Source organism: Umezawaea sp., from assembly GCF_057122925.1.
The window spans coordinates 1-40621 of sequence record NZ_DBNGPQ010000044.1 but is presented as its reverse complement, the minus strand read 5'-3'; the positions used below and the strand labels follow the sequence as shown (position 1 = coordinate 40621).

The following is a 40621-nucleotide window of genomic DNA, read 5'->3' as shown; positions in this document are numbered from 1 at the left end:
ACGTCGGCGTAGGGGTGGGGAGCGGGCGGGGAGCGGGTGCGGAGGGCGGGAAGCGGGTGGGAAGGGTGGGAAGGCGGCCGGGAATGAGGGAAGAGGAAAGAAGAGGGCGGTCGGGCAGGCCAGCGGGCAGCAGCGGGCAGCGGGCAGCGGGCAGGCGAACAGGCGCAGGGCAGGCGAACAGGCGCAGGGCAGGGGCGGGCACGGGTGAGTGGACATGGGTGAGCGAGTGGGAAACGAGTGGGCAGGCGAACAGGCAGCGGGGGTTGGTAGTGGGCGGACAGGAAGGGAGAGGTCGGCAGTGGACGGGTGAGCCGGTGGACAGCGGGCAGGCGAGCGAACAGGCACCGGGGGCGGTAGCGGACGGGTGGGCTGGTGGACAGCTAGTGGGACGCGGGTGGGTGGGGTGGGTCAGGGGTTTGTGCGTAGTTCGGTGAGCAGGCCGTAGACGGTGGAGCGGGAGATTCGCAGGGCCTCTGCTACGACCGGGGTGGCGCGGCGGACGGTGAAGACGTGGGCCTCGTCCAGGGTGCGGAGTACTGCCAGGCGGTCCTGGCGGGTCATGCGGTCCACCGGGCGGCCGGTGGAGCGGACGTGGGCGCCGATCACGTGGGCTATGCGGTGCGACCAGTCGGTGTCGAACAGGGGCTCTGGTGGTGGGGTGGTGGGGGCGCCGAAGGCGGAGAGGACCGCCGCCGCGCGTTCCAGGGGGGTGCGGTCGAGGTTGACGCACAGGACCGCTGAGGGGGTGCCGTCGTCGTCCCGCAGGACCGCGCTGACCGAGGACAGGCGGCGGCCGTCGGCCAGGAGCTTCTCGTAGGGGCCGTAGACGTCGTCGGCGGACGGGTCCAGCCGGTCGAGGTCGCCCAGCGCGGACGGGTCGCCGGGGGCGCGGGCGGTCAGGGGGTTCCAGACCTCCAGGACGCGGTCCGTGGCGGGGTCGTGGAGGACGACCTCGGCGTACGGGCCCAGCAGCAGCGTGACGGCCCGGCACACCGGTTCCCACCTGAGGACGCGCGGATCTCGCATGCCCGGACTCTACGTCCAGACTGGACGAACCGTCCTAGACGGGGCCGGGTTCGGCGGGGAGCGGGGGGACGCGGCGGCCGAACAGGGTGCCGTCGAAGCTGGCGTCGTCGGCGAACAGGGCGTCGGTGACGTCGGTGCGGCCGCGGAACCAGGTGTGGTCGAAGTGGGCGTCCTTGCCGAACACCGTGCCGGTGAAGTACGCCCGGCCGCCGAAGCGGACGCGGCGGAACCCGGCGGTGTCGGCGAACTCCGCGCGGCTGAACACCGCGCGGCCGGAGAAGCGGGAGTGGCTGAACGTGGCCTCGGCGGTGACGCGCATCCCGTCGAAGGAGGCGTTGCCGGTGAAGCGGGTGCCTCGGAAGGACGCGGAGCGGGCGAACAGGGCGTCGTCGAAGCGGACCAGGCGGCCGAAGCGGGCGCCGTCGAACTCGGCGTCACCGGTCACCGTGACGGCGTCGAAGCGGCTGGTGCCGAGCAGTTCGGCGCGGGCGAACCGCGCCGCGCGGACGCGGCAGCCGCGCAGGTCGAGGTCGACGAGGGTCGCGCCGTCGAAGCGCAGGCTCATCCCGGCCCAGAAGTCGGGGCCGGGCCGCAGGTGCCGCACGAGCGCGTCCTGGAGGGTGAGCCGCCACTCGGCGTCCACGCCGTGGTCGACGCCGCCGCGCAGGCCCGCGCAGATGGAGGTCACGATGTCCTGCCGAAGCCGCGACCGGTCCTGGCCGATGGCCTCCAGGGCCCGCAGGCCCTCCACGTCGCCGTCGCGGAGCCTGCGGTGGGCGTCGCGCCAGGTCGACAGGTGCTTCTCGGCCTCGCCGCTGGTGCGCCTGCGGGCGTGGTCGTCGAGCAGGGCGTCGGCCTGGCCCTGGCGGTAGTGGCGGACGGCGATCACGAGCGCCACCACGCCGAAGAACAGCACGGTGAGCCAGGTCGAGGACATGCTCCGCATCATCCACGATCAGGGGTGGGTACGTCGTGGGGCGTACCCGTGATCACCGCTTCCCGACCGACGCGCGCGGCGCGCGCCGCGGTGAGGATGGAGGGCGCACGCCGACCGTCCAGGAGGGGAAGCCATGAGCGTCGAACCGAGCCCGGTGCGCGCGTCGGACGCCGATCGGGAGCGGGTGGTCGCCCGGCTGACCTCGGCGGTCGGCGACGGCACGCTCACGCTGGCCGAGGTGGAGGAGCGCCAGGCGCTGGCCTACGGCGCCCGGTTCCGCCACGAGCTGCCGCCGCTCACCGCCGACCTGCCCGCGCCACCGGCTCCGCGCGGGCGGCGGCCTCCGGTGCGGGCGTTCGTGCCCGTGGCGGTGCTGCTGCTGGTGGTGCTGTGGGTGGTCTCCCCGGTCCCGTTCCCCTGGCCGGTGTTCCCGCTCGCGTTCATCGCGCTGCGGGTGTCCTCGGCGGGCGGCCGGCGGAGGTGGGGCGCGGGCACCTGACGCGGCCGCCCGCAGGTCCCCGATCCGAAAATGCCCGGTGGAGATCGGTTCCCGCACTAGGGTTTCGGCATGGACCTCACCGAGGCGTGCTTCGCCGGGGCCGCTCGCCAGGCCGAACTGCTGCGTTCGGGCGAACTGACGTCCCGCGAGCTGGTCGCCGAGTGCCTGCGCCGCATCCACCTCCACGACCGGGAGCTGAACGCGTTCCGGGTGGTGTTCGACGCGGCGGCGCTGGCCGAGGCCGACGCCGCCGACGCGACGCGCGCGGCCGGTGGGGACGCGCCGCTGCTGGGGGTGCCGATCGCGGTGAAGGAGGACCTGGCCGTGGCCGGTCTGCCCACCACGAGGGGCACCGACGCCGTGGGCACGCCCGCCGCCGAGGACTCCGAGGTCGTGGCGCGGCTGCGCCGGGCGGGCGCGGTCGTCGTGGGTCGCACGCGGATGCCGGAGCTGGGCCTGTGGCCGTACACGGAGAGCTCGTGGGCCGGGGTGACGCGCAACCCGTGGTCGCACGACCACTCCCCCGGCGGTTCCAGCGGCGGGTCGGCCGCGGCGGTGGCGGCGGGGTTCGTCGGCGGTGCGATCGGCACCGACGGCGCCGGGTCGATCCGCATCCCGGCGGCGAGCACGGGGCTGTTCGGCCTCAAGCCGCAGCGCGGTCGCGTGTCGCTGGCCCCCGACGAGCAGGTGTGGACCGGGTTGGTCGCGGCCGGACCGCTGACCAGGCACGTGCGGGACTGGGCGCTGATCGCCGACCAGATCGCCGACCCCAACGGTCCGGCCCGCCCGCCCCGGACGAGCTTCACCGCCGCGGCGACGGCCGATCCGGGCCGGTTGCGGATCGCGGTGTCGCTGCGCCCGTGGGGGCCGGGGATCCCGCTCTCGCAGGAGGTCCGCGACGTCGTCCTGGACACCGCGAGCCTGCTCGGCGACCTCGGCCACGACGTGGTGCGCACCGACCCGGAGTTCGCCGACGTCGCCGGGTCGACCGCGTTCGCCGCCCGCTACCTGCACTGCGCCGCCCTCGGCATGGCCGACGTGGAGCAGCCCTCGCGGCTGGACCACCGGACGCGGCAGGTCGCCGCGCTGGGTCGACGGCTGCCCGCCGGGCTGGTGCGCAAGGTCGTCGAGCAGGGCGACCGCCTCACCGGGCACGCCAACCGGATCTTCGCGGACTGCGACCTGCTGCTGACCCCGGTGCTGACGCGTCCGCCGCTGCGGATCGGCGAGTGGTCGCGCTGGTCCACGATCCGGGCGCTGCTCGCGGCGGCGCGGATGACGACGTTCCTGCCCCTGTGGAACGTCACGGGCAACCCGGCCGCGGCCGTTCCCGCGGGTCACACCAGTGGTGGGCTGCCGCTGGCGGTGCAGCTCGTCGCCCGCCCGCACGACGAGTGCACGGTGCTGTCGGTCGCGGGCCAGCTGGAGCGGGCCCGGCCGTGGGCGGACCGGCTGCCGCCCGCGTTCGCCTGAAACCCGGTTGCCGCGCGCCCGACCGGTCCCCGACGCTGGCGGCATGCCCCCGCTGATGCACGCCGACGAGGTGCCCGTCGACAGCGCGCTGGTGCGCGCCCTGGTCGCCACCCGGTTCCCGCTGTGGGCGGGCCTGCCCGTCACGCCGGTCGCGTCCACGGGCACCGACAACGCGGTGTTCCGCCTGGGTGACGACCTCGTGGTGCGGCTGCCGCGCGTCGGGTGGGCGGTGGACGCCGTGGCGCGCGAGCACCGGTGGCTGCCGAGGCTGGCCCCGCTGCTGCCGGTCGCCATCCCCGAGCCCGTCGGCCTCGGGCACGCCGCGCACGGCTACCCGTGGCCGTGGTCGGTCTACCGGTGGCTGCCCGGCACCAACCCCGCGTCGCGCACCGCGGGTCCGCTGGTGGACGGGATCGCCGGGTTCATCACCGCCCTGCGCGCGGTCGACACCACGGGTGCTCCCGCCAACGGCCGGGGTGTGCCGCTGGCGTCGCGGGACGGGGCGACCCGCGACGCGATCCGGTCGCTGACCGGCCTGGTCGACACCGATCTGGTCACGGACGCGTGGGAGGCCGCCCTGGAGGCCCCGGAGTGGGACGGGCCGCCGGTGTGGGCGCACGGCGACCTCTCGCCGGGCAACCTCGTCGCCTCGGACGGGGTGCTGTCGGCGGTGGTCGACTGGTCCGGGGTGGGGGTCGGGGACCCGGCGTGCGACCTGATCGTCGCGTGGAACCTGCTGGTGGGCGACGCGCGCGCCGCGCTGCGGACCGCGCTCGACGTGGACGCCGCCCAGTGGGCCCGCGGTCGGGGGTGGGCGCTGTCGGTGGCGCTCCTGCAACTCCCGTACTACCGGCTCAGCAACCCCGCGCTGGCCGCGAACGCCCGTCACGTGATCGCCGAGGTGACCGCCGACCACACCACGTCCGGGTGTCGTCGGTGAGCGAGGTGTGATCACGCGGTGCGTCCTGGGTAGCCCGAGGGGTGAACCAGAGGGAGGTCCAGGATGCGCACACTCATCACCGCGACCGTCACGGCCTGCGCCGGGGCCGCGCTGCTCACCGCGTGCGGTGCCCAGTCCGAGTCGTCGACGGGCGCCCAGCCGTCCGCCGTCGCGATCACCCCGACGACGGCGGCGAGCGCGCCCGCGGCGAGCGGGAGCCCGGCGCCGACCTCGACGCCCGCGTCGGGGGCCGAGAGGGACGCGGGCGCGTGCGCGTCGGCCGAACTCGCGGTGTCGGCGGGCCCCAGCCAGGGGGAGAGCGGCATGCAGAAGGCCGACGCGACGTTCACGCTCACCAACAAGGGCACCCGCTCGTGCACGCTCGACGGGTTCCCCGGCGTGTCGTTCGTGACCGGGAACGACGGCACCCAGGTCGGTGAGCCCGCGCGCCGCAACGCGGCGGCCCCGCAGCTCGTGACGCTGGCGCCCGGCGCGGCGGTGGCGACGTTCCTGCTGATCACCAACCCCGGTGCCTTCGACGAGGCCGAGTGCGGGCCGGTGGACGTCCGCGGGCTGCGGATCTACCCGCCGGGCGAGACGGCGGCGCTGTTCCTGGAGGGGGCGACCCGCACGTGCGGCACCCCGCCGCGGGGCGAGAGCCTGCTGACGGTGGGGCCGGTCGGCGTGCTGCCGTGACCGCGAGGGACCGCGCCCGGTCAGGAGGCGGGGTTGGTCGTCCGGCGCAGTGCCTCGGCGTCGTGCGGCCGGCCCAGCCGCAGGTACTCCGCGACGGCGAGGTCCACGAGCCGGGCGGCGGCACCGCGTCCGCCGGTGGCGTCCAGGCCGCGGTGCACCCAGCCGATCGCCTCCTCGGAGCGGCCCGCGTCCTGGAGGACGGTGGCGACCTGGAGGTAGTGCCAGCCCGAGGACAGGTCCTTCGCGAGCACCATCACCTGGAGGTCCACGTCGCCGGTGTGCTCGGCCAGCTCCTCCATGATCCGCAGCAGCGCCCACCGGGTGCGGTCGTAGCGGCCCGTCTCGCCGAAGCCGATCACCGGGAGGGCGTCGAACTGGGTCACGACCCGCTCCCGGTAGAGGCGCAGGCCGTGCTCGTCGAGGGCGTCGGCGTAGTCGTCGAGCCGCACCTCCGGCGCTTCGGGGAAGTCCAGTTGCAGCCGCAGCAGCCAGTCGACGAGCGCGTCCGGGTCGGGTGACCACGCGGCGCAGGCCGCGGCGTGCGTGCCGAGCGCGCGGTCGGCGAGGTCGGCGTGCGGCGGTGTGGAGAGGACCTCGACGAGGTGGGCGGCGATCTCGACGTGCTCGGCGGTGGGGGTGGCGCGGACCTCGTGGTCGAAGTCGGCGACGGCCGACACCAGGTCGTCCCACCGTTCGGGGGCGGTCAGGGCGGAGACGACCGCGGCCGGGAGGGAGTGCATCCGGACATCCTTTCACCCGAACGTGCGACGGCCCCGTGTGGAAGACCACACGGGGCCGCGTCGCTCAGGTGATAACGGCGGCTACTCCCGCGGCTGCTGCAACGACCGCGGCGTCGTGGGCTGGCGCTCGCCCTCGATCTCCGGGCGCGCCTCGGACGGCGCCACGGCGGGCGCGGGGCGGCCGGTGCTCAGCGGACCGGGCACCTCCTGGCGCGCCACGGCCTCCGCGGCCCGGACCGCCTCCAGGACGTGCGGGTCGGGCGCGGTGTCGAACCACGCGGCGATCGACTCGTCGTTCTCCTCCGGCTTGGCCGCCGGGGCCTCGTCGGCGGGCGGCTCGTAGCGGAACACGCCGTCGTCGCCCTGCTTGCCCAGCGAGCGGGCGAACCCCTCCAGGGCCTTGCCGAAGTCCGACGGGATCATCCAGACCTTGTTCGCGTCGCCCTGCGCCATCTGAGGCAGCGTCTGGAGGTACTGGTAGGCCAGCACCTCCGGCGTCGGCTTGCCCGCCTTGATCGCGGCGAACACCTTCTCGATCGCCTTCGCCTGGCCCTGCGCCTGGAGGTAGCGGGCGGCGCGCTCGCCCTGGGCGCGCAGGATCGCGGACTGCCGCTCGGCCTCGGCGTTGAGGATCGCGGCCTGCTTGCCGCCCTCGGCGGACAGGATCGCCGCCTGCTTCTGGCCCTCGGCCGACTTGATCGCCGCTTCGCGCTGGCCCTCGGCGGTGAGGATCATGGCGCGCTTCTCGCGGTCGGCGCGCATCTGCTTCTCCATCGAGTCCTGGATGGAGGGAGGCGGGTCGATCGCCTTCAGCTCGACGCGGGCGACGCGGATGCCCCACCGGCCGGTGGCCTCGTCGAGCACGCCTCGCAGCTGGTTGTTGATGGAGTCGCGGGACGTCAGCGTCTCCTCCAGGCTCATGCCGCCGACCACGTTGCGCAGCGTCGTCGTGGCGAGCTGCTCGACACCGACGATGTAGTTGGAGATCTCGTACACCGCGGCGCGCGGCTCGGTCACCTGGAAGTACACGACGGTGTCGATGGACACGGTCAGGTTGTCCTGGGTGATCACCGGCTGCGGCGGGAAGGACACGACCTGCTCGCGCAGGTCGATGCGGGCGCGGACCCGGTCGATGAACGGCACCAGGATGTTCAGGCCTGGAGCCGCGGTGTTGCGGTAGCGGCCGAGCCGCTCGATGACCGCGGCGGTCGCCTGGGGGATCACCAGGACGGACTTCGCGGCGACGATCAGCACGAACAGGACGATGACGGCTATGACGACAAGGGTGGTCAACTCTCCAGCCTCCACTCAGGACTCGGCGAGTACCACTGCGGTCGCGCCCGAGATCTCGAAAACTGTTACTTCCGTGCCCGGTTCGAGCACGCGGTGGTCCAGCGACCGCGCGGACCAGATCTCGCCGTGCAGCTTGATCCGCCCGCCGTGGCCGTCGACCCGGTCCACCACGACGGCGCGGATGCCGATCAGGGCCTCGACGTTGCTCTTGAGGCCCTGCCCGATCTCCAACCGCCGCTTGAGCATCGGCCTGGCGCCCGCGATCAGCAGGATCGAGGCGACGGCGAACACCACAGCGCTGAGAACGGCACCGGCTCCCAGCGCCGCCGCGCCCGCTCCACCGAGAGCCGCAAGCCCCAGCATGAGCAGCACGAAGTCGCCCGAGAGGACTTCGGCGCCGACCAGCAGAGCACCGATGATCAGCCAGATGAGGGCGGCCATGGCCACATACTTACACCACCGGGCGACGAGCGACGGTGATCTCGCGGCGATTCACCGTCCCGCACCAGTGCGGATCACCCGGCCCGGGTTCACCCCTCCGGCGCGGTCACGAAGTCGATCAGCCGCTCCACCGCGCCGATCAGGGGCGTTTCCAGGTCGCGGAACCCGTGGACCCCGGCCAGCACCCGCGCCCACCCCTGGTAGGACTCGCCCCAGCCGAGGGCGGCGCACACGCCCTCCTTCCACGGCGTCCCGCGCGGCACCACCGGCCACGCCTCGATGCCGACCGACGACGGCTTCACCGCCTGCCACACGTCCACGTAGGGGTGGCCGGTGACCAGCACGTTCTCGTCGCGGACCGCCGACACCAGGCGGGTCTCCTTGCTGCCCGCCACGAGGTGGTCGACCAGCACGCCCAGGCGGCGGTGCGGGGCTGTGCCGAACTCGGCGATCCGGTCGGCGAGCACGTCCACGCCGTCCAGCGGCTCCACGACGACGCCCTCGACCCGCAGGTCGTGGCCCCACACCCGTTCCACCAGCTCGGCGTCGTGGAGGCCCTCGACCCAGATGCGGCTGTCGCGGGCGGTGCGGGCCCGCAGCCCCTCCACGCGCACCGAGCCCGACGCCGAGCGCGCCGGGGGCCCGGCCGAGGTCGACGGCAGGGGCCTGGTCAGCGTGACGGGTTTCCCGTCGACGAGGAACCCGGCCGGGCGCAGCGCGAACAGCTTCTCCCGCCCGTGCCGGTCCTCCAGCACCACGTTGCCGTACTCGAACCGCACGACCGCGCCGCAGAACCCCGTCACGGGGTCCTCCACCACGAGGCCGGGGTCGGCGGTCAGCTCGGGAACGGTCTTGCGCTTGCGGTTGGCCAGCACGTCACGGCCGTAGTCCTCGGATCGCACGGCCAGCGACGCTAGCGCTCACCCGGTTGGATGATGCGCCGCCACGCCGGGGAGAACACCGACAGGGCCCGGCACCACGCCAGCAGCCGCTCCGGGTCCACCACCGCGGACAGCTCCTCCGCGCGGGCGTACGGGTCTCCGCCGTCGAAGGCGAAGTCGACCGCGTCGAACGCCGGGTCGCCGACGCACGGCCGGGGGTCGATCGCCACCAGCCCGCGCGGGCCCGCGTCCAGGACGTTGTCCGGGTGCAGGTCGCCGTGCAGCAGCGCGGGCGGCACCCGGTCGTCCGCCAGTGCCAGCGCGGCGGAGTGGGCGCGGTCGTAGTAGCCCGGTGTGCGGCGTTGCAGCAGCGAGAACATGAGGTCCACGCGGTCGGCCAGCGGCCGGAAGCCCTCCGGCGCGGGTCTTCGGAGTCCCGCGAGCAGGTCGGCCACGCGTCCGCCGTCCGCGCCGCGCACGGGTGTGCCCGGCTCCAGGTGCTCCAGCAGCAGCGCCCCCTCGCCGAGGTCGACCTCCAGCACCCGCACCACCGACGGCGACCCCGACCAGGCCGCCAGTGCCGCGTGCTCCTCGGCGACCAGGTCGAGCTCGGGCACCAGCTTGAGCACCACAGGTGTGGTACCACGCCTGTGGCAGTACAGGGTGTGCGAGGTGTTCCCCACCAGCGGTCGCACCACGGCGAGGTTCCACCGGCGGGCCAGCCGGTCGATCCTCGCGGGCAGGGCGTCCACCCACGCCACCACTCCTGGCCCGAACCGCGACACCAGGCGGTCGGTGCTCAACGGGCCACCGTCGGGCAGGACCTCTCCGTCGCCCGTGTCCCGAACCGCCGCGACCACGGCGGCGGGACCACTCCCGTCCCCCTGGTCCCCGACAGGTCTCCGAGGTCGATCACGTCGTGCCACCCCAACTCCCCCACCAGTCCCGACACGAGCCCGTCACCGGCGACGAGCATCGTGTGCTCCTCACCCGACGACGCCGGATCCGCCACGAGTCCCGCGCTCGCCTCGGCGGCCACCCGCGCGGGCGGCTGTCTGGATCGCGATCCTCATGTGGCCAGGATGGCACCGGGATCACTCCAGGCGGAGGATGAACTCCTCGACCTCTTCGCCGCGCCCCTCGGCGAAGCCCTCGTCCTCGCCCACGACGAGGAACCCGCACTTCTCCAGCACCCGCAGCGCCCCGTAGTTGTCCTTGGCCGCGCGCGCGTACAGCGGCCGGGTCACCACCTCGTCGAGGAACAGCCGCAGCGCCGCCGACGCGAGCCCCATGCCCCAGTAGCGCGGGTCGATCCAGTACGACACCTCGGGCGCGCCGAACTCGACGAACGCGAGCACGTGCCCGACCACGTAGCCGTTGAACAGCACGGTGCGCGCCACGCTCGTGTCGTCGGTCAGGATCCGCGTCCACTTCAGCAGGAACGCCACGCGGTCCGTGGGGTCCTCGGCGGTGAACGCCGCCATCCAGGTCGACTCGGGGTCACGTTGGTGCTCGAAGAACGCGAGTACGTCCGACTCGGTCACCTCGCGCAGCTCGACGACGTCGTTCACGGCGCAAGTAGACCGCGAAGAGGGGCGTCAAAGCCACTGGTGAACTGACACGTCCGCGTTAACGCCACGTAAGACCCTCCAGCCCCACGAGTCGACAGGGAGATGGTTTCCGCAGGTGGGCGCGCTGCGACCTCGGGTGGGAGCACGACCGCCGGGACAGTGGACCAGACCTCGCGAGGCTGGTCGGAGATCGTTCCGGTGGGGGCGCGAGTCGCTCGTGGACAGTCGCCGAACCCCACCGCCGACCACGAAGGCGGACGAACCGGCCACCGAGGACCGGGGTCTCTCAGAACGCGGGCCACGGGATCGACGGCCAGTCCGACGACGGCTCCGGGTACACACCCGCCACCGCCAGCTTCTCCGTCCGCTCCACCAGCGCCCGCACCTCGCCGCGCGTCAGGTGGTCGTGCAGCTCCTCGCCCACCGGCCCGTCCAGGGCCGAGCGCAACCGCCGCAGCCCCTCCAGCGCCTCCGGCGGCAGGGGTTCGCCCAACCAGCCCCACAGGACCGTGCGCAGCTTGTCCTCGGTGTGCAGGCAGATCCCGTGGTCCACCCCGTACACCGAGCCGTCCACGGCGTGCAGCACGTGCCCGCCCTTGCGGTCGGCGTTGTTCACCACCACGTCGAACGCCGCCATCAGCCGCATCCGCTCGTGGTCGGCGTGCACCAGCACCGCCGGGTCGCCGTAGCGGTCGTGGGCGTGCAGCACCGCCTTCCACCCCGGCGGCACCTCCTCCTCCGCCACGATGTCGACCAGGTCCTGCTCGGCGGTCTCCACCCACAGCTGCACCATGCCGCTGCCGAACGGCCCAGGGCGCAGCACCGTCGGGGGCACCACGCCGAACCCCGAGGCCTCCGAGACCAGGTACGTCGAGACCTCGCGGCCCGCGAGCGTCCCGTTCGGGAAGTCCCACAGGGGGCGCTCGCCCCGCACCGGCTTGTACACGCACTTCGCCGAGACGCCGTCCAGCGAGATGCCGCAGAACAGCGTCGCGTTCGACGCGTCGACCAGCCTGCCCTCGACCTCGATCCGGCCGCGGGTCAACAGATCCAGCACACCGTCGTCACCGGGCAGCACGTCGGCGCTCAGCTCTCCTCGGTGCGCCGGTAGCCGTTCTGCCGCGGACACACGTGGCCGTCCGGGTCCAAGGGCTCCGAGCACAGCGGACACGGCTTGCGGCCCGCGTTGACCACCCGGTCCGCCCGCTCGGCGAACGCGCGGGCCTCCGAGGGCGACAGGAACACCCGGACCGCGTCCGGCCCCTCCTCGGTGTCGTCGAGGACCACGGCCTCGTCGACCTCGTCCTCGGTGATCGCCAGCAGCTCGATGACGACCGCGCTGGACTCCGCGTCCCAGCCCAGGCCCATCGTGCCGACCTTGAACTCCTCCTCCACCGGCGCCGTCAGCGGTTCGGTGTCCCGCAGGTCGGGTGGGGTGTCCTCGGGGACGTCCGCGCCGAACCGGCGGTGCACCTCCTCCAGCAGCGACGAGATGCGCTCGGCGAGGACCGAGACCTGTTGCTTCTCCAGCGCGACGCTGACCATGCGGGCGTCCTCGGAGGCCTGCAGGTAGAACATGCGGTCGCCTGGTTGCCCGACTGTGCCGGCGACGAACCGGTCGGGCTGACGGAATACGTGAATGACGCGTGCCATGACTTCCCAACCCTAAGCCACACCGCCCGCGCGGGCGCGGCTGCCCCGGCGATCTCCTCGTCGCTGAGGACCACCCTCCGCGTATAGGGTCCCAGCCGTGGCGAAGATCGCGGCGTGCGGAACCTGGACATCCCCCATCGGCTCCGCGGAGGTCGCCCGCGCGGGCGGCGGGCTCCAGTGGGTCGACACGCACCGGGGCCGGGTGTGGTGGGCGACCAGCCGTCCCGAGGAGGGCGGCCGGGTCGGTCTGGTGCGCGACGGCGTGGACCTCCTGCCGCTCCCGTGGAACGCGCGCAACCGCGTCCACGAGTACGGCGGCAGGCCGTTCGTCGTGCTCGCCACCGCGCACGGGACCCGCGTCGCCTTCACCCACTGGAACGACCAGCGCGTCTACCTGTTCGACCCCGAGGACCCCGCGCCGACGCCCCTCACCCCGGAGCCGGAGCGCCACCACGGGCTGCGCTACTCCGACCTGACCGCCGGGCCGGACGACGCCGAGGTGTGGGCCGTCCGCGAGACCGTCACCGGCGACGCGCGCACCGACGTGCGGCGCGACCTGGTCGCCATCCCGATCGACGGCGGCCCCGTGCGGGTGCTCGCCGCGAGCCACCACTTCATGTCGGGTCCCCGGCTGAGCCCCGACGGCCGCCACTACGCGTGGCTCGGCTGGAACCACCCCGCCATGCCGTGGGACGGCACCGAGCTGTGCCTGGCGCCCGTCGGGAGCGGCGACCACGTCGTCCTCGCGGGCGGGCCCGACGAGTCCGTGTGCCAGATCGAGTGGGACACCGACCACTCGCTGCTCGCGCTCACCGATCCCGACGGCTGGTGGAACCTGCACCGGATCGGCGTCGACGGGTCCCGCAAGAACCTCGCGCCCGTGGCCGCCGAGATCGGCGGTCCGATGTGGCGCCTCGGCCACCGGTACTTCGCCGTCATCAACCCCGGCCGCTACGCGGTCCTGCGCGGCACCAGCCTCGCCGTGCTCGACGAGCGCACCGGCACGGTCACCGACGTCGACACCGACCTGCCGATCTGGTCGTCGCAGCTCAACGTGCACGAGGGGGTCGTCTACGACGGCGCGTCCGGTCCCCACGACGAGACGGCGCTGGTGTCGCTGGACCTGTCCAACGGCGAGCTGACCCGCCTCACCGGCGGCGAGGCCGCCGTCGACCCGGCCTACCTGCCGACCCCCGTGGAACGCGTCTTCACCGGGCCCGATGGCCAGGACGTCCCCGCCTACGTCTACCCGCCGCACAACCCCGACCACGCGGTGCCGGACGGGGAGAAGCCGCCCTACCTGGTGCACGTCCACGGCGGGCCCACCAGCCGCGCCGTCGGGAACCTCGACCTGGACCTCGCCTACTTCACCAGCCGCGGCATCGGCGTCGTCTCCGTCAACTACGGCGGGTCCACCGGCTACGGCAGGGCGTTCCGCGAACGCCTCCGCGAGCAGTGGGGCGTCGTCGACGTGCACGACTGCGCGCTCGTGGCCCAGGCGCTCGCCGACGAGGGCACGGCCGACCCGGACCGGCTGGCCATCCGCGGCGGCAGCGCCGGGGGCTGGACGGCGGCGGCGTCCATGACCACCGTGAAGACCTACCGGTGCGCGATGATCGCCTTCCCCATCCTCGACCTGCACGGCTGGACCGGCGAGGGCGGCGAGACCCACGACTTCGAGTCCCGCTACGTCGAGGGGCTCGTCGGCGCGCTCCCGGCCGCCGCCCAGCGCTACGCCGACCGCTCGCCCGCCAACCACGTCGACCAGCTCGCCGGGCCCGTGCTCCTGCTCCAGGGCCTGGAGGACGAGATCTGCCCGCCCGACCAGGCCGACCGGTTCGCCGCGGCCCTCGACGGCACCGGCGTCCCGCACGCCTACCTGACCTTCGAGGGCGAGCAGCACGGCTTCCGCAGGGCGGAGACGATCGCCGCCGCCGCGGAGGCCGAACTCTCCTTCTACGGCCAGGTCTTCGGCTTCACCCCGCCCGGTGTCCCGGTGCTGGGGCTGCGCGGGTGACCCGTCCCCCACCGCTGCGGCCGGGCGACCGGGTCACCGTGGTCGCCCCCGCGGGCCCCGTCCACCCCGGACTCCTCGCGGCGGGCACCGCGGTCCTGCGCACGTGGGGGCTCGACGTCCGCACCGCGCCCCACGTGCTCGACGTGCACCCCGAGCTGCCGTACCTGGCCGGGCACGACGCCGACCGCGCCCGCGACCTCTCCGAGGCCTGGCACGACCCCGACGTGGCCGCCGTCCTCAGCGCGCGCGGCGGCTACGGCAGCCAGCGCCTGCTCGACCACGTCGACTGGACCGCGCCGGAGCGGCCCACGCACTTCGTCGGGTCCAGCGACACCACGGCCCTGCACGCGGCGTTCGCGTCGACCGGCCTGGTGACGCTGTTCGGGCCCATGGTCGCCACGGCGGCGTTCGTGCACGACGTCGTGGCGCAGGAGAACCTGCGCCGGGCCCTGTTCGACCCGCCGACCGTCCTCACCGGACCCCGCGCCACCACCGTCGTCCCCGGCACCGCGCGGGGCACGACCACCGGCGGCACGCTCACCCTGCTGGACGAGCGGTCGCCCCGCGGCGGCGTCGTCCTGCTGGAGGACGTCGACGAGGACACCTACCGGCTCGACCGCCTGCTCACCGCGCTGCTGCGCGCGGGCTGGTTCGACACCGCCACCGGCGTCGCCCTCGGCTCCTGGCACCGCTGCGGCCAGGTCGAGCACCTCGTCCGCGACCGCCTGGCCCCGCTCGGCGTCCCCGTCGTCGGCGACCTCGGGTTCGGCCACTGCCCCGGCCAGCTCACCATCCCGCTGGGCGTGCCGGTCGAACTCGACGCCGACCGCGGCACGCTGACCGTCCTGGACCCGTGACCTGGTGCGGTCACCGCTCTAGCCGACGACCCGGCCGTCCGGATCGACCCGCAGACGGCCGCCGCGCACCCCGAGGTCCAGGGCCGCGTCCAGCCGTGCCGCGGCGCTCGCCGTGACCCTCCGGCCGCCGAACACGGCCAGCACCTCGCGCCGCAACTCGGTCACGGGCATCCCCGCGGCCCCCCTCGCCACCGCGACCAGGGCGTTGACGACCTCCCGCGCCGGCACGTGCTCGAAGGACCGCTCGACACCCTCCGGGGTGCGCCGGTAGCCGGTCCACTCGGCGGGCCGCACCCCGGCGGGCCACACGACGTCGTCCTCCACCGGCAGCGCCACCTGGGCCAGGACGGCGCCGCGGCGGGCCTCCGCGACCCTGGTCAGGCCGAACGCGCCCGCGACGAGCCTGACCAGCCGGTCCACGTGGACCGGCCCCTCCGCCGCGACCACCTCCGCCACCACGGCGGCGACCTGCGGCCCGCTGGCGGGGAGCCGGTCCAGCACCTCGACCGTCCCCACCTGCCGGGCGGGCCACGGCGTGTACGCGGGGACCTCGGGGACCTCGGCCGGGCCGAGCGCGGGGACCGGCACCAGGACGGTCGGCGGGGCCGGGGGTTCGCGCACCGGCTCCCGCCGCGCGGTGCCGCCCGCGCGCACGAGCGCCGCCAGCCGGTCGACCACGCCCGCGGGGTCGGCGAGCCAGTCCGGGAGCCACACGCGGCGGACCGCGGGCCAGCCGAGCAGGCCTTCCAGCACCTCCACGGGCAGGCCGTCGCGGTCGCGCGCGGTGAGCCGCGAGGCCCAGCCCGGCCCGTCGAGCAGCACGGCGACGACCGGGGCGCGGGGCCGGGCGGGGTCGGCCAGCACCAGGTCGACCCGGAACTCCGACAGGCCCACGTCCGCGGTCACCACGAGCCCGGCCTCGCGCAGGGCGGCGGCGACCGCGTCCCGGTGCCGGTCCACGACGGCCCGCCACCGCGTCCCCGTGGGCGGGATGCCGCCCGCGGCGACGTCCAGGTAGGTCCGCAGGTGCCGGACGCCGACCGAGGACGTCTCCTCCGCGCGAAGCTGGGCCGGGTCGAAGCTGGAGAACACGATCACCCGGCGGCGGGCGCGCGTGACGGCGACGTTGAGCCGCCGTTCGCCGCCGACGCGGTTGAGCGGGCCGAAGTTCAGCGGCAGCACGCCGCGCTCGGTGACGCTGAAGGCGGTGGAGAACAGGACCACGTCGCGCTCGTCGCCCTGGACGTTCTCCAGGTTCTTCACGAACAGGCCCTCGGCGGCGTCGTCCAGGGCCTCGGTGATCCTCGGGTCGTCGGCGTCGCGGAGCAGGCCCTCCACGCAGGCGCGCTGCTGCTGGTTGAACGTGACCACGCCGATCGACGGCACGGCGTCGGGCGAGGCGTCGAAGCGGCGGCGGACCTCGGCCACCACGGCCCGCGCCTCGACCGGGTTGGTGCGCAGCACCCCGGCCCCGCCGGAGCGGTGGAACGTCCCGTCGACCCGCACCAGCGACACCCCGCGGTCCGGGTCCGTCGCCGCGGGCGCGGGGAACGAGGACAGGGCGCCGTCGTAGTAGTGGTGGTTGCTGAACGCGATGAGCGACTCGTCCTGGCTGCGGTAGTGCCAGGTCAGCCGCTGCCGCCGCACGCGGGCCGAGACGCACTCGCCGAGGATCGACTCCTCGTCCTCGACCACGTCGCCGGGCTCGTCGGGCTCGGCGGTGCCGAACGCGCTCTCCGCGAACGACGTCGGCGGCATCTGCTTGCTGTCGCCGACCACCACGACAGACCTGGCCCGCCCCATCGCGCCGACCGCGTCGGCGACCCGCACCTGCGACGCCTCGTCGAACACGACGACGTCGAAGAGGCCCGCCGTGGCCGGGAAGAACCGCGCCACCGAGTCGGGGCTGACCAGCACGCACGGCATGGCGGCGGTGACGAGGTCGCCGAACTCGGTCATCAGCTCCCGCACGCGCAGCCCGCCGCGCCGCCTGCCGAGCTGGCGCCTCAGCAGCCCGACCCGGCCACCGGTCGCGGCCGGGTCGAAGGAGCGCGACCGCACGACCCGCGCCGGGACCGCCGTCCGCAGGTGCTCCCGCACCATCCCCGCGACCCCGACGAACCGGGCGACGGCCCGGTCGTGGGCGGCCACGTCGAACGAGGCGAGGCCGGTCGCGCGCGTCCGCTCGTCCACCGACGCCTCCGCGAGCCCCCGCTCGAACGCCCGCGGCGCGTCGTCCGGGTCCAGCCCGCCGCGCAGCAGCAGCGCGCGGGCGTCGTCGAGGTGCTCGTCGCGCAGCGGCTCCAGGTGGGCGAGCAGCGCGACCCAGCGCCGCAGGGACCCGTCGTCGCCGAGCCGCCGCTCCCCCGCGCTCGCCGCCCAGGTCGCGACCAGACCCGCCTCGCCCGCCCACTCGGCGATCGGCTCGACGCCCGCGCCGCAGGCCGTGGCGAGCTCCACCACCGCGACCGCCGCCGCGGCGATCGGCGCCGGGTCCAGCGCGGTGGACGACGCCAGGAGGTTCCGCAGCGGTCCGGCGAACCGGGTCCGCGCGGGCTCGGCCGGGTCGACCGCGGAGCCCGCCCACCGCAGCCACTCCGACCGGCGCACCACGAGCTCCCGCCCGGCGGGCGCGAACGGGCTCCACCCCGGCGGCAGCGCCAGACCGGGCACGCGGCGCACGGCCGCCGCCAGCCGGTCGACGCCCTCGCGCAGCGCGACCAGCTCGCCGGTCAGCTGGACCACGTGCTTCGGCTTGAGCCGCGCGCCGGGCCGCAGCACCGCCGCGAGCCGGTCGCCCACGGCGGCCAGCCGTCCGCGCCGTCCCCAGAACCGCGATCCCGCCGCCGCGCGGGCGGCGGCGTGCAGGTCGGCGACCGGCAGGTCCAGCGCGGCGGGCGTGACGACGTCCAGGCCGGGGTGGTCGAGCACGGCGAACTCCGCCACCTGCCGCCGCACCCCGTCGACGGCCCTGGTCCAGCGCTCGGTCCGCGTCTCGTCCAGCACCGCGAGCGGCACGCGTCCCCCGATCAGGGCGGCCAGCACCCGCAGGTCCTCCGGTTCCCGCACGGCGGCGAGGACCGGGTGGCGGGGCAGGGCCCGCAGGGCCGCGTCCAGGCGGGTGGCGGCGGCGAGGACGTCGGGCACGGCCACCGCCCGGTCGTCGACGAACGCCCAGGGGTGGTCGGGCCGCGGCCGGGCCGGGTACGCCACGTCCGGCAGGTCGCCGAACAGCCTCCGCAGCCGCGCGAGGCCGTCCGCCGACGCGGTGCTCAGGAACGCGGCCGACACCGGCAGCGCGGGGACGTCCCGGCCGATCGCCAGTGCCGCGTCCCGCGCCGAGTACAGCGACAGCCCGGCGGGGTTGCGGTCGTGCAGCTGGTAGGCGTACCTGGTCAGCGCCCGGCGGGCGGACCGCAGCTCGTCCAGCCGCGCCGACAGGCCCTGGTGGTCCGGCACGACGACGTGCTCCAGCGCCCGCGTCACCTGGGTCCGCACGGCCACCGGAGTGCTGGTCCTGTCGTGCAGGTCGAGCGTCAGCGGGCCCATGCCGACCTCGTCCAGCCTGCGCCGGACCACGTCGAGCGCGGCCCGCTTCTCCGCGACGAACAGCACCCTCTTGCCCTCGGCCACGGCCTGGACCAGCAGGTTCGTGATCGTCTGGGACTTGCCGGTGCCCGGTGGGCCCTCCAGCACGAACGTCCGCCCGGCCACGGCCTCGGCGACCGCCGTGAGCTGCGAGGCGTCCGCGGGCACCGGGCACCGCTCGGCGAGTTCCTCCAGGTCGTGCAGCTCCGACGTCGTCACCGGGTCCGCGAACGCCTCCTCCGGCCGGTGCACCAGGTGCGCCACCAGCGGGTTCTCGGTGAAGGTCTCCCAGTTGTCGTCGAGGTCCTTCCACAGGCGGAACTTCGCGAACTGGAGCACCGCGAGGTCGGCCGTCGGCTCCACGCGGTAGGGCAGGCCGCGGTCGGCGAGTGCCGTGCGGGTCGCCGCGAACACCGCGTCCAGGTCGATCCCCGCGGCGTCGGGTTCCGGTTCGGCCAGGCCGGGCACGTCCAGGCCGTGCACCTGCCGCAGCTTCTCCACCAGGCAGTGGTTCGGCGTGGACGAACCGGCCTCGTCCAGCGACAGCCGGTACCGGCCGCCGCGGCCGGACGGCGTGAGCACCACCGGCACCAGCACCAGCGGGGAGCGCAGCGGTCGGCCGTCCAGCTCCCACACGAGCGACCCGAGCGCCAGGTAGAGGTTGTTCGCCCCGGTCTCCTCCAGGATCGTCCGAGCCCGGTGCGCCAGGCCGCGCAGCCGGGGCGCGTAGGCCGCCTCCGTCACGTCCGCGTGGACCGACCTCCGGTCGACCAGCAGTTCCCGCAGGCGCTCCGGCGGCAGGTCCCGGCCCGCCCGCACCCCCCGTTCCCGGTCCACGGCGGCCAGGTCGTCCGACGCGCGCAGGGTCAGCGCCCCGCCGCGGTGCAGCACGTCCTCCAGTTCCCCGAGCCGTTCCCCCGGTACCGCGAGCGGCAGCCCCGAGCGGGCGGTGAAGTTCACCAGCCGGTTGCGCAGGCTGAGGTCGAGCAGCGCGTTCTTCCAGCGGGTCACCCTCGGCGGGACGGGTGTCGCGTGCCTCGGGCCCGTGGTCGGCCGGGCGGCGACGGGCACCTCGGGCCGGAACCGCGGGGTGGGCGTGTACGGGCTGACCACCACGGTCCCGCCGGTGTCACGGGTGCGCGCGGGCAGCGGCACGATCCGGTCGCGCCGCGCGCGGGCCACGTCGACGACGCCGAGCACCCGTTCCAGCCCGCCCGCCAGGTACCCGTCGTACGGCGGTCGGTGGCTCGCCCCGAACGGCAGCCCGCGCACCGCGTGCGTGGTCTCGACCAGCCGGATCCGGTCGAGGTCGACCCGGTTGACCACGTCCGCCACGTCGGTCTGGGCGGGGCCGTCCAGCGAGGCCTCCTCGCGCCAGTAGCCGAGGAACGCGTGGTCGTCGGCCAGCCACAGCAGCGGGTTCACCCCGGCGTGCTCCAGCACCGCCGCCATGACGACCACCAGGTCCAGGCTCGTGGCGACGCGGTCGCGCAGGACCTGCCCCGGCGTCCGCACCGGCTGCCCGACGTCGGTCCACCCCTCGGGCGGGGTTCCCCCGGCGATCCCGCGGGTGCCGAGCACGTCGAAGACCGCCCGCGCGACCTCGTCCACCCGGTCGGGGCCCGCCTGGTAGCCCTGGAGGGACGGGCTGCCGGTGGTCGCGAGCAGCCGGTCCGCGACGAGCCCCACCAGGTCCACCACGGACGGGTGGTTCGGCTGCACGTGGGCCGCGAGCATCTCCAGGCCGAGCGGGAGGGGCCGCGCCGACCACTGGTGGGCGGCGAGCACCCGCACCGGCGCCGACGTCCCGGCCAGTCGGACGCCACCGACCTCGACCCACGCCCGGATCGTGCCCGGCCGCTGCTCCTCGACCAGCAGCATCGCCGCCGGGTCCAGTGCGAGAGGCAGGTCCGTCAGGACCGTCGGTCGCCCGGCGGGCAGGTCCAGGGGCAGGCGGCGCGCCTCCGACAGCGGACCGGTGGCGTCCGCGAGCACGAACCCCAGCACGGCGCCCCGCACGTCCTGCCGCACGCCGTCGACGGTGACCCTGCCGATCACCGGGACGCCGTTGTGCGCCATCGCGTAGCTGACCACCGACACCGCTTCGAGGGTCACGGACACCGGCGACTCGTGCTCGGGGTGCAAGCGCGGCTCCCTGCTCGGATCGGCACGCCGATCGACCACCCGGCCCGACCAGCCGATCGACTCGGATTCGACGGGAACGGCGTCAGCGTTACACCCCCGGTCGGTGGGTGTTCGGCCGGGACGGCATGCCGGTTCGCGACACCGCGTTGTCGATCTTCTGACGCGGGTGGCGGGGAACGGTTCCCGCCGGATTTCGCTTCAGTCCGCGCTGAACCAACGGAGACGGCGAGGTTTACCGCGCCTCCCTCCGGGGGACCTCATGGCGGTGATCCTTGATCAGGCGGATCTGCTGGCAGGCAGGTACAAGCTGCTCGACCGCATCGGGTCGGGCGGCATGGGTGTCGTGTGGGCGGCCGACGACCGCCTCCTGCGCAGACAGGTGGCCATCAAGGAGGTCCACCCCGATCACGAGGAGCGGATGCGCCGCGAGGCGCAGGTCGGGGCGAAGGTGTGCCACCCGAACGTGGTCACCGTCTACGACCTGGTCTACGAGGACGGCAAGCCGTGGCTGGTGATGCGGCTGGTGCGGTCGCGGTCGCTGGCCGCGGTGCTCGCCGACGACGGGCCGATGCGGCCCAGCCGGGCGGCACTCATGGGGCGGCAGCTGCTGGCGGGCCTGGAGGCGGTGCACGCCCAGGGGGTCGTGCACTGCGACGTGAAGCCGGGCAACGTGCTGCTCGACGACCGCGAGGACGCCTACCTGACGGACTTCGGGATCGCCGCCGACACCGGGACGCGGATGGTCGGCACGCTCTTCGGAGCGCCCTCCTACATCGCGCCGGAACGGGCCCGCGGGCTGCCGATGGGGCCCGCCTCGGACCTCTGGTCGCTCGGCGCGACGCTCTACGCCGCCGTCGAGGGCAGGCCGCCGCTGGACCGCGGCGACCCGCTGTCGACCGTGACCGCGATCGTCTCCGAGAAGCCGGAGCCCCCGGTGCACGCGGGCGGCCTGCGTCCCGTGATCGACGGGCTGCTGGCCCCCGACCCCGCGGACCGGCCGGGCGGGGAGGAGTTGGAACGGCTGCTGCGGCACGTGTCGGACAGCGGCGCCGAGTCCACGCTCGTCCGCCCGAGGCCGGTCGAGCCGCTGGGCGACACCTCGACGTCGATCCCGCTCCCCCGGCCCGTGGTCGAACTCTCGCTGCCGCGGCACGCGGCTCCGGGCGTCGGACCCGCGTCGACCACCTCGCCCCGGCACAGCGCGGACGAGGCCCCGCCCGAGCCCCGGCCGCGCGACAACCCGACCGCCGCCATCCCGCTCGGGCGCCCGCCGCTGGCGCACCGGACGCCGCTCGTGCTGCTCGGCCTCACGGCCGGGATCGCGGCGGGGCTGCTGTGGTTCGGCGGCCAGGGACCCGTGCCCGGAACGCCCTCCGGCCCTCCCGCCGTGTCGTCGTCCGGGGAGCCCGCGCCCGAGCCCGAGGCGGCGGCCGACGCGGTGGCCGTCCAGCCGTCCGACGCGCCCGCTGCCAAGCCGGTGGCACAAGCACCTGCACAGGCACCTGCACGAGCAGCGGAGGCGTTCAGCGGCCCGACCAGCACCCCGGAAACGACCACACCCGTCGTGAACAGCACCGAAGCCCCGCCGGAGACCACGACGGCCGAGGTGACCACGACCGCCGTCGAGCCGACGACGGCGCCCGAGACGACCGGGGCCGAGCCCTCGACGGCCCCACCGAGCGGACCCTCGGAGGTCGAACCACTAGGGTGACCCGCCGTGGAAGCGCCCCCGTCATCCCAGGACCCCACCGATGCCCTGTCCGCGGTCCCCGTGGCAGGCTCACGCCGGTCCGCGCCCGTGGTCGGTCACCTGAAGTTCTACTTCGGGCCGATGGACTGCGGGAAGTCGACGCTGGCGTTGCAGATCGACCACAACAACTCCCGGCAGGGTCGTCGGGGGTTGCTGCTCGTGCGCCACGACCGCTCGGGCAAGCCCCAGATCTCCAGCCGCATCGGGATCGCCCACGAGGCCGTCGAGGTCTCCGACGGCGACCTGAGGCTGCTGGTGCGCGCGCAGTGGGCGCTCGGGCAGCGGGTGGACTACCTGATCGTCGACGAGGCCCAGTTCCTATCACCCGTTCAGGTGGAACAGCTGGCGGAGTTGGCGGACGACGTCCAGGTCGACATCTACTGCTTCGGACTCGCCACGGATTTCCGCGGCGAGATGTTCCCCGGCTCCCGACGGCTCTTCGAACTGGCCGACGATCTGCACGCGATCCAGGTCGAAGTTCTGTGCTGGTGCGGTCTACCAGGGCGTTTCAACGCTCGGGTGCGGGCCGGACGGGTGATTCGGGCCGGGGACACCGTCATGGTGGCGGACACGGAGCAGATGCGGCCTGACACGGAGCGTGGCAGTGTCCCAGAACACACTGAAACTACCGTGCGCTACCAAGTGCTGTGCAGGCGCCACTTTCGGCTAGGCGACCTGGGACCGGATGTAGCCCAAAGTGGTCAGCTTAGGCTGGCGTAGGCGCACGCTGACGAGGGGTACTGCTCCATTCGTGTGACGAACTCACACGGTAGCTTGATAACGCGTCACGATCCTGGCGCGATTGCATCCCTTAGTAGGAAGCCTTCGTTGACGGGTGAAAGACGTCACTGTGGGCGACCATGACCGTATACCGGGGAACGAACGGACCAATCCGTACGTTGCACTCGGTGAGCAAGAAGCCTGGGCCCCGGCCCTGAGGCCGAGCGAAAGGACAGCGCCATGGCCGACCGCGTTCTACGTGGCAGCCGGCTCGGAGCAGTCAGCTACGAGACGGACCGCAACCACGACCTAGCCCCGCGCCGTGTCGCGCGGTTCGCCTGCCCCAAGGGGCATGACTTCGAGGTCCCCTTCTCCGACGACGCCGAACTGCCTCCGACCTGGGAATGCCGCCTCCACGGCACCGAGTCGAAGATCATCGACGGAGTCGAGCCGGAAGCCAAGAAGATCAAGCCCCCGCGCACGCACTGGGACATGCTCCTGGAGCGTCGGACCATCCCCGAGCTGGAGGAGCTGCTCGACGAGCGCCTCGAAGAGCTGCGCGGACGGCGTACCCGCACCGCCTGACCCAGGCGCGCAGAGCCACGAGGGGCCGCCCACCGGAGATCCGGTGGGCGGCCCCTCGTCGGCGTTCTGGAACGTCCGTGACGCCCGCCGGGACCGGAGAGGACCCGGCGGGGTTCCCGCGCGGCCTAGCTGCCGCTGGGCGTCTTGGCCTTCGGGGCGAAGACGTTCTTGAGCTGGGTGCCGCGGCGACGCAGCCCCCACTTGGTGACCCTGATCAGGGCCTCGCGGACGACGTTGCCGCTCATCTTCGACTCGCCGATGATCCGGTCGGTGAAGGTGATCGGGACCTCGACGATCCGGAAGCCCAGCTCGTGGGTGCGCCACGACAGGTCGATCTGGAAGCAGTAGCCCGAGGACGCCACGTTGTGCAGCTTGAGCTTGCGCAGCACCTCCGCGCGGTACACGCGGAACCCGGCCGTGATGTCCTTGATCGGCGCGCCGAGGGCGATCCGCGAGTACAGGTTGGCGCCCCGCGAGAACACCTCCCGCGACTTCGGCCAGTTCACGACGCTGCCGCCGGTCACGTAGCGCGACCCGATCACCAGGTCCGCCCCCGCCGCCGCGTCGAGCATCCTGGGCAGGTCCTCGGGCGCGTGGGAGCCGTCCGCGTCCATCTCGACGAGGAACGCGTAGCCGCGCTCCAGGCCCCAGCCGAAGCCCGCGACGTACGCCGCGCCGAGCCCGGCCTTCTCCGTGCGGTGCAGCACGTGGACGCGCTCGTCCGCCGCCGCCATCTCGTCCGCGACCTGCCCTGTTCCGTCGGGGCTGCCGTCGTCGACCACGAGGGCGTGCACCTCGGGCAGGGCTGCGTGCAGCCGCTTGACGATCGTCCCGATGTTGTCCCGCTCGTTGTAGGTCGGGATCACCACCAGCACCGGCCCGAGCTCGCGGTCAGGCTGCGCCTGCTGGTCCGCCATCCGTGTCCTCCTCGCCGGGGCCCACCTCGGGCTCCGGACGCGCTACTCGTCGTGTGTGGGTCAAGCTGAACGCCACGGCCAGGAGCCCCAGTGCGGACATCACCCACTCGGGCCAAGCACCAAGCCGAGTGGCCAGCGTAGTCTGCCCGCGCAGCGGCAACCTCTCGACCAGTGCCGCGGGGGTGAACAGACCGGTCTTCCGGGTGACGGACCCGTCGGGCGAGACCATGGCGCTGACCCCGCTGGTGGCGGCCACGACGACCGCCCGGCCGTGCTCGACGGCCCGGACGCGGGACATGGAAAGCTGCTGGTAGGTCATCTCGGTGTACCCGAAGGTGGCGTTGTTCGTGGGGATGGCGATCAGGTTCGCGCCGGTCCGGACGTTCTCCCGGACGATCTCGTCGAACGCGACCTCGTAGCACGTGTCCAGCGACACCTTCGCCGGTCCCATCACGAACCCGTCCGGGTCGGTGCCCGGTTGGAAGTTGTTCGCCCGGTCGACCAGCTTGCTGAAGATCCGGAAGAACGACCGGTAGGGCATCGTCTCGCCGAACGGCTGGAGCTTGCGCTTGGTGTAGGTGTCGATCGGGCCGCGCTCCGGGTCCCACAGGACGACGGTGTTGCGCGGCAGGTTGTCGTCGCCGATCACGACCGCGCCGACCGCGATGGGGGCGTTGATCGTCCGGGCGGCCAGCTGGATGCGCAGGGCGGCGTCGGCGTTGCGGAACGGGTCGATGTCGGAGGAGTTCTCCGGCCAGATGACCAGGTCGGGCTGGGGCTGCCTGCCCTCGCGGACGTCCTCGGCGAGCTCCAGGGTCCGGTTGACGTGGTTGTCGAGCACGGCGCGGCGCTGGGAGTTGAAGTCGAGGCCCGCCCTGGGCACGTTGCCCTGGATGGCGGCCACGACGGCCGTGCCCTCGCTCGCGTCCGTGCCGACCAGGCCGGTGGCGGCCGGTCCCGCCGCGAGCGGGACGACGACCAGCAGGGCGGGGACGAGCGGCCGGGCGCGGAGGTTCCGCACGACCGCGGCGAGCCCGAAGCCGGTCAGGGCGACGGCGAACCCGACCAGCGGGGCGCCGCCGACGGCGGCCAGCGGCAGGTACCAGCCCTCCGGCTGGCCGAAGGCGATCTTGCCCCACGGGAAGCCGCCGAACGGGAACACACCCCGCAGCAGTTCGTCGGCCACCCACAGCAGCGCGGCCCACAGCGGTGCGAGCGGCAGCTTCGAGACCACCGCGATGGCCGCGGTGCCCACGCCGATCAGGGCCGCGCAGGCGAGGCTCAGGGGCAGCCACGCGACCGGTCCGACGAACTCGCCGGTCCAGGCCAGCAGCGGGACCAGGAACCCCAGGCCGAACAGCACGCCGTGGCCGAGGCCCGCCCGCGCGCGACGGCCGTGCAGGACCCAGCCGAGCAGGGCGAAGCCGAGCGGGGCGAGCCACCAGACGGTGCGCGGGGGGAAGCTCAGGTAGACCAGCACGCCCCCGCCCGAGGACAGGAGCATCCGGAGCAGGAGACCGCGGACGTCGCGGCGAGGGCGGCTGGGCGGGGTTTCGGCGGCGGGCGTGTCCGACGCCACGGGAGTTGCGACCACCGGGTGAGCGTACGAGCCCGGGGTCACGGCCCGGTGAGGCCGGGCCGCGACCCCTCGCGGGGTGGGACCCCGGAGTGGGAAATCAGGGTTCTCACCGATGCACGCGCTCCGCGGCGCGGGCACTGTTGAGTCATGACATCAACGTTGACGAGGCCCCAGCACAAGAAGGTCATCGCCGGTGTGTGCGCCGGTCTCGCCGATCGGTTCGGCGTGAAGCCGAACACCGTGCGGCTGATCTTCGTCCTGTCCTGCCTGCTCCCCGGTCCGCAGTTCGTGGTCTACCTCGTCCTGTGGTTCATGATGCCGAAGGCCGCCTACTGAGCCGCTAGGTCAGGTGGAGCGCCGCGGTCAGCACCAGTCCGCCGATCGCGATGAGCCACGTGTACGGCAGGGTCGAGGCCATCACCCTCTCCGGCCGCACACCCGCGTACTGCGCGCTCCACACGGTCTGGGTGCTCGTCGGGTCCGAGACGCCGAGCACCTGGCCGTAGGAGGCCATCAGGCCGAGCACCGCCGTGGACGGGTAGATGCCGCCAGACACCAGGACACCCGCGACGCCCGCGCCGAGGCCGTAGACGTTGAACGGGCCCCGGTACAGGCACAGCGGCACCAGCGCGGCGAACACCAGCACGAACAGCACGGTCCCGGACGGGCTCAGCGCCGACACGATCGGCGTCAGGGCGCTGACCGCTCCGGGCAGCCGCACCGCCGAGAGCAGCACGCCGATGGCGACGAACAGCACGATCGGCGGCGCGGCGACGTCGAACGCCCGGTAGAGCGAGCGCAGCGCGCGTTCGCCGAGCTTGCCGGGCCGGGTCGTGGTGACCAGCGCGTACACGACTCCCGCGAGCAGTGACGGCACGATCGGCACGTGCAGGCCGAGGGCCAGCACGATCGGCACGAGCGGGGCGGCCAGCGCGTACCAGGGGGCGTCGCCGCGCCGGACCCTGGCCGAGGGCGGCTTGGCGTCGAGCCGGACCGCCCAGGCGTGCCTGGCCCCGTGGCGGCGGGTCTCGACCAGGATGTAGAGCAGGCTGCCGACGAGCACGATCGGGAACAGCGTGAGCTGGAACGACCGCACCTGCTCGATCGGGATCTTGATCGCGTCGGACAGGAACTGCCAGCCGATCAGGTCCAGCGGGAGGCCGGTGGCGATGCCCATGAGCACCGTGCCACCGGCCACCACGGGCCGGACGCCGACGGCGATCATGGCGGGGATGCCGACGACGCCCGCGAGCATGGCGGCGGGCGCCGAGCCGGTGATGCTGCCGCACAGGACCGCCACGGAGTAGACGCCGAGCGCGACCACGGCAGGCCGCTCCCCGCCGAACTCCACGATCTTGCGGACGAGCGTGGACGCGATGCCGGTGTCCTCCATGAGCGTGCCCAGCCACGAGCCGAGCAGCACCGCGATCATCGTCGCGGCCAGCAGCGTCGACCCGGTTTGCAGGACGGTCGTGCCGACGCTGTTCTTGTCGCCCAGCACGGTGGCCCCCGCCAGCAGCGCGATGACGACCGCCATCAGGCCGAGCGCGAACGCGGTGGGCAGCACGCGGGTGAGCATCAGGACGACCCCGACGGCCATCACGGCCAGGATTGCGTATCCCACGGGTCAACCTCCGAGTTCGGCTAGTGCGGCGGAGAGCTGGAGGGGGCTGCGCCGCAGGCCGCTGGCGCGGTGGGCGTAGCGGTGGGCGACGACCTCGTCGGCGCCCACGACGTGGCCGCGGACCCGGAGCGGGCCGACGCGGCAGACGACGTGGTCCAGGCGGTGGCGCAGTTCGCGCGCCAGTCCGCCGTGCAGGCGGTGGTGCACGACCTCGTGCGCGACGGCGGCGGCGCGCAGCGCGGCGGGCGTGACGTCGGTCCAGCCCTTGCGGGCGGCGACGTCGGCGAGCAGCGCGAGGCTGTCGGTGTGGACGGTCACGGTGCGCGTGCGGGCGTGGTACTCGGCGAGGGTCACGACGTCCTCCGCCACGCCGTTCGCCTCCTCGACCACGGTCACGTCCGGGTCCTCCAGGGGCAGTTCGTCGCCGAACGCGAGCGCGGCCACCGCCCAGGAGCGGAGCTGCTCCTCGGTCCGGTTCTCGTGGGTGGGCGTGGCCCTCAGCAGCGCCACGGCCAGGTCCTCGTCGGTGCTCATCCGCGGTCCTCCAGGATCGCGACCAGCGGCTCGTCCGGTGTGCGGGACTTGAGCTCCGCGCCGATCAGGGCCACGAGCTGGTCGCGGTCGAGCACCCCGGACAGGTCGGCGATCTTCGGGCCGACCAGCAGCCACACGGCGGGCGCGCGGCTGCCGCCGTCGCCGACGCGGGTGTGCTCGTCGACGAGCCTGGTGAGCGTCCCGGACGCCTCGCCGACGCTCGTGCGCTCCACGTGCGCGTTCGCGCTGTGCAGCCGGACCACGCCGTCGACGTCGACCACCCGCACGTGCTGGGCGACCGGCCGGAACCGGCCGAGGAACCCCTTCGGCCTGCTGCGCGCGCCCAGCGCCCGGTGGTGGCCGGTGCGGGCGAGTTCGCTGACCTCGCTGCCGGGCACGCCCAGCGTGCGGGCGACGTCGGCCAGCACCTCGTCGTCGTCCACCACGGCCGCGCGGTCCTTGGTCCGCAGCTCCGTCGCGCCGGTGGCGACGGCGAGGATCAGGTTGCGCTGCGGGTCGACCGTCACGTCGACCTCCACCCCCGCCGGGTCGGCGCCCTGCGCGATGACCGCCTGCTCGGCCTGGGCGCGCACGGCCAGGACGTCGGTGTGCGACGGGTTGGGCACGATCTTCTCGACCGACTCCCGGACCAGGGCGAGGGCGGCGCCGAGCGGGCTGATGACCTCGCTGTGCGCGGCGATCCGCCAGTCCAGTCCGGACTCGACGCCGAGGAACGGGGTGACCGAGGCGGCCCCTCCTCCCCCGCCGACGAGGCTCAGGGTCTCGCGGTCGAGCCCGTAGGCGTCGACGAGGTCGTCCACGACGGCCTTCACGGGCTTGACCGCCTGGCGCAGCACGGCCGTCGCCGCGTCCTCGGTGGACAGTCCGAGGGCCGCGGCCAGCGGTGCGACGGCCCGCCGCGCCGCTTCGGGGTCGCAGTGCGCGTAGCTGTCCGGCGGCACGACGCCGAGCGCGTTGGCCGCGCAGGTCGGGGTGAGCGCGTACCGCGTGCCGTCGGGGGTCTCCAGCGCCACGTAGTCCGCCGGGTCGCCCGGCTTCGGCGCGATGGTCACGAGCGTCGCGTCCGCCAGGGCCTTCGCGGGGGCGAAGCAGGCGTAGGCGAGGCCCGCGATGTGGGCGCTGCGGGGGCCGACCGCCCGGACGGTCGTGCCGTCGAGCCGGACCAGGGACCCGCCTCCGACGCCGACCGTGCGGACGTCCAGCGCGGGCAGGTACGTCTCGCGTCCGCCGAGGCGGGCGTGCCGGACCTGCACCCGGCCGCGGCGCACCACGCTGATGTCGGTGGACGTGCCCCCGGTCTCCAGGAACACGCCCTCGCTCAGCCGCTCCCCCATCAGCGCCCCCGCCACGCCCGCCGCCGGACCGCTCAGCGCCGTGAGCAGCGGTCGCCTCCGCATCTCCGGCAGCGACATCACGCCGCCGTCGCCGCGCATCACCATCAGCGGCGCGGTGATGCCCGCCGCCTCGACGCTGCGCTCGACCAGGTCGGCGGTCTCGACCATGCGCGGCATGATCCCGGCGTTGAGCACCGCCGTGCGGGCCCGCTTCGCCAGCCCGTACAGGCCGGTGATCTCGTGCGTCGCCGTCGCGAGCAGCCCCTGCGCACGGGCCTGGGCGACGACCGCCCGCTCGCCCAGCGGGTCGTCGACGCTGAACGGCTGCACCGCCACGACGACGTCCGCGCCCTCGTCCACGACCTTCGCCACGGCCGCCTTGACCTCGACCGGGTCCTCGGCGTCGCGCACCCCGGCGTACCGGATCGGCAGGCCCTTGCCGGGTGTGAGCTGGAGCTTCGCCAGGGATTTCAGCCTGCCGGTGGCCCACGACTCGAAGCCGCGGCCGACGCCGACCACGCCGACGGTGGCGACGTCGCCCTCCAGCAGCGCGTTGGTGGCCTGGGTGGTGCCGTGCGCCAGGAACGACACCGACGACGGGTCGATCCCGGTCTGCTCCTGGAGTTCGCGCAGCGCGGCCAGGATGCCGTGCGCGACCCCGTCGGGGTGGTCGTGGCTGGTGGGGACCTTGACCTGGCCGAGCAGGGCGAACGTCGTCGCGTCGACGGCCACGGCGTCGGTGAACGTGCCACCGACGTCGATGCCGATGCGAACGGGGTGTGGCGTCATTGCAAACACCTCCGGGGGAAGGTCGAGGGGGTCAGTAGCCGCGCACGTCGGGCCAGTGGCGTTCGACGCCCGCCTGGTCCAGGAGCTGGGCGAACTCGTCGTGCAGCTTGGTGTCGGTGCGGATCTGCCGCGGGGACTTGCCGCGGCGCAGGGCGAAGCCCGCGAGGTGGCCCGCGACCTCGCCGACGTTCCACTCGACCGGGTGGAGGCGGTAGCAGCCGTTGGTGATGTGCGTGGTGCCGATGTTCTTGCCCGCGGGGAGCAGGTTGTCGACCCGTTGCGGCAGGAGCGCGCCGAGCGGGATCTCGAAGGGGACGCTGGCGATGTCGACGTAGCCGTCACCGGAGGTGGAGGGGTGCAGGTCGATGCGGTAGCTGCCGATGCCGACGGAGTCGGCGTACCGGGTGCGCTCGCCGGGCCCGAGCAGGTCGAGGGACACGTCGTGCTCGGTGATCGTGGTGACCGCCCTGATGCGGCGGGACTCGCGGACGTACGCCGACTTCGCCAGGCCGTCGCGCGTGCCCATCACGTCGTGGCGCAGGCGCAGGCCGGGGAAGCCGGTGCCGCCGTCGACGCGCGGGGCCTCGGTCTGGAGCCAGTGCAGGACCGACAGGGAGAGCTGCTTGGCCTCGTCGTGGGCCTTCGCCACGGCCGCGGCGTCCACGTGGCCGTCGATCTCCAGCGCCGGGGACAGCCAGTAGTCGTTGAGCGGCCAGTTCACGAGGGTGATGTCGGAGTCGAACGCGCCGGGCTGGTGGACGCCGCGCGCGAGGATGCGGCGGAACGCCCACAGCTCCTTGTCGCCGGCGTCGGCGCTCTGGTCGGCGGTGATGGCCAGCGGGTCGGTGTCCGGGTTCGGCTCGAACGTCCTGGCGACCGGTTCGAGCGTGCGCGGGTCGGGGGCGGTGAAGCCGAGCAGCGGGCCGGGCCAGAACTCGGGCTGGTAGGCGCGCCAGAAGTCGTACGTCCGGGGCTTGTCGATCGTGTGGTCCTCGCCCGCGTGGTGCGACAGGGCGAAGCAGTAGGTGATGCCCTGGAGGTTGAGCGGGTCGGCGGTGTCGGGGGCGTGCGGCTCGTCGTGCTCGGCCCGCGACTCCGCGCCCACCACGTGCTCGACGCCCGCCATCGGCAGCAGGTCGCCGTTCTCGGTGGCGTCCAGCACGTAGTCGGCGCGCACCGTGGTCGCGTTGCCGTCGTCGTCGAGGAGGTCCACGGCGTCGACCGCGTCACCGGTGGTGTGCACGCCGGTCGGCCGGTGCCGCAGGAGCACGGTGATCCGCCCGGCGGAGCGGTGCGGCGCCAGCGCGGCCTCCAGCACGGCCAGCGCCACGCGCGGCTCGTGGCAGAGCTTGGAGACGCGGCCCGCGCCGGGGTTCAGCTCGGCCATCCGCATCGCCTCGGCGCGCAACGGGTAGTGCCTGCGGTAGTAGTCGCGGATGCCCTCGCGGACCCGCCGGTAGGACGCCGTGGCGCCGAACCGCTCGATCCACGGGTTCTCGTCCGGCGGCACGCCCTGCGCGGTGAGCTGGCCGCCGATCCAGTCGGTCTCCTCGGTGAGCACCACGCGGTGCCCGGCGCTCGCGGCGGCGAGCGCGGCGGCGACCCCGCCGAGCCCTCCTCCGACGACGAGGATCTCGGTGTCCAGTTCGGTCATGGGACGTCCTTCACGGTGGTTCCGGGCACGGGTACGCAGGGCAGGAGCTGGTGCGGGTCCTCCGGGTCGCCGGTGATCAGCTCCACCAGCAGTTCGACGGCGCGGCGGCCCATCTCGCGGCGCGGCACCTCGAAGCCGGTGACCTCGTCGCCGCCCTCCGGTGGTCGGCCGAGCACGGCGTAGGACAGGTCGGTGCCGTCGACGGCGGCGCGCACGGCGCGGTAGGCGGCGTCGGTGTCGGTCTCCTCGACCACGACCGCGGTGACGCCGTCCCGCCGCCACCGCTCGACGGCGGCGCGGTCCACGGCGGTGCGGACCACCTCGCAGTCGATCCCCGCGCCGGCCGCCGCCTCGACGACGCCGCGTTCGCGGTCGGTGGACGAGGGGGCGTCGTCGTCCTCGCGGACGTACCGGATCACCCGGTGGCCGTGGTCGACCAGCTGCCGGACGACGGCGGCGGAGGCGGCCACGTAGTCCGCGCCCACGAAGGGGATCCGGCCGTCCAGCTCGTCGCGGCGTCCTATGTAGACCAGCGGGAACCCGCTCTCGACCAGCTTCTCGATCGAGTCGACGGGCACGTGCCTGCCGAAGAACAGGCAGCCGTCGGCGATGCGGGTGCGCCGGATCGCCGACTCGTCGTGCGTGCGCTCGCCGCGGCCGTCGGCGCCGGTGAACAGGATCAGGTCCTGGCCCAGCGCCGCCGCCTGCTCCTCGACACCGACCAGGATCGGGTAGTAGGAGTCGGCGACGTCGGTCGGGAAGGTCGCCTTGAACGTGTAGAGCCCGAGCATGTGGTTGCGCTTGGACGCGAGCCGCGTGGCGACGGGGTCGGGCACGTAGCCGAGCTGCTCGGCGGCGGCGAGGACGCGCAGCCGGGTGTCCTCGGACAGGCGCACGCCGCCCTGGTTGCCGCCCAGGACGACGGAGACGGTGGCTTGCGAGACACCCGCCGACGCGGCGATGTCCGCCTGCCGAGGTGCGCGGCGCTTCATGGGTCCTCCCGGTGCCAATGCGGATTAGCGAGGAGAGTGGTGGTCTTCCCGGCACATGTCAAGAGTGCGGACGAATGCGCGTTTCCGCAGCACTAATACGTATTAGCACCTTGACGTCCCGCGCGGCGGGCCTCGACACTCGGCCAACCCCCCAACGGCGAGAGGGAGAACCACGATGACCGGAGAGATCGACCGCAGGACCCTGTTCCGGGCCGGAGCGGGCCTCGGCCTCGGAGTGGCGGTGACGTCGCTGGCGCCGGGTACCGCGTCGGCCGGACCCGCGGGGTTCCCGACCTACCGGTACGTCCGGACGGCGTTCGACAAGGGCTCGCTGAAGTACAACCCGACCAACGAGCTGATCTTCCCCACCATCCGCGGCACGGTCGGCCGCGTGGCGAACGCGCGGGGCCGGTTCTACCTGTACTACGCGCCCCACGACGCGCCGGGCGGCATCTGCCTCGCCTACGGCGACTCCCTGGAAGGGCCGTTCACCGAGTACCCGAACAACCCGATCGTGAAGCGGGACTGGGCGCCGCACTACTCGGTCTCGCACGTGTCGTCGGCGCACGTCCTGTGGAACACCGCCGCCAAGGAGATGTGGCTGTACTTCCACGGCGAGAACACCACGACGCGGCTGGCGCGGTCGAAGGACGGCATCACCTTCACCTACGACAAGGTCGTGCTGTCGACCTCGATGCTGCCGTCGGGGACGACCGAGACGTCCTACGCCAGGGTGTTCGAGCACAAGATCGCGTCACGCGGCGCGAACTACGTGATGGTGTTCATGATCAACACCACCGCGAACAAGCGGAACATCGGCTGGGGCTGGTCCGCGGACGGTCGCGACTGGACGTTCTCGCAGACGCCGCTGATCCGCGCGTCCGAGGTCGGCGCCACCGACGCCGCGGCCCCGTCGCTGGCCTACCGCAACGGGACGACCTACGTCGTGTTCCACACCAACCTCGGCACGATGCACCTGACCGAGGTCGGCAACGACTTCACCCGCAAGGTGCACCTCGGGGTGTTCCACCGGCCGCTGACGGGCGCGCCGGACCGGGGCCGGTCGGCCGCGCCGTCGTTCGGGACGGAGAACGGCGTCGAGTACATGTTCTACGAGGCGGGAGCGCGGCTGGAGGGCGCGATCGCCATCGCGCGCGCCGTGTGACCGCCCGGTGGGGCCGGTTCCGCCGGACCGGTCCCACCGCGGACCACCGTGGCGTCGTCGGACGCCTTGTTGCGCGGGAACCGCTCCCCCAGCGGGTCGGCCGCCTCGACCTCGCGGACCAGCCGCACGAGGTCGTCCGGCTGTGTGTCCAGCACGTCGGGCCACCGCAGGACGCCGAACGGGTCGACCGCGCGGGCCGCGCCGTCGGACAGCAGGGCGAACCGCCGCACGCCCGGCACCCGGCCGACGACCGCGTGCCGCGCCGCGTCCGGGGCCGCCGCCGCGATCCAGTACCCGCCGGGCCGGTTGCGGGCCGCGAGTTCGGCGTGCTTCATCCGCACCAGCGCCCCGGCCTTCTCCGGGGTGCCGATCGGGTGGGTGTCGGCGAGCACCCGCTCCTCGGACGCGGTGCGGCTCACCCGGTCGTCGGAGACGACGGTGGTCCCGGCCCCGGTGTCGAGCACGAGGGACACGTCGCCGAGGACCGCGTGCGCGAGGTGGTCGCCCTCGACCCGGACGACCCCGACGGCGGCGGACGGGGTGCCGGGGTGGGTGAGGTCGCAGTCCGGGTGGCGGGCCGCGACGCCGCGGATCGCCGCGGCCAGGGCCTCCGGCAGCGGGAGGGTCTCGTCGGACGCCTCGGCGACCAGTGCCGCCCCCAGGGCGCGGACGTACCAGACGACGCCGTGCCGGCAGCCCGTGCCGGTGCGCACGGTGGCCCCGTCCAGCACCACGACCAGGTGCGCGCTCGCGCTGAACCAGTCCTCGTTGGGAGCGGACGGGGTGCCGGGGGAGGTGGCGGCGCTGACGTGCACCCGCTCAGCCGATCGGCAGGCGGAGCTGGAGCGAGGCGGGCACGTAGCCGTGCGACTCGTAGAACCTGATCGCGGCCGTGTTCGACGCGAAGGCGTGGACGGTCACCTCGGTGACGCCCCGGTCGCGGGCCCACGCGGTGAACGCGCCGTTCAGGGCGGTGCCCAAGCCCCCGCCGCGCCGGGGTTCGGCGACCCGGACGCTCTCCAGCTCGGCTCCCACGACGGTCGGTCGGGTGGGGTTCGGGCCCTTCAACCGGCCCACCAGGTGACCGACGACCTGGTCGTCCACCACGGCCACCAGGCACAGCACGTCCGGGTCGGCGATGGCCGCGCCGTAGTGCTCGTGGCCGTGGCGCGCGGGCCACGTGGTGTCCACGTGCGGGTCGCGGGTGCCGCCGTCCTCGGCGAACAGCGCCGCGGCCGAGGCGACGACGGCCTCCAGGTCGGCGGCGGTCGCGGTGCGGACGGTCACGCGGGCTCCCCGTGGTACTGGTCGGCGAGCGCCGCGCGGACGATCTCGCCCGCCTCCTCGGCCGTGAGACCCACCTCGCGGACCGTCAGGGCGTAGGAGCGGGCGGCGCGGAGGGCGCGTTCGCGGCTCCGCTCGCCCGCCGCGCTGACCACGGTGCCCGCGCGGCCCCTCGTCTCGATCAGGCCCGCCTCCTCCAGTTCGCGGTAGGCGCGGGCGATCGTGTTGACCGCGAGCCCCAGGTCGGCCGCGAGCGCGCGGACCGTGGGCAGGCGTGCTCCCACGGCCAGTTCGCGGTTCGCGATGCGCCGGGCGAATTCCGCCCTCACCTGCTCGAACGGTGGGACGGGGGACTCCGGGTCGATGGTGATCACGGGGTGATCCTGGCAGCTACCCCAGGAGCTTCGCCACGTTGGCCTGGTCGGCGCCCAGGTCGACGTACACCGCGGCCCACGCCTTGTCGGCCTCGCTGGGGCCCGCGCCGTCGCAGTAGCCCTTCTTGCCGTGCGCCGTGTAGTAGCGCAGCACGGGGAGGACCTCGTCGGTGGGGCCACCGTCCTCGTTCGTGTAGTTCGGGCTCGGAGGAGCGGGCTGGTGCTTCATGCACGTCACGTCCGCCAACCCCTCGTCGTCGAACTTGACGCCCGCGGCTGTGGCGCCCTGGGTGCACCCCGCGAGCAACAAGAGGGCCGTGGCGATCAAGAACAGTTTCACGGTGGTCGTCTCCTAACCGATCAGTGCGCGGGTGGTGAGACCGAGGCCCACGACGAGCACCAGTGCGGCGGTGCTGAAGGGGGTGTACTCGGACAGCTTGCGGAGTCGTGCGGTGACCGCGAGGTTCTCCAGGCGGTCGCGGACCTTGATCAGCAGGAGGCCTGCGAGGGTGAGCACGGCGGCCATCCCGGCTCCGTAGGCCAGGACGAGGACGACGCCGAACCAGGTGCGGCCGAGCGCGACCGCGCCGAGCAGGACGATGAGCGCCGACGGGCTGGGCACGAGGCCGCCCGCGACTCCCATGCCGATCAGCCCGGCCCGGCCGTAGCGGGGACCGGCCGAGTGTCCGTGCCCGTGCCCGTGGCCGTGGCCGTGGCCATGTCCGTGCCCGTGGCCGTGGCCCGTCTCCTCGGTGGCGCCCGCGCGGCGGCGGCGCAGGGCGGAGGCCAGCAGGACGCCACCGATCACGGCGACCAGCAGGCCGCTGGCCGTGCCGAGCCAGCGGAGCACCTCGTCGCCCGCGAGCGCGCTGGACGCGCTGAGCAGCAGGCCCAGCACCAGTACGCCCGCGGTGTGGGTGAACGTCACGGTCGCGCCCACCAGGACGGCGTCGCGGCTGGTGCCCCGCCGCCCGGCCAGGTAGGCGGCCATCAGGGTCTTGCCGTGGCCGGGCAGCGCCGCGTGCGACGCGCCGAGCACCAGCGCGAGCAGCACGGCGAGCAGCCCGACGACCGGGGTCAGGTCGCGGGAGCCGATGAGGTCGTTGAACGCGGCCGTGGTGGCGTCGATGAACCCGATGCCGGTCCGCACGGGCGTGGTGCCCGACGCCGCGGCGGGTGTCCCCTCCCCCGGTTCGGCCTCCAGGGAGACCGAGCGGACGTCCATCGGCGTGGACAGCAGGTCCTCGGGGTACGCGCGCAGCTCGTCGGTGCCGCTGCTGGTCGGCACGTCGCCGAACAGCGCCACGCCGGTGCCGGTGGCGGTGATCTCCCGCCACCCCATCCGGTCGCCGAGGTAGGTGTCGCCGAACGTCAGCGCCACCCTGCCGTCGATCCGCAGCGGCGCGGTGAACTCGCACACCAGCCGCGTGGTCGCCAGGTCGGCCTGGCCCGGCGGGTGGGTGGCGGTGGCCGACGTCGTGGTGAACGCCAGCCGCTCACCGTCCGCGCGGGCGTCGAGCGCGGCCAGGACGTCGGCGCACTTGCGCGCGGCGTCCACCGGCCGGGGCTCCTGGAGCGTCGGGATCTCCGCGCTGTCCACGACGGACCGCACGTCGAGCCGGTCGGGGTGGAGCTGGAGCACGTCGGAGTGGTTGACGCTGAAGTTGCCCAGCGGGTGCGCCGCGGACACGCCGGAGCCGAGGACCAGCGCCAGTCCGAAAAGGACGACGAGCACCGCCGCGCGCCTCATCGGGCGCTCTCCAGGGCGGCGAGCGTGGTGCGCGCGACCGGGACGTGCAGCGGGGAGAAGTGCGGGTTCACCGACAGGGCCTCGGTCAGCGCGGCGTGCGCCTCGGGGCCGCGGCCGAGCGCGGCGAGGATCATGCCGCGGTGGAACGAGAAGGTGGCGTTGCGCCAGCCCAGCGCGGCGGCCCTGTCGGAGAACTCCAGCGCTTCGGCGTCGCGGCCGTTCACGTGCAGCGCCCAGGCCATCGCGTCGGCGGCGAGCACGCTCTGCCTGCGGCCCCACTCGGCCTGCGCGAGCGCCAGGGCTTCGGCAGGGTCGCCGTGGTCGGCGGCGACGGTGGTCAGGGTCAGGTCGTCGTTGGCGCCCTGGGCGGCGAGCAGCTTCTTCTGCTCGGCCAGCACGGCGTGCTGGGCGGCGGCCTCGGGGGCGCGCCCGGCCGCGGCCAGCAGTTCGGCGTACTCCAGCAGGTAGTGGGGTGCGGGGACCCGGCTGACGACCTGCCGGTACCCCTCCAGCGCCTCGTCGAGCCGCCCGCGGGCGCCCGCGACCTTGGCCCTGCCCTGCAAGGAGGTCACGTCCAGCGGGTTGAGCGCGAGACCCCGGTCGTACTGGTGGGCGGCCTCGTCCAGGTCGCCCCGGTTGAACGCCAGCTCGCCGAGGTAGTAGTGGCAGAACACGCGTTCGTCCGGTGTGGACGCAGCGGCGAGCGCGCGGTCGAGGGCGTCCCCGGCCTCGTCGATGCGGCCGTGGGTCTCGAAGTGGTAGGAGGCGCGGGTGAAGGAGGCGACACCGGGACGCAGGTCCAGCATCCGCTGGAGCGAGGCGGTGGCGGCGGCGTCGTCGCCGAGTTCGGTGTAGGCGTCGACGAGGACGCCGTGCACCTCGGCGGAGTCCGGCCGTACCTCCCGCGCCCTGAGGCCCCAGTCCCTGGCGGCGGCGAAGTCGTGGCGGGCGTTGGCGAGCGCGCCCTGCCCGAGCATCGCCTCGCCGTTGTCGACGGGCTTGATCTTCAGCGACTCCTCCAGCGCGCCCTGGGCCTTCACGTAGTAGGAGGGGTCGGCCCCGGCACGGGCCAGCTCGGTGTAGGTGGCGCCCAGCTCGGCCCACGTGCCCGCGTCCTCCGGTCGGGCGTGGAGCTTGTCGCGCAGCGCGGCCGTCCTGGTCTGGAGGGCGTTGGCGCGGCTCACCCCAGGGGCGGCCTCGGGGGTGCCGTCCGAGCGGGCCGCGTACGACACGGCCAGCACCGCGACGGCGACGGCCGCGGCGGACCACATCAGGTACTGGCGCTTCATGGCTCTTCCTCGGGCACTCCGAACCGGACGCGGGCGGCCGCGTCCGGCTCACGGTGGTCAGGGGGTGTTGACGGCCTTGTTGCGCGGTAGCCCGACGTAGGGGAAGTTCGGGGCGAAGGTCACGTCGTTGTGGTGCACCTTGTCCCCGGCGGCGAGGGCCTTGACCAGCTTGCCGCTGGCCGCCGCGCCTTCGAGCGCCTGGATCTCGATGTCCACGACGTCGTCGAACAGCCGACGCCCGTTGGGGAAGCCCTGCGTGTCACCGCCCAGCACACCGAGCCGGTTGGGCTGCGGGTTCGGCGCGATGGACATGTTGAGCCGCAGCTGCTCCGACGGCGCGAACCGCTTCGGGTCCACGTCGGCGTTGTCGAGCTGCGAGTTGAGGTCGACCTTGATCGGCCCGTTGGCCTTGGTGGTGATGCCGGTCAGGAAGATCTCCGCCAGGTCCGCGCGCGGTTCCGCGGGGGCCTTGATGCCGTAGATCTGCTCGATCAGCTTCGGCAGCTCGGGCTTGTTCACCCGGTCCAGCAGCGCCTGCACCTTGCCGTCGTTCACCGGCTCCAGGCCGTTGAACGCGTCCTTGATCCCGGCCGAGGAGACGACCTCGTTGACGAGCGGGTTGCCCAGTCGGGACACCTGCACGAACGGGCCCTCGGCCTTCGCCGCGCCCGGCGACAGGCGCAGGGTCTGGCGCTCGGTGTCGGCCCAGAGGCCGATGACCGGGTTGCGCTTGGCGTCACCCCTCAGCGCCAGCGCGTGCTTCGGGATCTGGAGGGCGATCGTGTTGACGTTGTAGCCCTTGAGCGTGTCCTGGCCGACCTCGGACAGGTTCGCGCCGTAGAGCAGGTCGAACACCCGCAGGTCGGCGAAGAACGGGTCGTCCGCCGGGCCCGCGTAGACCTGGCCGCCGCCCTGGAGCTTGGTGATCGCCTGGTCGCGCAACGGCTGGAAGTACGGCATGGACGCCGGTCCGACGATCGACGGCGCGACCTTGCCGTCCTTGACGAGGACCTTCCGGCCGCCCGCGTCGTCGATCTGCTCCAGCGTGTAGGTCTGGCGGAACAACAGGTTCTCGTCGTCCAGGGAGGACACGACGCCGTTGTTGTAGAGGAACGTGTCCGCGCCGCGCCGGTCGTCGGTCTTGAACGTCAGGCGGTAGATCAGGTCCGGCACGGCGTCGCCGTCGTTGTCGACGTTGACGTCGTAGTGCGCGTCGGCCGCCCACGGGTAGAAGTTGGGGCCGCCGTTGGGTTCCTGCAGACCGAACCAGTTCGCCACGAACGTGACGGTGTCCGGCTTGTCGGGGCTGACGAAGGCGTACACGTCGGTGTTGTCCACCGACGGGTCCGCCGCGATGAGCGGGGCCTCGCGGTGACTGGAGGCCCCCGCGGTGCCAGCGGAGAAGGTCGCCAGCGCGGTCGTGAGCGCTATCGTGCCCGCTGTCGCGAGCGCGCCGACCACCCGGCGTCGAGATCGGGGTGTGCGAGACATCGTGTCCCTTTC

Annotated in this window: 37 protein-coding genes; 11 read left to right on the top strand and 26 right to left on the bottom strand. The window is 73.8% G+C overall.

Annotated elements, in window-relative coordinates; all coding sequences use genetic code 11:
- Positions 1 to 408: 408 nt before the first annotated feature.
- Complete coding sequence (locus AC156L_RS08450) at positions 409 to 1026, bottom strand: helix-turn-helix transcriptional regulator (RefSeq protein WP_330879447.1); 618 nt, start codon at positions 1024 to 1026, stop codon at positions 409 to 411.
- 34 nt (positions 1027 to 1060) lie between these two features.
- Positions 1061 to 1963, bottom strand: a complete 903-nt coding sequence (locus AC156L_RS08445; RefSeq protein ID WP_330879448.1) for a pentapeptide repeat-containing protein — start codon at positions 1961 to 1963, stop codon at positions 1061 to 1063.
- A 133-nt stretch (positions 1964 to 2096) separates the two neighbouring features.
- Between AC156L_RS08445 and AC156L_RS08440 the strand changes: the two genes are divergently transcribed.
- The 4 genes from AC156L_RS08440 to AC156L_RS08425 all read left to right on the top strand — a co-directional run bounded on the left by AC156L_RS08440 (position 2097) and on the right by AC156L_RS08425 (position 5571).
- Positions 2097 to 2462 carry a DUF1707 SHOCT-like domain-containing protein gene (locus AC156L_RS08440; RefSeq protein WP_330879449.1) on the top strand — a complete coding sequence of 122 codons (366 nt, stop codon included), beginning with the start codon at positions 2097 to 2099 and terminating at the stop codon, positions 2460 to 2462.
- Positions 2463 to 2531: 69 nt separating this feature from the next.
- Entirely contained in the window at positions 2532 to 3935 is a 1404-nt protein-coding gene (locus tag AC156L_RS08435) for an amidase (RefSeq protein ID WP_330879450.1), read from the top strand.
- Between the two features lie 43 nt (positions 3936 to 3978).
- Complete coding sequence (locus AC156L_RS08430; protein ID WP_330879451.1) at positions 3979 to 4875, top strand: aminoglycoside phosphotransferase family protein; 897 nt, start codon at positions 3979 to 3981, stop codon at positions 4873 to 4875.
- A gap of 63 nt (positions 4876 to 4938) precedes the next feature.
- Entirely contained in the window at positions 4939 to 5571 is a 633-nt protein-coding gene (locus AC156L_RS08425) for a DUF4232 domain-containing protein (RefSeq protein WP_330879452.1), read from the top strand.
- Between the two features lie 20 nt (positions 5572 to 5591).
- Here AC156L_RS08425 and AC156L_RS08420 read toward each other — a convergent pair whose 3' ends face one another.
- The 9 genes from AC156L_RS08420 to AC156L_RS08380 form a co-directional block, all read right to left on the bottom strand.
- Positions 5592 to 6311, bottom strand: a complete 720-nt coding sequence (locus AC156L_RS08420) for a hypothetical protein (RefSeq protein ID WP_330879453.1) — start codon at positions 6309 to 6311, stop codon at positions 5592 to 5594.
- A gap of 81 nt (positions 6312 to 6392) precedes the next feature.
- Complete coding sequence (locus tag AC156L_RS08415) at positions 6393 to 7604, bottom strand: SPFH domain-containing protein (RefSeq protein ID WP_330879454.1); 1212 nt, start codon at positions 7602 to 7604, stop codon at positions 6393 to 6395.
- 15 nt (positions 7605 to 7619) lie between these two features.
- Positions 7620 to 8045, bottom strand: a complete 426-nt coding sequence (locus tag AC156L_RS08410) for an NfeD family protein (RefSeq protein ID WP_330879455.1) — start codon at positions 8043 to 8045, stop codon at positions 7620 to 7622.
- 89 nt (positions 8046 to 8134) lie between these two features.
- Positions 8135 to 8947 carry a DUF3097 domain-containing protein gene (locus tag AC156L_RS08405; RefSeq protein ID WP_330879456.1) on the bottom strand — a complete coding sequence of 271 codons (813 nt, stop codon included), beginning with the start codon at positions 8945 to 8947 and terminating at the stop codon, positions 8135 to 8137.
- Between the two features lie 11 nt (positions 8948 to 8958).
- Entirely contained in the window at positions 8959 to 9729 is a 771-nt protein-coding gene (locus AC156L_RS08400) for an aminoglycoside phosphotransferase family protein (RefSeq protein ID WP_330879457.1), read from the bottom strand.
- Complete coding sequence (locus AC156L_RS08395; RefSeq protein WP_330879458.1) at positions 9726 to 9902, bottom strand: hypothetical protein; 177 nt, start codon at positions 9900 to 9902, stop codon at positions 9726 to 9728. Before AC156L_RS08395 ends, AC156L_RS08400 begins: the two co-directional genes overlap by 4 nt.
- A gap of 118 nt (positions 9903 to 10020) precedes the next feature.
- Positions 10021 to 10497 carry a GNAT family N-acetyltransferase gene (locus AC156L_RS08390; RefSeq protein WP_330879459.1) on the bottom strand — a complete coding sequence of 159 codons (477 nt, stop codon included), beginning with the start codon at positions 10495 to 10497 and terminating at the stop codon, positions 10021 to 10023.
- Positions 10498 to 10783: 286 nt separating this feature from the next.
- Complete coding sequence (locus AC156L_RS08385) at positions 10784 to 11575, bottom strand: SCO1664 family protein (protein ID WP_330879460.1); 792 nt, start codon at positions 11573 to 11575, stop codon at positions 10784 to 10786.
- An 8-nt stretch (positions 11576 to 11583) separates the two neighbouring features.
- Complete coding sequence (locus AC156L_RS08380) at positions 11584 to 12150, bottom strand: DUF3090 domain-containing protein (RefSeq protein WP_259626024.1); 567 nt, start codon at positions 12148 to 12150, stop codon at positions 11584 to 11586.
- Between the two features lie 97 nt (positions 12151 to 12247).
- On the opposite strand from AC156L_RS08380, the gene AC156L_RS08375 reads away from it, so the two are divergent.
- Positions 12248 to 14167, top strand: a complete 1920-nt coding sequence (locus AC156L_RS08375; RefSeq protein ID WP_330879461.1) for a S9 family peptidase — start codon at positions 12248 to 12250, stop codon at positions 14165 to 14167.
- Positions 14164 to 15024, top strand: coding sequence for a S66 peptidase family protein (locus tag AC156L_RS08370; protein ID WP_330879462.1), 861 nt, complete (start codon positions 14164 to 14166; stop codon positions 15022 to 15024). Before AC156L_RS08375 ends, AC156L_RS08370 begins: the two co-directional genes overlap by 4 nt.
- Before the next feature lie 18 nt (positions 15025 to 15042).
- Here AC156L_RS08370 and AC156L_RS08365 read toward each other — a convergent pair whose 3' ends face one another.
- Entirely contained in the window at positions 15043 to 20757 is a 5715-nt protein-coding gene (locus AC156L_RS08365; RefSeq protein WP_484406729.1) for a DUF3320 domain-containing protein, read from the bottom strand.
- Between the two features lie 259 nt (positions 20758 to 21016).
- Between AC156L_RS08365 and AC156L_RS08360 the strand changes: the two genes are divergently transcribed.
- The 3 genes from AC156L_RS08360 (at position 21017) to AC156L_RS08350 (ending at position 23812) form a co-directional block, all read left to right on the top strand.
- A complete protein-coding gene (locus AC156L_RS08360) occupies positions 21017 to 22468 on the top strand; it encodes a serine/threonine-protein kinase (protein WP_484406728.1) in 1452 nt (483 codons plus the stop codon).
- A gap of 6 nt (positions 22469 to 22474) precedes the next feature.
- Entirely contained in the window at positions 22475 to 23227 is a 753-nt protein-coding gene (locus AC156L_RS08355; RefSeq protein WP_330879465.1) for a thymidine kinase, read from the top strand.
- Between the two features lie 240 nt (positions 23228 to 23467).
- On the top strand, positions 23468 to 23812 hold the full coding sequence (locus AC156L_RS08350; RefSeq protein ID WP_106194336.1) for an RNA polymerase-binding protein RbpA: 345 nt from the start codon (positions 23468 to 23470) through the stop codon (positions 23810 to 23812).
- A 125-nt stretch (positions 23813 to 23937) separates the two neighbouring features.
- Here AC156L_RS08350 and AC156L_RS08345 read toward each other — a convergent pair whose 3' ends face one another.
- Positions 23938 to 24729: a polyprenol monophosphomannose synthase gene (locus AC156L_RS08345; RefSeq protein WP_330879466.1), complete on the bottom strand. Its 792-nt coding sequence runs from the start codon at positions 24727 to 24729 to the stop codon at positions 23938 to 23940.
- Positions 24704 to 26323, bottom strand: a complete 1620-nt coding sequence (gene lnt, locus AC156L_RS08340) for an apolipoprotein N-acyltransferase (RefSeq protein WP_330879467.1) — start codon at positions 26321 to 26323, stop codon at positions 24704 to 24706. The genes AC156L_RS08345 and lnt overlap by 26 nt, the downstream gene beginning before the upstream one ends.
- A gap of 132 nt (positions 26324 to 26455) precedes the next feature.
- On the opposite strand from lnt, the gene AC156L_RS08335 reads away from it, so the two are divergent.
- Positions 26456 to 26644 (top strand): PspC domain-containing protein, encoded by a 189-nt coding sequence (locus tag AC156L_RS08335; protein WP_330879468.1) that lies wholly within the window; start codon positions 26456 to 26458, stop codon positions 26642 to 26644.
- Positions 26645 to 26648: 4 nt separating this feature from the next.
- On the opposite strand, the gene AC156L_RS08330 is transcribed toward AC156L_RS08335, so the two are convergent.
- Genes AC156L_RS08330 through AC156L_RS08310 form a run of 5 tightly spaced genes read right to left on the bottom strand, consistent with a single transcriptional unit; the run spans position 26649 to position 33256 of the window.
- Entirely contained in the window at positions 26649 to 27932 is a 1284-nt protein-coding gene (locus AC156L_RS08330) for a transporter (RefSeq protein WP_330879469.1), read from the bottom strand.
- Between the two features lie 3 nt (positions 27933 to 27935).
- Positions 27936 to 28466, bottom strand: coding sequence for a hypothetical protein (locus AC156L_RS08325; protein ID WP_330879470.1), 531 nt, complete (start codon positions 28464 to 28466; stop codon positions 27936 to 27938).
- A complete protein-coding gene (locus AC156L_RS08320; RefSeq protein ID WP_330879471.1) occupies positions 28463 to 30610 on the bottom strand; it encodes a hydantoinase/oxoprolinase family protein in 2148 nt (715 codons plus the stop codon). Before AC156L_RS08320 ends, AC156L_RS08325 begins: the two co-directional genes overlap by 4 nt.
- Before the next feature lie 31 nt (positions 30611 to 30641).
- Positions 30642 to 32264, bottom strand: coding sequence for an FAD-dependent oxidoreductase (locus tag AC156L_RS08315; protein ID WP_330879472.1), 1623 nt, complete (start codon positions 32262 to 32264; stop codon positions 30642 to 30644).
- Positions 32261 to 33256 (bottom strand): LacI family DNA-binding transcriptional regulator, encoded by a 996-nt coding sequence (locus AC156L_RS08310; RefSeq protein WP_330879473.1) that lies wholly within the window; start codon positions 33254 to 33256, stop codon positions 32261 to 32263. Before AC156L_RS08310 ends, AC156L_RS08315 begins: the two co-directional genes overlap by 4 nt.
- A gap of 175 nt (positions 33257 to 33431) precedes the next feature.
- On the opposite strand from AC156L_RS08310, the gene AC156L_RS08305 reads away from it, so the two are divergent.
- Positions 33432 to 34421: a glycoside hydrolase family protein gene (locus AC156L_RS08305; RefSeq protein WP_330879474.1), complete on the top strand. Its 990-nt coding sequence runs from the start codon at positions 33432 to 33434 to the stop codon at positions 34419 to 34421.
- On the opposite strand, the gene AC156L_RS08300 is transcribed toward AC156L_RS08305, so the two are convergent.
- From AC156L_RS08300 to AC156L_RS08270, 7 genes are read right to left on the bottom strand one after another with little or no spacing between them, the layout of a single operon-like run.
- Positions 34367 to 35236: a protein phosphatase 2C domain-containing protein gene (locus tag AC156L_RS08300; protein ID WP_330879475.1), complete on the bottom strand. Its 870-nt coding sequence runs from the start codon at positions 35234 to 35236 to the stop codon at positions 34367 to 34369. The genes AC156L_RS08305 and AC156L_RS08300 overlap by 55 nt on opposite strands.
- Before the next feature lie 4 nt (positions 35237 to 35240).
- Positions 35241 to 35708: a GNAT family N-acetyltransferase gene (locus AC156L_RS08295; RefSeq protein ID WP_330879476.1), complete on the bottom strand. Its 468-nt coding sequence runs from the start codon at positions 35706 to 35708 to the stop codon at positions 35241 to 35243.
- Positions 35705 to 36079 carry a GntR family transcriptional regulator gene (locus AC156L_RS08290; protein ID WP_330879477.1) on the bottom strand — a complete coding sequence of 125 codons (375 nt, stop codon included), beginning with the start codon at positions 36077 to 36079 and terminating at the stop codon, positions 35705 to 35707. The genes AC156L_RS08295 and AC156L_RS08290 overlap by 4 nt, the downstream gene beginning before the upstream one ends.
- 16 nt (positions 36080 to 36095) lie before the next feature.
- Positions 36096 to 36419 (bottom strand): hypothetical protein, encoded by a 324-nt coding sequence (locus AC156L_RS08285; protein WP_330879478.1) that lies wholly within the window; start codon positions 36417 to 36419, stop codon positions 36096 to 36098.
- A 12-nt stretch (positions 36420 to 36431) separates the two neighbouring features.
- Positions 36432 to 37829, bottom strand: a complete 1398-nt coding sequence (locus AC156L_RS08280) for a nickel/cobalt transporter (protein WP_330879479.1) — start codon at positions 37827 to 37829, stop codon at positions 36432 to 36434.
- On the bottom strand, positions 37826 to 39118 hold the full coding sequence (locus AC156L_RS08275) for a tetratricopeptide repeat protein (protein ID WP_330879480.1): 1293 nt from the start codon (positions 39116 to 39118) through the stop codon (positions 37826 to 37828). Before AC156L_RS08275 ends, AC156L_RS08280 begins: the two co-directional genes overlap by 4 nt.
- Before the next feature lie 57 nt (positions 39119 to 39175).
- On the bottom strand, positions 39176 to 40609 hold the full coding sequence (locus tag AC156L_RS08270) for a DUF4331 domain-containing protein (protein ID WP_484406726.1): 1434 nt from the start codon (positions 40607 to 40609) through the stop codon (positions 39176 to 39178).
- Positions 40610 to 40621 lie beyond the last annotated feature (12 nt).

Bases quoted from the DNA above. Each gene is read 5' to 3' on its own strand.
- AC156L_RS08335 (WP_330879468.1), top strand. From the start codon at position 26,456: ATGACATCAACGTTGACGAGGCCCCAGCACAAGAAGGTCATCGCCGGT.
- AC156L_RS08315 (WP_330879472.1), bottom strand. From the start codon at position 32,264: ATGACCGAACTGGACACCGAGATCCTCGTCGTCGGAGGAGGGCTCGGC.
- AC156L_RS08435 (WP_330879450.1), top strand. From the start codon at position 2,532: ATGGACCTCACCGAGGCGTGCTTCGCCGGGGCCGCTCGCCAGGCCGAA.
- AC156L_RS08280 (WP_330879479.1), bottom strand. From the start codon at position 37,829: ATGAGGCGCGCGGCGGTGCTCGTCGTCCTTTTCGGACTGGCGCTGGTC.
- AC156L_RS08450 (WP_330879447.1), bottom strand. From the start codon at position 1,026: ATGCGAGATCCGCGCGTCCTCAGGTGGGAACCGGTGTGCCGGGCCGTC.
- AC156L_RS08420 (WP_330879453.1), bottom strand. From the start codon at position 6,311: ATGCACTCCCTCCCGGCCGCGGTCGTCTCCGCCCTGACCGCCCCCGAA.
- AC156L_RS08425 (WP_330879452.1), top strand. From the start codon at position 4,939: ATGCGCACACTCATCACCGCGACCGTCACGGCCTGCGCCGGGGCCGCG.
- AC156L_RS08360 (WP_484406728.1), top strand. From the start codon at position 21,017: ATGGCGGTGATCCTTGATCAGGCGGATCTGCTGGCAGGCAGGTACAAG.
- AC156L_RS08445 (WP_330879448.1), bottom strand. From the start codon at position 1,963: ATGTCCTCGACCTGGCTCACCGTGCTGTTCTTCGGCGTGGTGGCGCTC.
- AC156L_RS08275 (WP_330879480.1), bottom strand. From the start codon at position 39,118: ATGAAGCGCCAGTACCTGATGTGGTCCGCCGCGGCCGTCGCCGTCGCG.
- AC156L_RS08395 (WP_330879458.1), bottom strand. From the start codon at position 9,902: ATGCTCGTCGCCGGTGACGGGCTCGTGTCGGGACTGGTGGGGGAGTTG.
- AC156L_RS08440 (WP_330879449.1), top strand. From the start codon at position 2,097: ATGAGCGTCGAACCGAGCCCGGTGCGCGCGTCGGACGCCGATCGGGAG.
- AC156L_RS08350 (WP_106194336.1), top strand. From the start codon at position 23,468: ATGGCCGACCGCGTTCTACGTGGCAGCCGGCTCGGAGCAGTCAGCTAC.
- AC156L_RS08310 (WP_330879473.1), bottom strand. From the start codon at position 33,256: ATGAAGCGCCGCGCACCTCGGCAGGCGGACATCGCCGCGTCGGCGGGT.
- AC156L_RS08345 (WP_330879466.1), bottom strand. From the start codon at position 24,729: ATGGCGGACCAGCAGGCGCAGCCTGACCGCGAGCTCGGGCCGGTGCTG.
- AC156L_RS08320 (WP_330879471.1), bottom strand. From the start codon at position 30,610: ATGACGCCACACCCCGTTCGCATCGGCATCGACGTCGGTGGCACGTTC.
- AC156L_RS08410 (WP_330879455.1), bottom strand. From the start codon at position 8,045: ATGGCCGCCCTCATCTGGCTGATCATCGGTGCTCTGCTGGTCGGCGCC.
- AC156L_RS08270 (WP_484406726.1), bottom strand. From the start codon at position 40,609: ATGTCTCGCACACCCCGATCTCGACGCCGGGTGGTCGGCGCGCTCGCG.
- AC156L_RS08430 (WP_330879451.1), top strand. From the start codon at position 3,979: ATGCCCCCGCTGATGCACGCCGACGAGGTGCCCGTCGACAGCGCGCTG.
- AC156L_RS08305 (WP_330879474.1), top strand. From the start codon at position 33,432: ATGACCGGAGAGATCGACCGCAGGACCCTGTTCCGGGCCGGAGCGGGC.
- AC156L_RS08325 (WP_330879470.1), bottom strand. From the start codon at position 28,466: ATGAGCACCGACGAGGACCTGGCCGTGGCGCTGCTGAGGGCCACGCCC.
- AC156L_RS08380 (WP_259626024.1), bottom strand. From the start codon at position 12,150: ATGGCACGCGTCATTCACGTATTCCGTCAGCCCGACCGGTTCGTCGCC.